The sequence below is a fragment of the Geodermatophilus sp. URMC 64 genome, assembly GCF_053502555.1.
Window position 1 is genome coordinate 563,943 of the sequence record NZ_CP199955.1, and the last position, 54,348, is coordinate 618,290.

A 54,348-nucleotide genomic window follows, 5' to 3' on the forward strand; every position below is an offset into this window, starting at 1 on the left:
CTGACCCCGGCCGAGATCCTGATGAGCGAGTCGCAGGAGCGCATGTGCGCGATCGTCGAGCCGGACAAGGTGGAGCGGTTCCTCGCCGTCTGCCGCAAGTGGGACGTGCTCGCCACCGTCATCGGTGAGGTCACCGACGGCGACCGGCTCGTCGTCGACTGGCACGGCGAGCGGATCGTCGACGTCCCGCCGCGGACGGTCGCGCACGAGGGCCCGGTCTACGACCGGCCGATGGCCCGCCCGCGCGACCTCGACGCCCTGCAGGACGACGACCCGGCCCGCCTGCCGCGGCCCGCGACGCCGGAGGAGCTGCAGGCGCACTGGCTCGCCGTCGTCGCCAGCCCGGACGGCGCGGACAAGACCTGGGTCACCGAGCAGTACGACCGCTACGTCCGCGGCAACACCGTGCTCGCGCAGCCCGAGGACGCCGGTGTGGTCCGCATCGACGAGGAGACCCACCGCGGCATCGCGCTGGCGCTGGACGGCAACGCCCGCTTCGCCCGGCTCGACCCGTACGCCGGGGCGCAGCTGAACCTGGCCGAGGCCTACCGCAACGTGGCGGTGAGCGGTGCCCGGCCGCTGGCCGTCACCAACTGCCTGAACTTCGGCTCCCCGGAGGAGCCGGAGGTGATGTGGCAGTTCGCCGAGGCCGTCCGCGGGCTCGCCGACGCCTCCCGGGAGCTCGGCCTGCCGGTCACCGGCGGCAACGTCAGCCTCTACAACCAGACCGGGGACGTCGCGATCAACCCGACGCCGGTGATCGGGGTGCTGGGCGTGCACGACGACGTCCGGACGCGGGTGCCCTCCGGCTGGCGGGCGAGCGGTGAGACCGTGCTGCTGCTCGGCGAGACGAAGCCCGAGTTCGGCGGCTCGGCGTGGGCGTCGGTCGTGCACGGGCACCTCGGCGGCCGCCCGCCGGCGCTGGACCTCGAGGCGGAGCGGAAGCTGGCCGGGCTGCTCGGCGCGCTGGCCCGCGCGGGCCAGATCGGCTCGGCCCACGACCTGGCCGACGGCGGGCTGGCGCAGGCGCTGGCCGAGTCGGCGCTGCGCTACGGCGTGGGCGCCCGGCTGAGCCTGGGCGGCGACGCGTTCACCGCGCTGTTCAGCGAGTCCACCGGCCGCGTCGTCGTCACCACGACCGACCCCGGCGGCGTGAAGACGACGGCGGACTGGGCCGGGGTGCGGGTGACCGAGCTGGGGACGACCGGCGGCGACGCCCTCGTCGTCGACGGCGTCGCCGAGCTGCCGCTGGCCGAGCTCCGCGCGGCGTGGACGGCGACCCTCCCGGCGCTGTTCGGCACGCCCGAGGCCACGGTGGGCAGCGTCCCGGCGGGAACCGTCCCGACCAGCTGATGCCGGCTTCGGCCCCGATCCCGGCCGACGAGCTCGCCGCCGCCGTCGAGCCGGTCCGCGCCTGGCTGGCGGGGGAGGCCGAGCAGCCGCCGCGCGCCGTCGTCGGCGCCGCGGTGAAGACGACGGCGCGCTGGCTGGCCCAGCAGGTGCCCGGCCGCTCGGTGGAGCTGCGGGTGCCGCCGCACGTCGCCGTCCAGCTGGTGCCCGGGCCGCGGCACACCCGGGGGACGCCGCCCAACGTCGTCGAGACCGACGCCGCCACCTGGCTGCGGCTCGCGACCGGCGCCACGACGTGGGACGACGCGGTCGCCGCGGGGGAGGTGAGCGCCAGCGGCAACCGCGCCGACCTCGCCGCCCACCTCCCGCTCACCCCGTTCAGACGCGCCTCATCGCGATGAAGTACGCGTACTCCATCGCCATGGAGCGCACGGGGTCAGCCGCTGAACAGCGCGGACGCGGCCTGGATGGTGCGGATGAGGCCGTACAGCAGCGGGATGCCGACCAGCACCCAGGCGAACACGATCAGCGCGATCGGGGTGTGGGTGCTCGGACTGCCGTCGGCGGCCGGGGTGGTGGTCATCGGACGGCGCTCCGTTCTCCGGTGTGGGCGTGGGTGAACTGCTCGACCGCTTCCTTGGGCTCGTGCCACTTGTCGGCCACCGGCCGGATCAGCAGGTTGGCGACGAACCCGACCGCGAGCAGGCCGATCATGATGAACAGCGCCGGCCGGTAGTCCGCGGCGACCAGCTCGCCCGGCGTGCCGCGGGTGTCGAGGATGCCGTTGACGATCAACGGCCCGGCCACACCGGCCGCCGACCACGCGGTGAGCAGCCGGCCGTGGATGGCCCCGACCTGATAGGTGCCGAACAGGTCACGCAGGTACGCCGGGACGGTGGCGAACCCGCCGCCGTAGAAGCTGATGATCAGCGCGGCGGTGAGCACGAACAGCCAGGTCGCCGTGGACCCGAGGGTGGCGAGGACGAAGTACAGGATCATGCCGACGCCGAGGTAGACCATGTAGATGTTCTTGCGGCCGATGTAGTCCGACGTCGTCGACCACGCGAACCGTCCGCCCATGTTGAACAGGGAGAGGACGCCGACGAAGCCGGCCGCCGCACTGGCCGCCACCAGCGAGGTGTCCCCGCGGCGGAAGAAGTCCTGGATCATCGGCGCCGCCTGCTCGAGGATGCCGATGCCCGCGGTCACGTTGCAGAAGAGCACCGTCCACAGCAGCCAGAACTGCGGCGTCTTCGTGGAGTTGCGCGCGGAGACGTTCTCCGTCGTCACCAGGGCCTTCTGCTTGACCGTCGACGGGTCGAAGCCGGCCGGCTTCCAGTCGTCGGCCGGGACCCGCACGATCAGGGCACCGAACAGCATGAAGACCAGGTAGACCAGGCCCAGGGTGAGGAACAGCAGCGCGACGGAGGGGCCGTTGGGCACGGACGTCGGATCCGCGGCGTCGTAGGACGGGTCGTACAGGGCCATGAGCTGCCGGGAGAGGGGCGAGGCGATCAGCGCGCCGCCGCCGAAGCCCATGATCGCCATGCCGGTGGCCAGGCCGGGACGGTCCGGGAACCACTTGATCAGCGTGGAGACCGGCGAGATGTAGCCGATGCCCAGGCCGATGCCGCCGATGACGCCGTATCCGAGGTAGAGCAGCCACAACTGCTCGGTGGCGATGCCGAGGGAGCCGACCAGGAAGCCGACCGACCAGCACACGGCCGCGACGAACATGGCCGCCCGCGGGCCGTTGCGGTCGACCCACGTGCCGAAGACCGCCGCGGACAGGCCCAGCATGACGATCGCGATCGAGAAGATGATCCCGATCGCGGTGAGGCTCGTGTCGAAGTGGTTGACCAGGGCGGTCTTGTAGACGCTGGTCGCGTACGCCTGTCCGATGCACAGGTGCACGGCGAGGGCGGCCGGCGGGATCAGCCAGCGGTTGAAACCGGGCTTGGCGACGATGCGCTCACGGGAGAGGAAACCGGGTACTGCCATGGGGCGACCTCCGATGGGTCTAGACCGGGCATCCGGAGCCCGGGCCAGGTGTTTCCCTGAGAGAGCGCAAGAACGGTACGTCCGGCTGCACACGATTGCCTGTCGAACGCGACGCCCCCGTGACCAGGTGCACCCTGGTCCTTCCTAGGCTCACCACATGCCGCACGAGGTGAGGGGCGTCGTCGCCCGCGCGAAGGGTCAGCCGGTCAGCATCGAGACGATCGTGGTGCCCGATCCGGGGCCGGGGGAGGCGGTCGTCGACGTCCAGGCGTGCGGCGTCTGCCACACCGACCTGCACTACCGCGAGGGCGGCATCAACGACGAGTTCCCGTTCCTGCTCGGCCACGAGGCCGCCGGCGTCGTCTCGGCCGTCGGCGAGGGGGTGACGAACGTGGCCGTCGGGGACTACGTGATCCTCAACTGGCGGGCGGTGTGCGGGCAGTGCCGCGCCTGCCTCAAGGGCGACCTGCACTACTGCTTCAACACCCACAACGCCGCGCAGAAGATGACCCTGGCCGACGGCACCGAGCTCTCGCCGGCGCTGGGCATCGGCGCGTTCGCCGAGAAGACGCTGGTGCACTCCGGGCAGTGCACGAAGGTCGACCCGAAGGCCCCGCCCACGGCCGCGGGCCTGCTCGGCTGCGGCGTGATGGCCGGCGTCGGCGCGGCGATGAACACCGGCGCGGTCAAGCGCGGGGAGAGCGTGGCGGTCTTCGGCTGCGGCGGCGTCGGGGACGCGGCGATCGCCGGGGCGAGGCTGGCCGGCGCGTCCACGATCGTCGCCGTCGACCTCGACGACCGGAAGCTCGAGTGGGCCAAGAAGCTCGGCGCCACGCACACGGTGAACTCGAAGAACACCGACGCGGTGGAGGCGGTCAAGGCGGCGACCGGCGGCTTCGGTGCCGACGTGACCATCGACGCGGTCGGTCACCCCAAGGTCTTCGAGCAGGCCTTCTACGCCCGCGACCTGGCCGGCCGGGTCGTGATGGTCGGCGTGCCCACCCCGGACATGACGATCGAGCTGCCCGCGATCGAGATCTTCGGCCGCGGCGGCGCGATCAAGTCCTCCTGGTACGGCGACTGCCTGCCCTCCCGTGACTTCCCGATGCTGATCGACCTGTACCTGCAGGGCCGCTTCCCGCTCGACGAGTTCGTCTCCGAGACGATCGCGCTGGAGGACGTCGAGTCCGCGTTCGAGAAGATGCACCGCGGTGAGGTGCTGCGGTCGGTGGTCGTCCTCTGATGGCGGCGAGGATCGAGAAGGCCGTCGTCAGCGGGGTGTTCAGCCTCGACGGGCAGGACTTCGACGTCGACAACAACGTCTGGCTCGTCGGGGACGACGACGAGGTGCTGGTGATCGACGCCCCGCACGACGCGGCCCCGATCGTCGAGGCGATCGGCGGGCGGCGGGTGACGGCGATCGTGCTCACCCACGGGCACAACGACCACATCACCGCGGCCCCGGCGCTGCGCGAGGCCACCGGCGCGCCGATCTGGTTCCCCCCGCCGACCGGATGCTCTGGGACATGGTCCACGAGAACGTGCAGCCCGACGAGGCCCTCGGCGAGGGGACGACGTTCGACGTCGCCGGCACGACGCTAACCGCGCTGCACACCCCCGGTCACTCGCCGGGCAGCACCTGCCTGCACGCCCCGGACCTGACCGCCGTCTTCACCGGCGACACGCTCTTCCACGGCGGGCCAGGGGCGACCGGGCGTAGCTTCAGCGACAAGCCGACGATCCTGACCTCGATCCGCTCGAAGCTGCTCACGCTGCACGGCGACACCGTCGTCCACACCGGGCACGGCGACGACACCACCATCGCGGCCGAACTGCGCACCGTCGGCTGACGAGCCGGCGGTCCCGGGTCAGGTCTGCGTCGTGCCGGATCCGTCCGGGCGTCGCTCCTCGGTGTCGCGCCGCGCACCCGCGGCCTCCGCGCCCGTGCGCTCGAGGCGCTGGCGGATCGCGGCGACGTTGAGCGCGAGGTCTTCGAGCGCCTCGACCGCGCGTGTGGCCAGCGCGAACGTGAGGTTCTCGCGCTGCTCCTCGGGACTGGGCTGCCGGTAGCGCTCCCGCTCGGAGGACTCGAGCGGCCGGCGCGTCGCCGCCGCCCACGGCTCCGTGTCGCCGCGCTGCTCGGAGAACAGCTCGCGCAGCATCCGCTGCGCCAGCTCGAGGAAGTCACCAGGGTCGGGCCGGTCGGTCGGCATGCGTACTCCTCTCGGCTCGTGTCGAGCAACGAGCCGGGGGACGGCCCGCGTTCCCACTGGAGGATGCTCCTCGCGAACCCCGCGGCACAGTGGGCACGGTCACCTCAGGGCGCGCAGGATCCGTCGGTGCCGCCGGTACCGTAGAGACGTGCCACGCGGTGACGGACGGCTGACGCACGACCTCGATCCCTCTTCCCCCGGACCTCAGGACGCCTGTGGCGTCTTCGGCGTCTGGGCGCCGGGGGAGGAGGTCGCGAAGCTGACCTACTTCGGCCTGTACGCCCTCCAGCACCGCGGTCAGGAGGCGGCGGGCATCGCGGTCTCCGACGGCTCCTCGGTGGTCGTCTACAAGGACCTCGGGCTGGTCAGCCAGGTCTTCGACGAGCCGACGCTCGGCAGCCTGCGCGGGCACCTGGCCGTCGGCCACACCCGCTACTCGACGACCGGCGCCTCCACCTGGGAGAACGCGCAGCCGACCTTCCGGACGACGGAGGCCGGCACCGGCCTGGCGCTGTGCCACAACGGCAACCTGGTCAACACCGCGGAGCTGGCGAGCAAGGCCGCCGACGCCGGCGTGCCGGGCGCGTTCACCGCCAGCACCGACTCCGACCTGGTGACCTCGCTGATCGCGGCGCACCCCGACCTCTCGGTCGAGGAGGCGGCGATGCAGGTCCTCCCCTCCCTGCGCGGCGCCTTCAGCCTGACCTTCATGGACGAGGACACCCTCTACGCCGCCCGCGACCCGCAGGGTGTGCGGCCGCTGGTGCTCGGCCGGCTGGAGCGCGGCTGGGTCGTGGCCAGCGAGACCGCGGCACTGGACATCGTCGGCGCCTCGTTCGTGCGCGAGGTCGAGCCCGGCGAGCTGCTCGCGATCGACGAGAACGGGCTGCGCAGCCAGCACTTCGCCGTCGCCGAGCCCAAGGGCTGCATCTTCGAGTACGTCTACCTGGCCCGGCCGGACACCACCATCGGCGGCCGGGGCGTGCACGCCGCCCGCGTCGAGATCGGCCGCCGGCTGGCCAAGGAGCACCCCGCCGACGCCGACCTGGTCATCCCGGTGCCGGAGTCGGGAACGCCGGCCGCGGTCGGCTACGCCGAGGCGAGCGGCATCCCCTACGGCCTGGGCCTGGTCAAGAACTCCTACGTCGGGCGCACCTTCATCCAGCCGAGCCAGACCATCCGGCAGCTGGGCATCCGGCTGAAGCTCAACCCGCTGCGCGACGTCATCCGCGGCAAGCGGCTGGTCGTCGTCGACGACTCGATCGTCCGCGGCAACACCCAGCGGGCCCTGATCCGGATGCTGCGCGAGGCCGGCGCGGTCGAGGTGCACGTGCGCATCTCCTCGCCGCCGGTGAAGTGGCCCTGCTTCTACGGCATCGACTTCGCCAGCCGGGCCGAGCTGATCGCCAACGGCCTGGACGTCGAGGGAGTGCGCGCCTCGATCAACGCCGACTCCCTCGGCTACGTCTCCGAGCAGGGCCTGATCGCGGCCACCGAGCAGCCGGTCAACCGGCTGTGCACGGCCTGCTTCACCGGCTCCTACCCGATCCCGCTCGGCGAGTCCGACGTGCTGGGCAAGCACGTGCTCGAGGGCATCGAGAAGCGGGCCGCCGTCACCGGCTGGACCGGCCGGCAGGCCGGGAGCCCGATCGTCCCCGGCGGCGCCGAGGACGCTCTCTCCCGCCCGTGAGCGAGCCCTTCACCTACGCCGCGTCCGGCGTCGACATCGACGCCGGGGAGCGCGCGGTGACGCTGATGCGCGCTGCGGTCGAGAAGACCAACCGGCCTGAGGTCGTCGGCGGGCTCGGCGGCTTCGCCGGCCTGTTCGCGCTGGACACGGCGAAGTACCGCCGGCCGTTGCTGGCGTCGTCCACCGACGGCGTCGGCACGAAGATCGCCCTGGCCCGGGCCCTGGACCGGCACGACACCGTCGGCATCGACCTCGTCGCGATGGTCGTCGACGACCTCGTCGCCTGCGGCGCCGAGCCGCTGTTCCTGCAGGACTACGTCGCCTGCGGGCAGGTCGTCCCCGAGAAGATCGCGGCGATCGTCACCGGCATCGCCGAGGGCTGCACGCAGGCCGGCGCCGCGCTGGTCGGCGGGGAGACCGCCGAGCACGGTGACCTGATGGACGCCGACGAGTACGACCTGGCGGCGACGGCGGTCGGCGTCGTCGAGGCCGACGGCGTGCTCGGCCCCGAGCGGGTGCGCGAAGGGGACGCCGTCGTGGCCATGGCCTCGTCGGGCTTCCACTCCAACGGCTACTCGCTGGTCCGCAAGGTGGTCGCCGCCGCGGGCCTGGACCTCGCGTGGACGCACGGCCTGGGCCGCCCGCTGGGCGACGTGCTGCTCGAGCCCACGCGCATCTACGCCCGCGACTGCCTGGCGCTGGTCGAGGAGCTCGGCGTCGAGGGCGTGCACGCGTACGCGCACATCACCGGCGGCGGGCTGGCCGGCAACACCGCCCGCGTTGTCCCGGAGGGGCTGGCCGCGGTGCTCGACCGCGGCACCTGGGTCCTGCCGGAAGCGGTGCGGCTGCTCGAGGAGCACGGCGTGCCGCGCGCGGAGTCCGAGCGGGCCTTCAACTGCGGCGTCGGCATGGTCGCCGTCGTGTCAGCGGACGCCGCCGATCGCGCCGTGGCGCTGCTGTCCGGCCGGGGCGTCCCCGCGTGGGTGGCGGGCAGTGTCGAGCGCCGACCCGAGGGCACCCACCTGGTCGGCAGCTACCGCTAAGAACCCCGTCCTCCCCACCCTTCCACGCTCAGGGCGGGGCCCGGGACGGGGCCGGATGCGATCGGGCGGTACGGGCCGTCGCCGCGGTCAGCGGCTGGCGGCCCAGTCGTCGTCCGCGTCGTCCTCGGAAGCCCAGCGGTCGCTGTACTCGTCCTCGTCGTCGTCATCGGTCGTCGCCCGGTGCGCCGGGTACGTCGACGGCTGACCAGCGAGCTCTCGCTGCAGAGCGGAGAGATCGGTGTTCGGTGAGCTGTACTTGAGCTCACGGGCCACGCGTGTCTGCTTGGCCTTCGCTCGGCCGCGCCCCATCGGCTCGACCCCCTCGTTACGGAGTACGGGAGCCCAGCCAGCGGCTGGAACGGCCCGCGTGGCGACCCCGACTGAGTGACTGTGTCTGGACCGAGCTTACGACACGTATCGAGCCTGAGCACGGGTCCTCCCCCTCCCGGGGCGGAAGAGGCGACGGAGGTCACGCGGACGGCGTCGGCAGGGGGCTCGGCTCCCGGGTGCGGCCGCACCCGGGCAGGCGGGCGGCGGCCGCGGTGCACCAGAAGGAGCTGCCGGCGGCGACGGCCCGGACCACGGAGGGCAGCTCGCCCGGATCGCCGCCCTTGACCACGTAGCCGGAGACGCCCACCTCGCGGGCCGCGCACACGCTCGCGACCGTGACCGTCGCCGTGTGCATGACGACGCGGGTCGCCGGCCGGACGGCCAGCACCGTCCGCGTCGCCTCCAGGCCGGTCATGCCGGGCATGGCCGCGTCCATCAGGACGACGTCCGGGTCGGTGCGGAGGACCGTCGGGAGGGCCTCGCTGCCGTCCGCGCACTCGCCGACCACGCGGATGTCCGGTGTCAGCGCGAACAGGTCACCCAGCGCCTCCCGGACGAAGTCGTGGTCGTCCACGAGCAGGATCTTGATCACAGCACGCCCTCCCCCAGTCACTCACCGTCGCACACGGACGGCGGGTGGTCACCGGAGCAAGAGTGGGCCATGACAGCCGGTGAGAGCAGCCCTAGCTGTGGGACAAAGGTCCCCCCAACTGTGGGGTTCTGGAACGGCGGAGTCGGCCGAGCGGAGGCGCCGGAGCGGTGTGCCGTCAGGTCCGGGGCAGGCGGATGGTCGCCAGGCGGCCGACGGACCGCATCCGCTCCTCGGCGAGGCGGTCGGCGGCCACGGCGGGGGAGACGCCCTGCTCGTCGGCGGCCCGGAAGACCCGCAGGGCGACGTCGAAAATGCCGCTCGCCTTGGTCTGGGCGCGGGCGAAGGAGAACCCGTGCCGCTCGTCCTCGACCTGGATCACGCCGCCGGCGTTGACCAGGTAGTCGGGGCCGTAGAGGATGCCGCGCTCGACCAGCCGGTCGGCGATCTCCGGTGTCGCCAGCTGGTTGTTGGCGCCGCCGCAGACGATGCGGGCGGGCAGCACGTCGACGGTCTGGGCGTCCAGCGCCCCGCCGAGCGCGCACGGCGCGTAGACGTCGTGCGCGGTGCGCACCAGCGTCGCGGTGTCGGGCACCGACTTGACCTGCGGGAAGCGCGCCTGCACCCGCTCCACCGCGGCCGCGTCGACGTCGGTGACCAGCACGTCGGCGCCGTCCTCGATCAGGTGGCCGGTCAGGTGCGCGCCGACCTTGCCGACGCCGGCGACCGCGACCGTGCGCCCGGCCAGCGACGGCGTGCCCCACAGGTGCTGGGCCGCCGCGCGCATGCCCTGGAAGACGCCGTAGGCGGTGAGCACCGAGGAGTCGCCGCAGCCGCCGTAGGCCTCCGACCGGCCGTGCGCGTAGCGGGTCTCCCGGGCGACGACGTCGAGGTCGGCGTTGTACGTGCCGACGTCGCAGGCGGTGAGGTAGCGGCCGCCGAGCGACTCGACGAACCGGCCGTAAGCCCGCAGCAGCGCCTCGGTCTTGTCGGTCCGCGGGTCGCCGATGATCACCGCCTTGCCGCCGCCGAGATCCAGCCCGGCCAGGCTGTTCTTGTAGGCCATGGCCTTCGACAGCGCGAGGACGTCGACCACCGCCGCCTCCTCGCTGGGATACGGGTAGAACCGCGTGCCCCCGAGGGCGGGGCCGAGCGCCGTCGAGTAGATCGCGATCACCGCGCGCAGACCCGACTCGGGGTCGGCGCAGAACACCACCTGCTCGTGGCCCGAGCCCAGAACGTCCACGTCCCGAGGGTAGAACGCCGGCGCGACGTCCCCCGACCGGACGACTGCACGGCCGCACCTGCGGGTCCGCGCGCCCCGCGGCCGGTGGACCAGGCATGATTTCGTGCCGGACCCGCGGCCGAGGCGATGCCGCCCCTGCGACTCACGGAGGTACGGACGATGGCTGCACCGAAGCGTCTGCTCGCGCTCGCTCTGGCCGCACCGCTGGCGCTCGCCGCCTGCTCCTCCGACGGCGGGGGGGACAGCAGTGGTGGGGACGGCGGGTCGAGCGACCTCTCCTTCGCCGTCGTCACCCACGGCTCGGCCGGCGACGCCTTCTGGGACGTCGTCCAGAACGGCGCCGAGCAGGCCGGGGAGGACCTCGGCGTCTCCGTCGACTACCAGAGCGACGGTGACCCGCAGCGCCAGTCGCAGCTGATCGACGCCGCGGTCAACCAGGACGTCGACGGCATCGTCGTCTCCATGGCCAACCCGGACGCGCTGCAGGACTCCATCGAGGCGGCCGTCGACGCCGGCATCCCGGTCGTGACGATCAACTCCGGCGGCGACCGCTCCGCCGAGTTCGGCGCCATCGGGCACGTCGGCCAGGACGAGGCCATCGCCGGCCAGGGCGCCGGCCAGCGACTCAAGGCCGACGGCGCCACCCGGGTGCTCTGCGTCCTGCACGAGGCCGGCAACATCGGCCTCGAGCAGCGCTGCGACGGCGCCTCGCAGGGCCTGGGCAGCGAGGTGATCCCGCTGCAGGTGGACATCAACGACCTGCAGGCCGCGCAGTCGACGATCACCTCGGAGCTGCAGAGCGACACGGGCATCGACGCCATCCTGACCCTGAACTCCGCCGTCGCCGCGGTCGCCGTGGCCGCGGTCGGCGACGCCGGTTCCCAGGCGGAGATCGCCACCTTCGACCTGAACCAGGACGTCATCAGCGGCATCCAGGACGGCTCGATCTCCTTCGCCGTCGACCAGCAGCAGTACGAGCAGGGCTACCTGCCGGTCGTGATGCTCAAGCTCTACGCGGAGAACCTGAACACCGTGGGCGGCGGCTCGCCGGTGTTGACCGGGCCGGGCATCGTCGACGCCGAGAACGTCGACCAGATCGCCGACCTGGCGTCCGAGGGCACCCGCTGAGCGCCCGCGCCGCCACCGCCGAGCCGCTCGACGAGCGGCTGACCGCCGTCGGCCCGCTGCGCCGGCTGCTGGTCAAGCCCGAGCTCGGCGCGCTCATCGGCACGATCGCGATCCTGGCGTTCTTCGCCGCGCAGTCCTCGGTGTTCCGCTCGGCCGGCGGGGTGGCCAACTGGCTGGACCCGGCCTCCACGCTCGGGATCATGGCCGTCGCCGTGGCACTGCTGATGATCGGCGGCCACTTCGACCTCTCCGCCGGCGTGATGACGGGGACGACGGCGCTGACGGTCGGCATCGTCGCGGTCCAGCTCGAGCAGAACATCTGGGTGGCCATCGTCGTCGCCCTGGTGCTCGCCCTCGCGCTCGGGTTCCTCAACGGCTACCTGGTCACCCGCACCGGGCTGCCCAGCTTCATCATCACGCTGGGCAGCTTCCTCATGCTCCAGGGCCTGAACCTGGGCCTGACGAAGTTCTTCACCGGCACGGTCACCGCCTCCGGCATCGCGAGCGCGGGCGGCTACGACGCGGCGAAGGCGGTCTTCGCCTCGACGGTGACCATCGCCGGCGCCCCGTTCCGCATCGCGATCCTGTGGTGGCTGCTGGTCACGGCGCTGGCCACCTGGGTGCTGCTGAAGACCTCGTTCGGCAACTGGGTGTTCGCGACCGGCGGCGACGAGGTCGCGGCGCGCAACGTCGGCGTCCCCGCCAAGCGGACGACGATCGCGCTGTTCATGACCACCGCGGGCGCCGCCTGGTTCGTCGGGACGACGATCGCCGTCCGCCTGACGTCGGTGCAGGCCAACACCGGCATCGGCAACGAGCTGATCTACATCGTGGCCGCGGTGATCGGCGGCTGCCTGCTGACCGGCGGCTTCGGCTCGGCCGTGGGCGCCTCGCTCGGCGCGCTCATCTTCGGCATGACCCAGCAGGGCATCGTCTACCTCGACTGGGACGCCGACTGGTTCTACTTCTTCCTCGGCGCGATGCTGCTGCTCGCCGTCCTGGCCAACCGGCTGGTCCGCCGCTACGCCGAGGCGGCCCGGCGATGACCGGTGGGGTGGGTGGGGAAAGCGCAGCGCCGCTGCTCGAGCTCCGGGACGTCGGCAAGACCTTCGGCACCGTCATCGCCCTCGACGGCATCAGCACGACCGTGCGCGCCGGGGAGGTCACCTGCGTGCTGGGCGACAACGGCGCCGGCAAGTCGACGCTGATCAAGATCCTCTCGGGGGTGCACCGGCCGGACCGGGGCGAGGTGCTGCTCGACGGGTCGCCGGTGGACTGGACGGCGCCGCGCGAGGCCCTGGACGCCGGGATCGCCACCGTCTACCAGGACCTGGCGATGATCCCGCTGATGGCGATCTGGCGGAACTTCTTCCTGGGCCGCGAGCCGACCCGCGGCTGGGGGCCGTTCCGCCGGTTCGACTCCGCGGAGGCCCGCCGGACCACCCGGCGGGCGCTGGGCGACATGGGCATCGACATCCGCGACCCCGACCAGCCGGTCGGCACGCTGTCCGGGGGTGAGCGGCAGTCGGTGGCGATCGCCCGCGCCGTCCACTTCGGCGCGCGGGTGCTGATCCTCGACGAGCCGACGTCGGCGCTCGGGGTCCGGCAGGCGGGGGTCGTGCTGCGCTACATCGCGCAGGCCCGCGACCGCGGCGTCGGCGTCGTCTTCATCACGCACAACCCGCACCACGCCTTTCCGGTGGGGGACCGGTTCCTGCTGCTCGGCCGCGGCCGCAGCCTCGGCGACTTCGGCAAGGGCGACATCACGCAGGAGGAGGTCACCCGGCTCATGGCCGGCGGGGCGGAGCTGGACGAGCTCGCGCACGAGCTGCGCCGTCCCGACTGACAGGCTTTCTGTACCGAAAGCCCGAGGGGTCACGGATCGTTATCCGCCGCCCGGAGCCGTGACACTTCCGCAACATCGCGTCCCACGCGCCGCGTGTTGCTCAACTGACCCGCAGTCACCGGTGCAACTCTGCTCGGGCTCGAATGTCCCTCTTCCCCAGGGAGCGCCCATGCTGCACCGCCTCGGTGCACTCCGGACCGCGCTGGTCGGCGTCGTGACCGGTGCGGTCGTCGTCGCCTCGGCCGGGACCGCGCTGGCCGCGCCGGCTCCCCCGCCCAATCCGAGCGACGACCAGATCAGCGACGCCGCCGCCGACCAGCAGGCCGCCGCGGCCGAGGTGGGCCGCATCGCCGGGCTCGTCGCCCAGGCCGAGGGCGAGCTGGAGCGCTACGCCCTGCAGGCCGAGGCCGCGGGCACGGCCTACGAGGCCGCCGCCGAGGCACTGCAGATCGCGCAGGAGGCCGCCGACCGCACCGCGGCCGAGTTGCGGACGGCCGAGGACGCCGTGGATGCCGCCGAGGCCCGCATCGCCGACTTCTCCCGGGACAGCTACATCGACGGGCACACGCTCAGCAGCGCCGCCGTCCTGCTGGACTCCGCGGGCCCGGGGGAGCTGGTCCGCCGCGCCGCGATGCTGGACTGGGTCGCCGACAACCAGCTCGACGTCCTCGGCCAGCTCGAGGTCGCCCGGGTCCACCAGGCCAACGCCGACTCCGCGGCGCGCTCGGCCCGGGACCAGATGGCCGCCGCCGAGGAGCAGGCCGAGGCGGCCAAGGCCGAGGCCGACTCGCGGCTGGCCGCCCAGCAGTCGGCCTTCGACCAGGTGAACGCGCAGAAGGCCGCCTACGAGCAGCAGCTGCAGGCGGCGCAGATCCACCTGCTGGAGCTGCAGGGCGCCCGCAACGCCTACGAGCAGTGGGTCGCGCAGAAGCAGGCCGAGGAGCGCGCGGCGGCGGAGGCTGCTGCCCGGGCCCAGGCCGACGCGGCGGCCAGCGCCGCCGGCGCCAGCGCCTCGCCGAACGGCTCCGACTACGTGCTCCCGGCGGCCGGGCGGACCTCCAGCTGCTTCGGTTCCCGGTGGGGCGTGCAGCACCTGGGCCAGGACATCGCCGCGCCCATCGGAACGCCGATCTACGCGGCCACGTCCGGCGTCGTGAAGCGGGCCGGCCCGGCGACCGGCTTCGGCCTGGCCGTCTACATCCGCGGCGACGACGGCGCGGTCACCGTCTACGGGCACGTCAACCGCTACTTCGTCAGCGCCGGTCAGCGGGTCTCGGCCGGCCAGCAGATCGCCGAGGTCGGCAACCGCGGCCAGTCCACCGGCCCGCACCTGCACTTCGAGGTGCACCCGAGCGGCGCCATGTACGGCGGCGCGGTCAACCCGGCGCCGTGGCTGCGCGCCCGCGGCGTGGCCATCAGCGGCTGCTGAATACGGGGCGCAGCGGAGGGCCTCGAGGTCAGGCCGCCGCTCCTGGGTTCGAGTTCGTCCTCGTGGAGTCCTGCAGCACTCGTGAGCCGGGAGTTCGACCCCTGAACCGCGCCCGGCGCCGTGCTCTTGCGGCGTAGTGCACGCTCGGGCGGTGCTGCACGACCGCAAGAGCACGCTGAACACCGCAAGACCCGCACGAAGAGGCGGGCTGTCGCACGCTGAGCTGCGACGTCAGCTGGTGGGTGCGGCGGAGGTCGGCAGCGACGCGCAGTTGGAGACCACGTAGCTCGACACGTTCGACTGGGCCTCGCTCACCTGCGCGGTGATCTGCTGCTCCGCCTGCTCGAACTGGGCCTGGCCCTCGGGGGTGGAGAGATCGAGGGTGGCCGCGGTCGCCTGCAGCTGCCGGAGCGCGTCCCCGAGCGCGGCCCAGTCCTGCTCGATCGCGGTGGGTGCGTCGACCTGGTCGACGGCGTCGACCACCTGCTGCAGCACCGCCCCGGCCTGGGCCGGGTCGCTGGACGCCGACTGCAGCTGGCCGAAGACCTCGGTGACCTGCTGGCAGAACGCGGCGGCCTCGGGGTCGGTCGCGCTCGACGAGGTCGCGCTCGACGAGGTGGTCGTCTCCGAGGCGCTGGACGAGGCGGCGGAGTCGTCGCTGTCGCCGCCGCTGCACGCGGTGAGCAGCACGACGGCGGCGACTCCGGCCAGACCGGTCCGGCACAGGGTCAGGGTTCGGCGCATGCGGGCAGGCTAGCGGCCGAGCGGACGGCCCACGGTCGGCGCGGCTACCGTGCGGCCCGTGGAAGCCCCGTCCGACCCGCGCGCCACCTGGGACCTGCCGGCGTTCGGCGCGATGCCCCGCACCGCCGAGCTGGAGCCGCTGGTCACCCGCGTGCTGGCGCCCAACCCCTCCGGCATGACCCTCGACGGCACCAACACCTACGTCGTCGGTGCGCCGGGCAGCGGGCAGGCGGTGCTCGTCGACCCCGGTCCGGACGACGCCGCGCACCTGGCCGCGGTCGATGCGGCGCTGGCCGCCCGCGACGCCCGCTGCGTGGCGGTGCTGGTGACCCACCACCACGGCGACCACGCCGAGGCGGCCCAGCCGTGGGGCGCCCGCCTCGGTGCGCAGGTGGCCGCGGCCCGCTCCGACGTCGCCGGTCCCGGCGGGCGGGTGCTGGAGGCGGGGGAGCGGCTGGCGCTGGCCGGCACGACGGTCCGCGTCGTCGGCACGCCGGGGCACACCTCCGACCACCTGGCCTTTCGGCTGGAGTCCGGCGCGGTGCTGGTCGGCGACCACGTGCTCGGCCGCGGCACGTCGGTGGTCACCCATCCCGAGGGGGACGTCGTCGCCTACCTGGAGTCGCTGCGCCGGGTGCACGACCTCGGCCCCAGCGCCCTCTACTGCGGCCACGGCCCCGAGCTGACCGAGGACCCGACCGCCGTCCTCGACTTCTACCTGGCCCACCGCGCCTACCGGGAGGCGCAGATCCTCGGTGCGCTCGCCGACGGCGAGCGCACCGTCGACGAGCTCGTCGAGACGATCTACGCCGCCTATCCGCGCGAGGTGTGGCCGGCCGCGGCCCAGTCGACCCGCGCCACCCTGGCCAAGCTGCGCGCCGACGGCCGGGTGGAGGACGCCGGCGGCGAGGCGGTCCGGCTGGCATGACGCTGGTGCGCGCCGCCGACAGCGCCCGCGACCAGCGGCGGGCGGCCGCCGCGCTGGCCGCCGCCGGGGTGCGGGCGGGGGACCGGCTCCTGGTCGGCGCCGCCGCCTCACCGGCGCTGCTCGCCGTCGTGCTGGGGGCGCTGCGCAGCGGCGTCGTCCCCGTCGTCCTGGACCCGGCGCTGCCGGCCGCCGAACACGCCGCGCTCGCCGAGGACGCCGACCCCGCGCTCGACGTGGGAGCCGAGCCGGAGCGCCTGCTCACCGGCGACGCGGAGGCCGACCTCGCCGACGTGCCGCTGGCCCGGCCGATGCACTACACCTCCGGGACCACCGGGCGGCGCAAGGGCGTGTGGTCCGGCGTCCTGACCGAGGACGACGCCCGCGCGCTGGCCGGCGAGGAGACCGGCGTCTGGGGCTTCGAGCCCGGCGACCGGCACCTGGTGCTCTCCCCGCTGCACCACTCCGCGCCGCTGCGCTTCGCGACGCACACGCTGCTGGCCGGCGGCGACGTCGTCCTGCCCGGGCCGTTCGACGCCGCCCGGGCCGCCGCCGCGATCGCCGAGCACCGGCCGACGACCGCGTTCTGCGTGCCCACGCACCTGCGGCGGCTGCTGGACCAGGACGTCGACTGGTCGTCGCTCCGGTTGCTGGCGCACGCCGGCGCGCCGTGCCCCGAGCCGCTCAAGCGGGAGGTGCTCGACGCGCTCCCGCCCGACACCGTCGTCGAGTTCTACGGCTCCACCGAGGCGCAGTTCACCGTCTGCCCGGCCGCCGACTGGCTCGCCCACCCGGGCTCGGTCGGCCGGGCCCGCCCGGGCCGGGAGATCACCGCCGACGAGCGGGGACAGCTGTGGTGCCGCGTGCCCCGGTGGGCGCGGTTCGAGTACTGGCGGGCGCCGGAGAAGACCGCCGCGGCCTGGCGGGGCGACCGGGTCACGGTGGGGGACCTCGGCCGGGTGGACGACGACGGCTTCGTGTGGCTCGACGGCCGCCGGGAGGACCTGGTCATCTCCGGCGGCGTGAACGTCTACCCCGCGGAGGTCGAGGCGGTGCTCGACGGGCACCCCGGGGTGGCCGAGAGCGCGGTCTTCGGGCTCCCCGACGAGGAGTGGGGCCAGCGCGTGGCCGCCGCGTACGTCGGGACGGCGGCGCCGGAGGAGCTGCGGGCCTGGGCACGCGAGCGGCTCGGCCCGGCCAAGCGGCCCAAGGAGCTGCACCGGGTCGGGGAGCTGCCGCGGACCTCCACCGGCAAGGTGCGGCGGCTGGACCTGCCGGGCGTGCTGGGGCTCACGGGTGGCTGACGGGCACGACGTCCTGGTGGTGGGCGCCGGCTCGGCCGGGTGCGCGCTGGCCGCGCGGCTGGCCGACGCCGGCCGGCGGGTGCTGCTCCTCGAGGCCGGCGCCGACTTCGCCCGCCCGGAGGACTTCCCGCCGGAGCTGCGCAGCGCCGCCTCGCTGGCCGCCGTGGCGCCGGGGCACCCCGCCACGGACGAGCTGCGCGCCGTCCTCACCGACGAGGTGACCGCCCACGTGCGGCGCGGCCGGGTGGTGGGCGGGTCGAGCGCGGTCAACGGCGGCTACTTCGTCCGGGCGCCCCGCGCGGACTTCGACGGCTGGGCCGCGGCCGGCAACGACCTGTGGTCCTACGACGCGGTGCTGCCGGCGCTGCGCCGGCTGGAGACCGACGCCGACTTCGGCGACCGGCCCGAGCACGGTGCCGCCGGGCCGGTCCCCGTGCGGCGCCCCGCGGCCGGGCACCCGCTGGCCGACGCGTTCGCCGCGGCGGCCGCGGAGCTCGGCTTCCCCGCCGAGCCGGACAAGAACGCCGACGGCGGGCGGCCCGGGTACGGCCCGATACCGTGCAACGTCGCCGACGGCGTCCGCGTCAACGCCGCCATGGCGTACCTCTCCCCGCGCCGCGACTGCGCCGACCTCACCGTGCGCGGCGGGGTGCGGGTGCGCCGCGTCCTGGTGGAGCGCGGGCGGGCGGTCGGGGTGGACACGGACGCCGGGACCTTCCGCGCCGCCGAGGTCGTGCTCAGCGCCGGCGCGGTCCGCTCGCCGCACCTGCTCCTGCTGTCCGGAATCGGTCCGGCCGGGGCGCTGCGGGCCGCGGGGATCGGCGTCGTCGCCGACGCACCCGGCGTCGGCGCGGACTTCACCGACCACCCCGACGTCTACGTCCGCTACGCGCCGGCCCGGCACCCGCCCGACGTCCCGGGGCTGCCGCCGCTGCACAGCGCGCTCAACACCGGCGACCTGGAGATCCAGCCGTGGCTGCGGCCCTTCTCCGCCGTCGGGCTCCCTGCTGGCGGCGACGACCTCGTGCTGCGCGTGGCGCTGCAGCGGGAGGAGAGCCGGGGTCGGCTGGGCCTGGCAGCTGACGACCCGGCGGCGCCGCCCCGGCTCGAGTACCGCTACCTCACCGAGGCGGCCGACCGGGCGCGGCTGCGCGACGGCGTCCGGCTGGCGGCCGAGCTGCTGGCGTGCGCGCGCCTGGGCGCCGCGCGGACGGGCCTGCCCGACGACGTCCTCGCCGACGACCGCGCCCTCGACCGGTGGATCGCCCGGCACGTGGGCACCGCCGTGCACCTGTCCGGCACCGCGCGCATGGGCCCGGACGGCGACCCGGGGGCCGTGGTCGACCAGCGGCTGCGGGTGCGCGGCGTCGAGCGGCTGCGCGTCGCGGACACCTCGGTGCTGCCCTGGGTCCCCTCGCGCGGGCCGGCCGCGACGGCGGTGCTGGTCGGGGAGCGGGCCGCCGAGCTGGTGGTGGGGAGCTGACTCACCCGCCGCCGTCGGGGGGCGGCGGGGGCGGTACCGGGCCCAGCGGGATGCCGGGCGGCGGGAAGGGTGCCTTCGGCTCGGCGGTGAGGATGGGCGCCATCGCGTCGTGCCAGACCTGCGCGCCCCGGCCGCCGCCGAAGGAGCCGACGTCCTGGTTCTGCTTCGGGTTGAGCACCATCACGCTGGCCGCGTAGCGGGGCGTGAACCCGACGAACGCGATGGAGAAGCGGTTCTGGCTGGTGCCGGTCTTGCCGGCGATGTCGTGGCCCGGGACGAAGGCCCGGGTGCCGGTGCCGATCGGGAGCGCGGTGTCGCCGACCAGGATGTTGCTCAGCGTCGTCGCGACCGCGGGCGGGATGGCCTCGGGCGTGCAGTGCCACCCGGTGTCGTACGGCTTGCCGTCTTCGTCGCGCAGCGGGTCCCCCGAGGCGTCGAGGACCTCGGTGACCGGGACGGGGTCGCACTGCGTGCCGTTGGCGCCGAGGGTGGAGTACGCGCTGGCCAGGGCCATGGGGCTGGTCGCCTCGGCGCCGAGGGTGAACGAGCCCCGGTTCTCGGCGATGACCTGGTCGGCGACCGGGTCGAGCGAGAACAGGCCCATCTTCTGGGCCGTGCGCACCGGGCCCTCGACGCTGCCGAGCCGGTCCTCCAGCGCGACGAAGTAGGTGTTGGACGAGCGGATGAGCGCCTCGGTCATGGTGAGCGTCGGTGGCATGTTCCCGACGTTCTCGACCGTGTAGGGCGCCGACCCGTTCTTGTAGACGCGGGAGACGTACGGGCTGCCGGTCGTCTGCGTGAACGAGGGCGGGATGCCCTGCTCGAGCGCGGCCGCGGCGACGAACACCTTGTAGGTGGAGCCCGCGCCCTGGCTGGCGGCCAGGTTGAGGTTCACCGACTCCTGCGCGGGGTCGTTCGCGTCGTAGCCGAAGACGCGGTTGACGCTCATCGCCTGGACCGCGCCGGTGCCCGGCTCGAGGGCGGTGAAGATGGCGGCCAGCGGGTCGCCCATGGGCAGCGTCGCGAGGACGGCGGCGTCGCCGGAGCGCTGCAGATCCGGGCGCAGCGTCGTCTTGATGGTCAGCCCGCCGTTCTCCAGCTCCGACTGCGGGATGCCCAGCGTCTGGGTCAGGTGGCGCTGCACGAAGTCGCAGAAGAACCCGCCGATCACCGCGTCCACGCAGCCGTTGCGCGGCGGCGGGCTCGGGGCGACGGTCACCGGCTCGTCGGACAGCGTCGACAGCTCGTCGTCCTCGAGGTGGCCCTGCGCGTGCATCCGCTCCAGCACCTGGTTGCGGCGGGTCTGCGCGCGGTCCGGGTCGACGAGGGGGTCGTCGACGGTCGGCGTCTGCACCAGCCCGGCGAGCATGGCGGCTTGGACGACGGAGAGGTCGGCGGCGTCGACGCTGAAGTAGCGCTGCGCGGCGGCCTGGACGCCGTAGGCGCCCTCGCCGAAGTATACGAGGTTGAGGTAGCGGGTGAGGATCTCGTCCTTGGAGTACCGCTCCTCGAGCGACAGCGCCAGCCGCGCCTCCCGCAGCTTGCGGCCGATGCTCTGCTCGGTGGCCGCCTGCCGCTCCTCCGGCGTCGCGGCGGTCTGCAGGAGGGTCTGCTTGACCAGCTGCTGGGTGATCGTCGACCCGCCCTCCTGCACCGAGCCGGCCAGCACGTTGGACACCAGGGCCCGCACGGTGCCCTCGACATCCAGGCCGTTGTGCTCGTAGAAGCGGGCGTCCTCGATGTCGACCAGGGCCTGTTTCATCACCGGGGCGATGCGCTCCGACGGCACGGGGGTCCGGTTGTTCGTGTAGAAGTTCGTGATCACCGAGCCGTCCGCGGCCAGCAACACGCTGTTGCCCGCCGGTGCGTGGTCACCCAGGGCCGACGGCAGCGGGCTGAGCAGGTCGGCCGAGGACCGCGCCGCGAGCCCCGGGCCCACGATCCACGGCGTCAGGGCGGCGGCGATGAGGACGCCGGCCAGGGGGACGGCGACGAGGAGCATCGCCAGGGCCCGCAACCGGGGATGACGCCGTCTGGCCACCGCTGACCCCGCTTCCCCCCGGCCCTCCTCGGGCGGAGAGGGGGCCGGCGCAGGTCCCGGATCCGGACGGTTCCGGACCCGTGATCCAATCCCTTGATGATGACGGAGCGACGCCGTCGCAGGTAGACGGTCGTGACCGCTTCGTGACGCGTGGCAGGGTGCAGGCGCGGACCACCGTGCAGCGGAGCCCGGCGGCCACCGAACGCGTGGGGAACCGTGCCGCAGGTCGAGACCGTCCGTGGCCCCGTCGACACCGCCGAGCTGGGGCAGGTGCTCAGGCCCGGACTGTCCCGGCGGCGCGCGATCGCAGCCGCCGGGACGCCGGCGCCTGGGGGTTACCGGATCGCGCGGATCTCGGTGCTGGTGTTCGACAGCGGCGCCCACGCGTCGGGGTGCGGACGACCGGCGTCCACGACCCAGGACGGCGTGCGCGCGGCCGAGGTGGTGCCGCGCTTCGCGGTGGGGCGGGCGGAGAGGCCCACGATGACGGCGAGCAGCACGATCAGCCCGACGAGCACTCCACCGATGACCAGAAGCGTCGAGAGCATGTACTCAACGTAAGCGCCGGACTGTTCCGTGTCACCGGCTGGGGGCAGGCAGATCTCCCTGAACCTCGACCGCGGAATGCGCAGACTTCGCCCGTCGACACTCCCGGACCGGTCCGTTCTCTCAGCAGCTTCCGCTGACCGCGGCCGGGCCGCCCCCGACGGCCGAAGTGGCCACTTTGGCCCCGTCGGGCGTGGGTATGGCGGCGACGTGGCGGAGCAGACGCGAGGAGGGCTGTCGCCGGCGCGCGCGGCGGGCAGGCTGGCCGGGGTGCCGCTGGGCGCGCTGGCGCGGTGGCGACAGGGCAAGCCGATGCACCCGCGCGGCGCGGTCTTCGGCGGGCAGCTCGAGCGGGGGACCGGCGGTGAACCGGTGGGCGTGCCGTGGCTGGACGAGCCGGGGCAGGACGCGGTCGTCGTCCGCCTCTCCCGCGGGATCGGGCTGCCCGAGCCGTGGCCGGACCTGCTCGGCCTGGCCGTGCGGATCCCCGCCGGGGCGGACGGCGAGCCGGTCGACCTGCTGCTGACCAGCACCGCGACGGCGCCGCTGCTGCGCATGGTGCCCGTGCCGCGGCTGCGACCGGCCACCCCCTACACCTCGATCATGGGCTACCGCTCCGACGCCGGGACGCTGCTCCTGGCCGCCCTGCCGGACCGGGGCCGGGAACCCCTGCGGTTCACCCTGTGCGCGGCGCAGGGGCAGGGGCCGTGGCGCCCGTTCGGCCGGCTGACCCTGACCGGGACCCGGGAGCCGCTGGACCCCGACGTGCGCTTCGACGCCGTCCGGCACCCGCCGCACGGCCTCGTGCCGGACGGTCCGATGGCCCGCTTCCGCGCCCCGGCGTACGCCGCGGCCCGTGAGGGCCGCGACCAGCCGCCGCCGTAGGGCATGCCTGGCGCATCTCCAGCCTCGGTAGCGCCGCCCAGGCGGCGCTCCCATCGGCATGGATCCGCCCGGCACGCCCTAGTCTCGCCCCGTGACGGGGACGGGGACGGCGGTGCGGACGCCGGGCCGCGACCTGCTGGTGCACCTGCGCCGCGCCCGCGACCACATCGACCGCCACTACGCGGCGCCGCTGGACCTCGACGCGCTCGCCGCGGTCGCCGGCGTCTCCAAGTACCACTTCGCCCGCTGCTTCGAGGCCACCTACGGGGAGACGCCGATCCGCTACCTCACGCGGCGACGGATCGAGCGGGCGCAGGACCTGCTACGGCACGCCAACCTCACGGTGACCGAGATCTGTGTCGTCGTCGGGTTCGCCAGCCTCGGCTCGTTCTCCTCCCGGTTCCGGCAGCTCGTCGGCGAGAGCCCGACCGACTACCGCGACCGCTGGGCCGCCCGCGGCGGGCCGCACGTCCCCGGCTGCTGGCTGTTCATGCGCGGCGCCCTCGACCCCGGCGGCACCGCCGCGCCCCGCTGACGGATCGCGCAATCTGGGAGAAGCCCGCGCCCGCCCCGCGGCTCTAGCGTCGTCGCATGATCACGAACATCTCGCTCATCACCGTCTACTGCCTCGACCAGGACAAGGCGCGCGACTTCTACGTCGACGTCCTCGGCTTCACGCCGCGCACGGACATCACGATGGGGGAGGGCTTCCGGTGGGTGACCGTCGGGCACCCCAGCCAGCCGGAGCTGGAGGTCACCCTCATGACGCCCGGCCCGCCGCTGGACGAGGAGGCCGCCGCGTTCGTCCGCCGCCAGCTCGAGAAGGGCGGCCAGGGCGGGCTCGGCCTCACCGTCGACGACTGCCGCAAGACCTACGAGGAGCTCTCCGCCAAGGGCGTGGAGTTCCTCCAGGAGCCCAGCGACCGGCCGTACGGCGTGGAGGCAGTGATGCGCGACGTCTCCGGCAACTGGCTGGTGCTGGTGGAGCCGCGGGCGTTCACCCCGGAGGACTTCGCCTGACGACGAGGTCCTAATCCCGGTGACACCGTCCGGCGACGGGTGGAGCATGGCCCCACCCGATCCGCCGCACGGGGGTCCGACGAGCGGGAGCTCTCGTGGACGCTGTCACTTCCCGGCCGGCCCGATCCCAGCGCATCCGCCGGGTGTCCCCGGGCATGCGGGTCCTGCTCATCGCCTTCTGCGTGCTGACCGCCCTGGCCACGGTCGCGCTGTTCGTGATGGCGGAGCGGACCGCCGACTTCTTCGCCTGGACCATCCAGCCGCCGCTGACCGCCGCCTTCCTGGGCGCGGGCTACGCGGCCGGCTTCGTGCTGGTGGTCCTGTCGCTGCGCGACCCGGTGTGGGTGGACAGCCGCGTCGCGGTGCTGACCATCCTCGCCTTCGTCGTCCTGACCCTGACCGCGACCCTGATCCACCTCGACCGGTTCCACTTCATGGCGGAGTTCGCCGCGAGCGGGTTCCTGGCCAAGGCGGCGGCCTGGTTCTGGCTCGGGGTCTACATCGTGATCCCGGTGGCCATGCTCGCGCTGCTCGTGCCGCAGGAGCGCTCCCGCGGCCTCGACCCGCCGGCGCGCCGCCCGGTGCCGCTGGTCCTGCGGGTCGCACTGGGGCTGGAGTCCGTGGTGCTCACGGTCACCGGCGTCGTCCTGTACGTCGCGCCGACGACGGCGGAGCGGCTGTGGCCGTGGGCGCTCACGCCGCTGACCGCCCGGGTGGTGGCGGCCTGGCTGATCGCCTTCGGCCTGGCCACCGCCCTCGCCTCGGTGGCCGGTGACCTGCGCCGGCTGCGGACGGCGGCGATCGCCTACACCGTCTTCGGCGCCCTGGTCATCGTCTCGCTGATCCGGTTCTTCGGCACGCTCGACTGGGACGACCCGCCGACGATCGCGTTCGCGCTGGTGTCGGTCGCCATCGTCGCCACGGGCGCGGCCGGCTGGGCCCTCGCGCCGAAGCCGCGGCGGATCCGGCGGCGCGCGGGAGCCCACGCGGCGGCGTGAGAGGTCGCTCACCCGATCGGGCCTGTCCGGTTTCGTTGGTGCGACGGGCGGGGTAGCCGATCCTGGCGTCGGCTCGATCCCGGGCCGGTCACGTCGACCTGCACCTCCTCCTGCGGAGTAGTGCACGACCGCAGGAGGAGCACCCCCGTGTCCGTCGCAGGGCCGTCCGAACCGGTGCCGCGGGTGGCCGCCGTCCCGTTCGCCGACGCCTACGTGGACGCCGTCCTGCCGCCCGGCGTGGTCCGCGTCGGGCCGGCCGCCGAGCCGAGCCCCTGGCTGGACGCGGCGTACCTGACCGCGCACGCGGGGGAGATCGACGTCCTGCACGTGCACGCCGGCTACGGGCACCTGCCGGTGGCGGCGCTCGAGCGCTGGACCGAGACCGTCCGCCGGCTCGGGATCCCGCTGGTGGTCACCGTCCACCAGCTGCGCGAGCCGTCGGAGCCGCTCGCGACCCGCCACGACGCCCACCTCGCCGCCCTGCTGGCCACCGCCGAGGTCGTCCTGACCCTCACACCCGGCGCGGCCGACGAGATCGCCGACCGGTACGGCCGGACGGCGATCGTGGTCGCCCACCCCTCGCTCACCGCCCCGCGCCCCGACCTCGGCGCCGAGCGCGGGCTCGTCGGCCTGCTGCTGCGCTGCCCGTCCCCGGCGGTGCCCGACCCCGCCGGCCTCGTGCGGGCGGCGCTGTCCGGGGCGGTGTCCGGCGGCGGGCGGCTGCGGGTGCTGCTCGGCGTCCCCGGCCACCCCGACGACGCGGTGCCCGGGATCTCGAGGCTGGCCGCCGAGGGCACGCTGGAGCTGGTCGTGCCGGGGGCGGACGACGCCGCGTGGACCGCCGAGCTGCAGCAGCTGCACGTCGCGGTCCTCGCCGAGCGCTGCGGCACCCACTCGCGGGATGTGGAGGTCTGCCGCGACGTCGGCACCCGCGTGGTCGCGCCCAGCTGCGGCTGGTTCGCCGACCAGTGGTCCGACGTCGTGACCTACGGCAACGACGAGGACCGCGGCTTCGACCCGGTCTCGCTGAGCGTCGCCGTCGGGGCGGCGCTGGCCCGCCCGATGCCGCGGCCGGCCGACCGCGCGTGGCGGGAGGAGCAGCGCGCCGCCGTGCAGCGCGTGCACGCGCAGGTCTACGCGCAGGTGGCCGCGGACCGCGTCCGGGTCTGACTCACGACGCCCGCAGCCGCAGGGCGCGGGCGGGGCAGCCGGCCGCCGCCGACCGGGCGCGGCGCAGCAGCTCGCGCAGCACCTCGCCGGCGGCGAGCAGCGGGTATCCCCATTCGTCCAGGGCGATGCCCTCGGGCAGCAGCTCGGCGCACACGCCGTGCCCCGTGCAGGCGATGGGATCGACGACCAGCCGGGTCACCGGGCGCCTCCGGGGACGGGCAGGAACGGGACGTCGGTCGTCGCGCTGCAGCGCCCTTGCCGGTGCAGCGCCAGCTCCCGCGCGAAGACCCCGAGCGCGCTGGCGACCAGCCGCACCGTGCCGTCGGGGTGCCGGCACGCGCCGCGCCCCTCCATCAGGCCGCACCAGCGCCACACGTCGGTGAGCAGGTCGCCGGGCGCCGGGCCGGGCCGGGCCAGGACGTCGAGGCCGGCGGCGATGCGGGGCAGCCCGTTGAGGCACGGCCCGCACTGGCCGGCCGACTCCGTGGCCAGCCAGCCGACGACGCGGGCGGTCTCCCGCAGCCCGCAGCGGTTCCCGGGCAGCGCCGCCAGCACGCCCGCGCCGAGCGCCGCGCCGACCGGCTCGAGCCCGGCGCGGTCGAGCGGCAGGTCCTCCGCCACGGCGGCCGGCAGCCAGGTGCCGTGGTAGCCCCCGACCAGGACGGCGCGCACGTCGTCCTCGATCGGGAGGACGTCGCCGAGCGGCGTGCCCAGCGCCACGTCGACGACGTCGGCGTCGCCGGTCGCCGGTCGCCGCGTGACGAGCAGCCGCTGCGCCGCCCCGCTCTCGCCCCGGGCGAGCAGCGCCAGGCGGGCCAGCGTCTCCACGTTCTGCACCAGCGTGGGCCGCCCGTCCACGCCCCGCTCGCGGATCGGGACGACCTTCGCGCGGGGCAGCGGCGCCCCGCCCTCGACAGCGGCGGCCAGCGCGGACTCCTCCCCGGCCACGAACCGGTCGTCGGCCGGGTGCAGCCGCACGGCGGGGAGGTCGGACCGCTCGGCCAGGCGCTCGGCCAGTCCCGGCAGCAGCGCCGGCGCCGCGGCGAGGACGACGGAACGCGCGCCGAGCGTCCGCGTGACCATCAGCAACCCGTCGAGCACCAGGTGCGGCGCGCGGGCGAGCAGGACGGCGTCCTTGTCCGCGGCCGGTTCGCCCTCGGCGCCGTTGGCGATCACCACCGGCCGGCGCCGGGCGGCGGCGACCGACCGGAGCTTGACCGCCGTCGAGAAGCCCGCACCGCCGCGGCCGGTGAGCCCGGCGGCCGCGGCGACCTCGATCGCGTCGGCCGGGGGAAGCCGGCCGAAGGCGCTCAGGTGGTCCGCCACGCCGGGTCCGGCCGCGTCGAGCAGCCCGGGGAGAAGCAGGGACGTCGTCATGGGGGTCACCTGTTCCGGAGGACGGGAACGGCGGGGCCGCCGGCCAGGGCGGCGGAGGCGCGGGCCAGGGCCGCGGGGGCGCGGTCGGCGGGGACGGTGTGCCGTCCGGTCCAGGCCACGACCGTCGTGCCGGCCACCACGGCGGCGCAGGCCAGGGCGAGGGCCAGCGCCCAGCCGGAGCCGAGGTCGGTGCCCGGCATCAGGCCGTGCACGAAGGCCAGCGGCCACAGCAGATAGGCGCTCCGGTGGATCGGCTGCCAGACCCGGCGCGGCAGCCGGCCCCGCAGCAGGCTGCTGACGACGATCACCAGTCCCAGCTCCACCGCGAGGGCGCCGAGGCCGATGCCCGCCGGCCGCCAGGTCGAGGTGAACGGCACCAGGGCGGCGAGCGCGGGGATGCCGACGTAGGAGTCGGCCACCGACGTGACCACGTGCACGAGCAGCAGCAGCGCCGAGATCAGCGAGACGTTGCGGTGCAGGGCGACCGCGCCGAACCGGGGCAGGCCGGGCAGCCGGCGCTGCCGCTGCACGACCACGCCCAGCACGACCGTGGCCGTCATCAGGACCAGGGAGACCACGCCGGTCGCCCGGATCAGGTACCAGAACGCCTCTGCACTCATGCCGCGGCCTCCGCGGGCCAGCCCCCGGCGGTGAACACCTCGCCGTCGACGGCCACCAGTCTGACCGGTACGCCGACCGCGCGCAGCCACGGCCAGACGGCGTTCCCGCGCACCATCGCGGCGGTGCACACCGTGTTCGCGTCGACACAGTTGCCGGCGGCCACGGAGACGGTCCGCCAGGCGGGCGCGGCCGGCAGGCCGCTGCGCGGGTCGAGCAGGTGGTGCAGCCAGGCGCCGCCGCGCTGCCAGCGCCGCGCGACCGAGGAGGAGGTGGCCAGGCCGCCGTCCGTGATCGTGACGACAGTCGCCGGCCCGGCCGGCGGGGCGTCGGGATCGCCGCAGACGTCCTCGACCCGCACCCGCCAGCCGCCGTCCGGAGCCGGCCCCGCGACGGCGAGGTCGCCGCCGAGGGAGACCAGGCAGCCGGCGCCGGTGCGGCCGGCGATGTCGGTGGCCGCGGCGTCGGCGGTCCACGCCTTCGCGGTGGCGCCCAGGTCGAGCCGGACGCCGGGGGAAAGGCGGACCCGGTGCGCCTCGGGGTCGAGCTCCACCGCGCGCCAGCCGGGTGCGGGGACGGCGACGACGAGTCCGTCGGCCGTCACCAGCCGCAGATCGCGGTCGTAGCCGAGACCGGCCAGCGGGCCGCCGACGGTCGGGTCGACGTCGCCGTCGGTCAGCCGCGCGGCGCGCAGGGCGACCGTGAGCAGCTCGGCCAGCAGCGGGCTGATCTCGGTCCACCCGCCGGGCTCGAGCGCGGCCAGCTCGGAGTCGGCGCGGAAGCGGCTGCTGGCGCGGTCCACGGCGGCCATCCGGTCCGCCAGCAGGACGCGGGCCTCGTCGAGCGCGGCCGGGTCGGTGACGGCGAGCCGGACACGGCAGCTCCAGGCCGTCCAGTCGGCAGTGGCGGTCACGGGCACCTCCTCGGGTCTACCGAGAACGGTGCGCCGCGGAACTGCCTGAGCCCCGTGGTGCCGCTGTGCGGCCCCTTTGAGGTCAGGAGACCGGGTCGGACCCGGCGTCGTCGGCGTCGTCGGTCTCCGGCGCGCCGAGCATGGCGCCGGGCAGCCGAACGGTGAACACCGTTCGGCCGGGGCCGCTGCTGACCTGCACGGTGCCGTCGTGCGCCGCGACGACCGCGGCGACGATGGCCAGGCCGAGACCGGTGCTGCCTGCCGCGCGGGAGCGGGAGGCGTCGCCGCGGGCGAAGCGCTCGAAGACCTGAGCCTGCAGCTGCGGCGGGATGCCGGGGCCGTCGTCGGCCACCTCCAGGACGGCGGTGCCGCCCTCCATGCCCAGCCGCACCGTTGCCGTCGTCCCCTCGGGGGTGTGCGTGCGGACGTTGGTGAGCAGGTTGGCCAGGACCTGGTGCAGCCGGGCGGCGTCGCCGGGCAGCAGGACGGCGACCGGCGGGACCTCGACCTGCCAGTGGTGCCCGGGCCCGGCCACGCGGGCGTCGCTGACCGCGTCGAGCACGAGCACGGTGAGGTCGACCTCCCCGAGCTCGAGGTCGCGGCCGGCGTCCAGGCGGGCGAGCAGCAGCAGGTCGTCGACCAGGGCCGACATGCGCAGTGACTCGGACTCGACCCGGCGCAGCATGTGCGCGACGTCCTCGGTCGACGGCGGGCGGCCGTCGGTCTGCTGGCGGCGGAAGAACTCGGCGTAGCCGCGGATCGAGGCCAGCGGCGTGCGCAGCTCGTGGCTGGCGTCGGCGACGAACTGGCGGACCTGTGTCTCGGAGGCCTGCCGCGCGTGCAGCGAGACCTCGACGTGGTCGAGCAGCCGGTTGAGCGCCGTCCCCACCCGGCCGACCTCGGTGCGCGGGTCGGTGTCCCCCTCGGGCACCCGCTCCGCCAACGTGACCTCGCCGCTGGCCAGCGGCAGCTCGGTGACCCGGGTGGCGGTGCCCGCGACGCGCTCGAGCGGCCGCATGGTCCGCCGGATGACGAGGGCGCCGGCGATCCCGGCCGCCAGCAGGCCGGCCAGCCCGGCGATCACCTCGACGGTGATCAGGTTGCTGACGGCGCGGTAGGAGCTGCCCAGCGGCAGGCCCGTGACCTGGACGTTCCCGTCGGGCGCCGTGCTGGCCACGACGCGGTAGTCGCCGTAGCCGCCCCCGAGGTCGACGGTGCGCGGTTCGCCGTCGGCGGGGAGGTGGGCCAGGACGCCGCACTCGTCGTCCGCGAGGTTGTCGGTGTGCCCGCTGGCGGTGATGACCGCGGCGGAGACGATGCTGCCGCGGGCGACCTGCGCGGCGAGGGTGCCGGCGCCCTGGCCGCGCCGGTTGAGCGATTCGGGGCCGTGGTAGTCGTCGTCGTAGTCGAGCGGCGGCGGGTCCCCGTCGTAGGAGCCGGTGCCCCGCTGGACCGCGGCGGAGAGCTGCACGTCGACCTGCTCGATCAGCTGGGACCGCAGGACCAGGGTGGAGATGACCCCGACGAGGACGAGGACGACGGCCAGCGGGACGAGGAAGGTCCACAGCAGCCGAGCCCGCAACGACAAGCGTTGCGGGCGCCGCGGCCACATGCGACCTCCAGGGCTCAACTGTTCGCCGGCTTGATCATGTACCCGGCACCGCGGAGCGTGTGGATCATCGGCTCGCGGCCACGGTCGATCTTCCGCCGCAGGTAGGAGATGTACAGCTCCACGACGTTGCCCTGCCCGCCGAAGTCGTACTGCCACACCCGGTCGAGGATCTGCGCCTTCGACAGGACCCGGCGCGGATTGCGCATCAGGTAGCGCAGCAGCTCGAACTCGGTGGCGGTCAGCCGGATCTCGTCACCGCCCCGGGTGACCTCGTGACTGGCCTCGTCGAGGGTGAGGTCACCGACGACGAGCAGGCCGTCGTCGGCCACCGCGCGGTTGGTCCGGCGCAGCAGGCCGCGCAGGCGGGCGGCGACCTCCTCGAGGCTGAACGGCTTGGTCACGTAGTCGTCGCCGCCGGCGGTCAGCCCCGCGATGCGGTCGGCCACGCCGTCGCGTGCGGTGAGGAAGATGACCGGCAGCAGCGGGGCGTCGGCGCGCAGCCGCCGCAGCACCTCCAGGCCCTCCATGTCGGGGAGCATGACGTCGAGGATCACCGCGTCCGGCCGGAACTCCCGCGCGGTGCGGACGGCGTCGGTCCCGTTGGCCGCCGTCCGGACGTCCCAGCCCTCGTACCGCAGCGCCATCGACAGCAGCTCGGTGATGGAGAACTCGTCGTCGACCGCGAGCACGCGCAACGGGCTGCCGTCCGGCCGGGTCAGCGGGGCGCGGGACGTGGCGCCGGAAGGAGCGGTTTGCGTCATGGCGATCACTGTGCCGCTGCTTCCTGTGGATTCTCTGAGAACGGCCGGAAGGTTCACTGAATTCAGGAACCGCCGCTCGAGGCGTCCACCGACCCGGAACCGCTCGAGCTCCCGGGTGCCTGCTGCGCCCGGCTGATCGAGTCGCCCGACGAACTCGTGCTCGTGGTGCCGTCGCTCGTGGAGGCGTCGCTCGCCGTGACGGCTCCGTCGGTGGCGGTCCGGTCGGCCAGCCCGACCGCCAGCGCGCCGGTGCCGAGGGCGGCCGCCGCGGCGACGGCGGCCGTGACGGTCCGGACGCGGCGGCCTGGGCGGAGCTGCTCGTACGGGTCGGAGTGCGGCGCGGAGGAGGTCATGCCGGCCAGCCTCGGCGCGCGCCGTCGGAGGGCGCCGTGGCCGCTCTGTGCGGGTGCTGTGGGCCGCTCGGCTCACCCTTCGGGGGGATCCGGTGGGGCTCGGGTGCAGTCCGCCCCGGGTCATGCCGATCGCGTTCACACCAGCGGCGGTTCTCGAGAACCGTGGAGGAGGACTTGTGACCGATCCCCGTCAGCCCGACGTCGTGCAGACGAACTCCGGCTTCCTGCACCTGTCCGAGGTCGAGGAGCCGCAGGTCTCGGCCAACCCGGTCATCCACCACATGTCCGTCTACAAGACGCGGGCGCGCATGATGTCCGACTCGCGGGTGGAGCAGCGGGCGCGCGAGATGCACGCCGCCAGCAGCTACACGGAGTGGGAGAGCCTCTCCGACACCGACCAGGAACTGTGGCGCCACATGGCCCGCGTGGAGCTGTGCTGACAACCCCGCAGGGGAAGAACGGGTGGGCAGGGGCGGGGTCGAACCGCCGACCTCTCGCTTTTCAGGCGAGCGCTCGTACCGACTGAGCTACCTGCCCCGACCGGTGTGTGACACCGGAGAGCGACCCTGACGGGACTCGAACCCGCGACCTCCGCCGTGACAGGGCGGCGCGCTAACCAACTGCGCTACAGGGCCTTGCTGTGGTGCGTGCCCCCAACGGGGTTCGAACCCGTGCTACCGCCTTGAAAGGGCGGCGTCCTGGACCGCTAGACGATGGGGGCTCGTGTTCGCCGGGGGCAGGGCAAACGATACATGGCCCGCGGCGGCCGCCCGACACCACCCCGGCCGACACGGGACCTCCGTCCTGACGGACCGGCGCGTCGGCCCTGATCTGCAGGGGTCCTCCCTGTCAGTCTGTGCGCCGTGAGCCGAGCCCGTGTCGCGTCCGCAGCCCTGTTCGCCGCCGCCCTGCTCGCCGGGTGCGGGTCGGGGGACGACGGCGGCAGCGACACCGCCTCGGGCTCATCGGCGGTCTCGTCGGCCCCGTCGTCCTCGTCGTCCGCCTCCGCGTCGGCGACCGCCACGGGCGGCTCCGAGAGGCCCGACGACGGCAGCACCGACGCGCCGGCGTTCCCCGCGAACACCGAGCCCGACACGGAGGAGGCCTCCGCCGACGCGCAGGTGACCGTCAGCGACATCCGCACCGGCCGGCACGGCGGCTTCGACCGGGTCGTGTTCGAGGTCGGGGGCACGGGCACACCGGGCTGGGACGTCCGGTACGTGGACCAGGCCTCCTCGCAGGGCAGCGGCGACCCGATCGACGTGGCCGGCGACGCCGTGCTCCAGGTGACGCTCACCGGGGCCCAGATCCCCGACACCACCGGCGTGGCCGAGTACGACGGGCCGAACCCGCTGGCCGGGGCCGGCACCCAGACGGTCACCGAGGTCGCCTACGACCACATCTTCGAGGGGACGGCGGTCGCCTTCGTCGGGACGACGGCGGAGGTGCCGTTCCGGGTCTACGCGCTGTCCAACCCCGCGCGCGTGGTCGTCGAGGTCCGCGACTCCTGAACCGCGGGGGGTCAGCCGAGCGAGGCGCTGAGGGTCACCCCGTCCTCGGTCACCTCGGTGCACTCCAGGGCGAGCGGGCCGGCCGACACGCTCTCGCCCTGCCCGCAGGAGACCTCGGTGTCCCCGACGCGCAGCGTGGCCCGGCCGTTCTCCACGCCGGCCAGCGCCAGGCTGGTGTTGAGGACCTCGGCGGAGGCGCCGTCCCCGGTCAGGGTCACGGAGCACGTGGTGCCCGAGCAGGAGACGCTGTCGGAGCTGAAGCTGCAGCCGGCGAGCGGCGCGAGCAGGAGCCCGCCGGCGAGGACGGTCGCGGCCAGGCGCGCGGAGCGGGTCGTCGACATGACCCGAGCGTAGGTCGGCGGGGTCAGCCGGTCGGGGAGGCCGGGGGGCTCGCGCCGTCCGTGCCGTCGCCGCCGGACCCGTCGCCGTCGGCCCCGCCGGTGCCGTCCGTGCCGGACCCGTCGGCGGGCTCGACGACGGTCCGCTCGATCGTCACCTCGGTCTCGCCGAGCCCGCCGAGGGTGATCTCGTCGTAGGCGACCAGGTCGCCGGTGTCCGGGTCGAGGTAGAGGACGGTGCAGGTCAGCGGCGTGGGCTCCTCGCCCTGCAGCCCGCGCAGCCCGGCCCCGCCGGTGGACCCCTCGACCATGAGCCGGGTGCCGCCGTCGAGCACGGAGACGTCCCGCTCGTGCTTGTGGCCGGCGAGGACGAGGGGGACCTCGCCGTCGAGCGGCTCCGCCGTGGCGGGGTCGTGCACCATCGCGATCGCGGGCGGATCGGCCAGCGTGCCGGCGAACTCGGCCAGGCGCTCGCCGCTCTGCTCGAGCGACTCGGTGTCCGGGTCCTGCGCGTCCTTGTCGGGCGTGAAACGCGGGTCGGGGGCGCCGACGACCTCGATCCCGGCGACGGTGACCGCGGAGTCGTCGAGCACGGTGGTGTTCGGCTGGTCGGCGATCAGTGCCGCCGTCGTCGCAGAGTCGTGGTTGCCGCGGATGTAGACGTAGGGGACGTCCCACGTGCCCACCGCGGTGATCAGGCTGTTCTCGGGCGCGCTGCCCCAGTCGGTGATGTCCCCGGTGTCCAGCACGCCGTCGACCTGGAACTGGTCGACCACCTCCCCGACCAGGTCGAAGCCGGCCGGGTTGAGGTGCAGGTCGGAGACGTGCAGCAGGGCCACCGTGTCGTCGGTGCCGCCGGGCGCCGGGAGCGCGGAGAGCGTGCCGTACAGCGTGCTGACGTTGGTGACCAGGTCCTCCAGCGACGCGCGGTAGGCGTCGAAGCGGGCCACGATGTCCCGCGCGCTGCCGATCAGGCTGTTGGCGTTGACCAGCAGGCCCGTGTAGGTCGGCGAGCTCAGGGCCTCCGGCCGCCAGGTGGCCGCACCGAGCCCGGCGCTGCCGGCGAGCACCGCGGTGGCCACTCCGAGGGCGATCAGCGGCTCACGGCGGCGGCGCAGGACGATCAGCGAGGTCAGTGCCGCACCTGCGAGCCCCGCGCCGGCGGTCGTCCAGATCAGCCGGACGACGGCGGCGCGCAGGTCCTCGCTGACCCGGTCCACGACCGTGTCCAGGCGCGACGGGTCGGTGGCCAGAGCCCGGGCGCGGTCCTCGTCGACCCGGGTCAGCTGGATCTGCAGCTGCAGCGGCCCGTCGTAGGCGTCGACGTCGAGGGCGCCGAGCGGCGGGATCTCGACCTGCGCGCCGCCCCCGACGGGGCGGAAGGCCACCGTCGCGTCGAACGGCCCGATCGGCGCCTGCACGCGGCCGACCAGCAGGATCCCGAGGAGGGCCCCGGCGATGGCGACGGCGATCCGCAGCCCCCAGCGGCCGGCGACCCGGGCCGGCGCGACCCACCGCGGCGGCGCAGCCGGGGCGGGGTCGCTCATCCCGCCGAGGTTAGCTCCGGGCGAAAACCCAGCGCAGGGCGACGAAGCGGAGCAGCCCGACCGCCCCGGTCACCGCGCCGACGAGGGCGATGCCGAGGAGCGTGCTCGCGTCGTCGCTGACGGCGTCGAGCCAGGCCAGGGCCATGGTGGTGGCGGCCATGCCGGCCAGCGCCAGGCCGCCCCCCTCCCACTGGGCGGTGAACCAGCTGACCCGCCCGCCGGCGCGGAAGGTCAGCCGACGGTGCAGCTCGTTGGCCAGGACGGACGAGGCGATCGCGCCGACCAGGTTCGCCGGCTGGTCGCCGAGGTCCGCGAGGGCGACGAAGAGCAGTGCGTACACGGCGCTGGACGCGCCGCCGACGAGCACGAACCGGGCGAACTGCGCGACGGCGTCGTCCCGCTCCAGGCGCTCGATCAGCCCGGACCGGTCCTGCACCGACGTCGGCACGTCGACCGCCAGCGGGCGGCGGATCAGTGCGCACGTCATGTCAGGTCTCCCGGTCGAGCGTCTCGTTGCTGTTGGCAACTAGGTGTATCCATCGGACCCGGCCGACCATTCCGGGACCCGATGTGGGAACTCTCACCCACACCTATGACGGTTCTGTGTGCCGCAACTCACCGGTCGGCATCGCCGCACGTCGGCGGGGGTAGAGGGCAGCCATGAGCGTGATGGGAATCCTCGATCGGATCGCCGACGTGCCGACCTTCGACAAGGCGATCGAGCCCACCCGACGGGCCGTGCTGTCGGTGCTGAAGCCCCAGGCGCTGAAGGACTTCCTGCACGGCACGTGGCTCGGTCATCCGCTGCACCCGGTCCTCGTGCAGGTCCCCGTGGGCAGCTGGTTGTCGGCCGGCGTGCTCGACGCCGTGCCCGCGCTGCGGCCCGCCGCCACCGCGATGATCGGCACCGGCGTCGTCGCCGCGGTGCCCGCCGCGCTGGCGGGCGCGGCGGACTGGTCGGAGCAGGAGACGGGCGTGCGCCGCCTCGGCGCGGTGCATGCGCTGCTGAACACGGCGGCCCTCGGGCTGTACGTCGGGTCGCTGGTGGCCCGCGGCCGCGGCCGCGGCGGGCTGGGCCGTGCGCTGTCCTACAGCGGGCTGGGGCTGGCCACCGTCTCGGCCTCGATCGGGGGCCACATGTCCTACGCGCAGTCGTCGGGTGCCTCCCACGCGGCGACGGCGGCGCGGGCGCTGGGCTCCGACTGGATGGACCTCGGCCCGCTCGACGACTTCCCCGAGGGCCGGCCCACGCTGCGGACCGGCCAGGGCGCGAGCGTGGCGGTGCCGCTGGCCGCCGTGCGGCGGGGCGCCCGGGTCGACGTCTTCATCGGCGCCTGCTCGCACCTCTCCGGGCCGCTCTACGACGGGACGGTCCAGGAGGTCCGCGGCGCGGAGTGCCTCGTCTGCCCGTGGCACGGCTCGGCGTTCGACCTCGACGACGGTGAGCCGCGGCGCGGACCGGCCGCGAACCCGCAGGAGAAACTCGAGGCGCGCATGGAGGCCGGCCGGGTGATGGCCCGGCTGCCCGGCCGCCACCAGTGAGCCCCGCCGCGGCCTAGGCTGCCGCGGCATGAGGCGGACGGCGATCGTGCTGCTCGCGGCGCTGACCGCCGGTTGCGGGACGTCGGCCGGAGGCGCCACGGGCCCGTCGTCCCCGGCCGGCCGGACGACGGCGTCCCTCTCGGCCGGACCCTCCGTGCCGCCGGTCGCCGGCATCGAGGCCGAGGCGGTGCGGCTGCGCACCGACGAGGCGATCGGCGGCCAGGTGCAGGTGCGCGTGACGAACACCGGCGAGCAGCCGTTCACCGTCACTTCGGTGGCGATCGACTCGCCCGGGTTCACCGCGCTGCCGGTCAAGGCCGAGACCGCGACCTACGCGCCGCGGCAGGTGATCGACCTGCCCACGCCGTTCGGCGACCCGGTGTGCGACGTCGCCGCCGAGCCCGCCGCCGCGCTGCTGACCGTCGTCCGGCCGGACGGGGCGACCGAGGAGCTGCGCGTCCCCCTCTCCGCGGAGATCCTGACGCGGATCCACGACGAGGAGTGCGCCGCCCGCCGGGTGCTCGAGGTGGTGGACATCGCCGTCGACGGCTGGCGCGACGAGCCGGACGGCGTCACCGCCACCCTCACGCTGACCCGCCGCAGCGGAGCCGCGCCGGTCGCCATCGGCCGGCTGGCGCGCAGCGTCCTCGTCGAGCCGTCGGTCGACCTGCCGCTGACGCTGGAGGACGGCGCGCAGAGCGCGTCGGCGGAGATCGTCTTCGCGCCTGCCAGCTGCGATCCGCACGTGCTCGCGGAGACCAAGCAGCCGTACCTGTTCGTCCTGGGCGTGACCGTCGGCGAGGAGGACGAGGTGCCGGTCGACCTGCCGTTGGACGGCGGGGACAAGGACGCGCTCGCCGCGATGGTCGACCGGGTCTGCGGCTGACCCTCGCCGGAAACCAGGCCGGCCCGGCCTCCCGGGGGGAACGGGAGCCGGGCCGGGGTCTGTGGCCGAGCTGTGCTCGAGCGCCGATGACGCTACGTAACCGGCGAGCCTCGCCGGCATCCCCTGAACGGGTGGACTCTTCCCAACCGGTGACGCGCCGTGGCCCCCGACCGGGGCCTACGCCGCGGTGTTCCCCTCGGGCTCGGCCGGCGAGCCGACGCCGTGCCGGTCGCCCTCGATCGCCCGGTGCGGGGCCAGGCTCGGGAAGCCGAGTTCCCACAGCCGCTCGTCGAGGGCCTGGGCGAGGAGGTTGTGCTCCGGGGCCGGCCACGACGTGGCGCCCTGGAGGTAGGCGGCGAGCTGGTCGCGGGGCCGGTCGCCGCCGAGGTCGACGTACCGCCACCACAGGGCCGCCTGGGGGATGCCGCCCAGCCGCCAGGCGATCACGGTCAGCGGGCAGACGGGAGCGCTGGAAGGGACCACCGGGATCCTCGGGGTGGGGCGACGCCGCGGCTGCGTGCTGGGCCGGGACGGCCGCCACTATTCCGCCGTCAGGGGCCCGCGACCACCCCTTTGTGCCTGCTCCTGGAGCTACGCGCCCAGGTCGGGACGCGCGTAGCGTTGGCCCGGACAGGTCGGTCCCGTGTACGGCGGGTTGGCGCCCGTCCCGACCTCTGGCTCCCGGGGGCCGCAGCAGCTCGGCCCCCCGGCTGTCGTCCCGGCTGCTCCCTCGCGGGTCGTCGACGACGTCACTCTCCGGACTGTCGCGAGGTTCGACCGCAGTCCGTCACGGACCGGAGTCCGCCGTGAGCACGCCCGACACCGGGGACGGCGACGAGACGTCACGCGATCCCCGAGCCGCGTTCGCGGAGCTGAGCAAGATCATGCTCGGTGAGCAGCAGTTGTCCGACATCCTGGGGCGGGTGGCGGAGCTCGCCCAGCAGGCCATCCCCGGCGCGGCCGAGGTGTCGGTGACGCTCATGCAGGACGGCAAGGCCGGCAGCGTCGCCTTCACCGGGCCGCTCGCCTCGACCCTCGACGAGCGGCAGTACGACGCCGGGTTCGGCCCCTGCATGGACGCGGCGGTCTCCGGCCGGACCATCACCATCGACGACACCGCCCACAGCCCCGTCTACCCGGACTTCGCGCGGAACGCGCACAGCCTCGGCGTCACGCACACGATGTCGGTGGCGCTCCCCGTCCACAACCGGATGATCGGAGCGCTGAACATCTACGGCATCGGCGACACCGGGTTCGACGAGGGGACGCAGGAGGTGGCCTCCGGGTTCGCCTCGTACGCGGCGTTGCCGTGGCGAACGCCGGCCTCTACGCGACCACCGCCAACCTGGCGGCCAGCCTGCAGCGCGCCCTGGAGTCACGGGCGGTGATCGATCAGGCCAAGGGCATCCTGATGGGGCGGCACGGGATATCCGCCGACGCGGCCTTCGACATGCTCGCCAAGCAGTCGCAGCGGACGCAGCGGAAGGTGCGCGACGTCGCCCGCAACCTCGTCGAGAAGGTGCAGCGCCCGGGCTGCGAGACCTAGCCGCGCCGTCAGTGCCCCTGGCGGAGCGTCTGCGACGGCGACTGGCCGTACATGCGGCGGTACTCCTGCGCGAACCGGCCGGTGTGCGTGACACCCCAGCGCAGGGCGACGTCCGTGACGCTGGTGCGTTCGCCTCCGGCCACGAGTTCGGCATGGATGCGGCTCATGCGCACGGCACGCAGATGTGCCATCGGCGTCGTGTCCAGATGAGTCCGGAAGGCCTCCTGCAGCGACCGCACGCTCACCCCGACCGCCTCGGCCACGTCGGCGGTGGTCAACGGCTCGTGACAGTGGTCCTCGAGCAGCGACAGAGCCTTCTTCAGGGAGCGGGGACGCGTCGGCGTCCCGGGGGCGCGGATGCGTTCGGAGAGGGAGCCGGCGTGGACCGCGAGCAGTCCGTCGACCAGCGCGCGCTCGAGCGAGGTCGCGGCGAGCGGGGACCGGCTGATCGGACCGCCGCTGTCGAGGTCGGCGACGATCGTGTCGACCAGCCGGCGCCAGGACCCGCCCCCGGGAGAGGTGAGATCCATCGCCTGGTCGAACCGCACCGGTCGTCGTGGGCGATCGCCCAGGGCGAGCGCGAGCCGGGACTCCAACAACTGCGGGTCGATGCGGATCATGAGCCGGGGATTGGGTGCGAGGTACCGGAAGGAGGGCGCGTCCGTCGCCGCGCTCACGGCGGCCACCTCCGGCGTGGCCACGACCTCCCTGATGCCGGCACGGACGATCGCACTACCGGCGAGCGGGATCTGCACGAGCACGAAACCCAGGTCGTCCGCCGAGACCTGCATGTCCGCGTCGTGGTCGACGTAGAGGAAGGTCGTGCCGCCCAGTTGGGCCATGGACTGGACGACCCGCAGCTGCGAACCTCCGCGGAGAACTGTCAGCCGGTGCGGGCGCAGCACCTGGCTCATCTGCTCCCGGACCTCGTCGAGATCGCTGGTCTCCAGCCACAAGTGCGAGGCGAAAGGAGTCGGCGCCTCGGACATCGGGTCGGCCTCCCGATTTCGCTCGCCGCAAGGACTGCCCCGGGCAGTACCCATACTGCGGCCGCGTTCTCCGGACGACGACCGCGCTGAGCGGATCGCCCCATGGCCGGCGGGTCCCTACGTTGCTGAGTCAGGTCATCGCCGACGTGTCCCCGGACAGCGCAGGGAAGAGATGGAAACGAGCGAACGGATCTCCTGGGAGGACTGCCCGATCTGTCACCGGCCGGCCGCCGTCGGCTGGCGAGCGGGGCGACCGGTCGAGTTCGACTGTCCGCGTGGCTGCCGGCTGAACGGCGAGCAGGTGCGGGCCTTGGCTCCGCGGGCGGTCGGCCGGTGCTCGCCCGTGCCGCGCTGCGGCGACTGAGGCCCCCCGTTCCGTCTGCCAGGAGAAGTCGTTGCCGTTCCCCTCCGCCACGTCGAGGCGCCATGACCTCGTACCGGAGGACGCGCGGATGCGGCGCCTGCTGTTGTCGCGCACGTCCGCCGTCGTCGTCCCGACCCTCGTGCTCGCCGGCATGGTGTGGTCCCGGTACGCACCCGAGTCCCAGCCGCAGGAGACAGTGCTCGTCGTCGGCGTCGCACTGCTGGTCGCCGGGCTGCTGTGGCTGCGCCGGGGGCTGCTGCACGGCGAGTCGCGGGCACGCATCGACGCGCTCACCGGGTTGCCCACCAGGGAGGCGCTGGTCGAATCCGCCGCCGCCGCAGTCTCGTCCGCCACGCCGGGGCGCCCGGCCGCACTGATGCTGGTCGACCTGGCGGAGTTCAAGGCGGTCAACGAGAGCCTCGGTCACCCGGCCGGTGACGAGTTGCTGCGGCAGGTCTCCCGAGCCCTGCGGAGCTACGTCCGGGGCGGGGATCTGGTCGCGCGGCTGCGCGGTGACGAGTTCGCCGTCCTGCTGACCGATCTGCCCGACGCGACCTCCGCCCGGCTGCGCGCCGAGCAACTGCTCGACCGGCTTCGCAGCGCCCCGTTCCGCGTCGACGACGTCGAGCTCGCCGTCGACGCCAGCATCGGTGTCGCCCTGGTTCCCCAGCACGGCGAGGACGTCATGGAACTCGTGCGCCGGGCCGACATCGCCGTGAACCGGGCCAAGCGGGGGCCCAAGGGCACCCTGCTCTACGACCCCACCTTCGATCGGCACTCGGTCGACCGGCTGCAGCAGATCGCAGAGCTGCGCCGCGCCCTCGACCGCGGGGAGTTCGTGCTGCACTACCAGCCCAAGCTGGCCCTGCCCGAGCGACGGATCGACGGCGTGGAGGCGCTGGTTCGATGGCAGCACCCGACCCGGGGTCTGCTGCCGCCGCGAGAATTCCTCCCGCTGCTGGAGCAGACCGGGCTGATCCAGCCGCTGACCCGGTGGGTGCTGCGCGAGGCGGCGCACCAGGCCGCGCGCTGGCGCCGGTCGGGGATGCCGCTGACCGTGGCGGTCAACATCAGCGCCCGCAGCCTGCTCAGCCCGGCGCTGCCGGCCACCGTGCTGTCCATCGTCGCCGGTGCCGACCTACCGGCGTCGCTCCTGGAACTGGAGATCACCGAGACGGTCCTCATGGCGAACCCTGAGTTGGCCGCGCAGGTCCTCGGTCAGCTGCGGGCCCGCGGGGTGGAGGTGAGCATCGACGACTTCGGCGCCGGCAACACCAGCCTGGGCTTCCTGCGGGTCCTGCCCGTCAGCGCCTTGAAGATCGATCGCAGCCTGGTCAGCCGGCTGCTCGACCACACCTGCGACGGTGTCATCACCGAGGCCGTCATCGACCTCGGGCACCGGCTGGGCCTGCGCGTCATCGCCGAGGGCGTGGAGACCGACTCCGTGCTCGACGAGCTGGTCACCCTGGGATGCGACAGCGCGCAGGGCTTCGTCATCAGCCCCGCCCTGCCCGCCGATGCGCTGGAACGCCTCCTCACGTCCCAGGAGCTCACCCGGACCGCTGCGCCGACATGCCCGGGCAGGGCGGGCTGACCGCGCCTCCGAACTGACCTGCGGAGGCGCCACACCCCAGCGGTAGCCTCGCACCGGGTTGCGGGGATGCCGGCTCACGCGCGGTTGTCCGGATGTCCGCATCCCAGTCGGGCCTCTAGCTCAATTGGCAGAGCAGCGGACTTTTAATCCGCGGGTTGTGGGTTCGATCCCCACGGGGCCCACCGCGCTGACCTGCGCGTTTTCCCTTCGCTGGAGTCTCGGTCGGGGGCCGCGCCCACACGCGCCTCCGCGGCCGCCCGCGCGGCGGCGTCCATCCGGTCGGCCAGCGCGGTCAGGTCGTCGTCGAACAGGCCGGAGTAGACGTCCAGCGTCATGGCCGCCGAGGCGTGCCCGAGCATCCGCTGCACGCTCTTGACGGTCGCGCCGCTGGCGACGGCGAGAGAGGCGGCGGTGTGCCGGAGGTCGTGTGGGGTGACGTTGCTCAGCCCGGCCGTCCGGACCGCCGGATCGAAGACGGCCCGACGCCAGTTCCGCAGCCGCAGCACCGTGCCGCTGGCCGTAGTCATCAGCAGGGTCCTCGCCCTGCTTGCCCTCGCAGTGGCGGGCCAGCGACTCGGCGAGGGTCGCGGGCAGGGGCACGGTCCGCTGCTGATGGGTCTTCGGTGTGCCGAACTCCAGCCGCCCGCCGACCTCGGTGACCGCCTCGGCGATGGTGAGCCGGCGCCGGAGGAAGTCGACCCGTCGCACCCGCAGGGCGGCCATCTCGCCGAAGCGCAGTCCGGTGTAGGCGAGCAGCCGGACGACGTCCCCGTCCTCACCCGCCGCGTCGGCGAGCCGCTCGACCTCGTCATGGGTGAGGAACCTCGGCTCCTGCTGCGTCACTCGGGGCAAGGGTGCGCGCTCGGCCGGGTTGCGGGGGATGCGCCCGTCGCGGACGGCGAGGCCCAGGAGGAGTGAGAAGACGCGGTGGGCCTGGCGGACCGTGCCCGGGGCGGATCCCTGCCTCAGTAGCTCAGCCACCCACACGGCGACGTCGGCGTGGGTGACGTCGGCGAGCCGGTGCCGACCCCACGACGGCAGCACGTGGGTCCGCAGCAGGTTCCCGTACCGGTAGAGAGTGCTCGGCTTGACCCCGGTCGGCGAGGACAGCCATCGGTCGGCCCAGTCGGCGACGGTGATCCGGCCTCGCTCCGGCGCCGTCCATGTCTGCGTGACCAGAGCCGACGTCGCCTCGTCGAGCCAGCGCTGGGCGTCGACCTTCCGCGCAAACCGCCTCTCATGCTGACGGCCGCCTGCGTCGCGATAGCGGGTTGAGCCGTCGCTCAGCGTGATGCGGGTGATCGAGCCGTCCCTGAGGACCTCCGTAGCGAGGTATGCGTGTCCCAGCGTGCCGGATCCCTCTGGCAACGGGCCGCCCTCGTCATCCCGTGGACCGCCCCGGCCTCGTGTGAAGAGGTGGGTACTCACCGCCTCATCGACGGGTCGGACCCTGCGGTTCCTTACGGGGAGGGGCCGGCTGACATCCTCCATAAGGGCCCAACGAACAGGAGACCTACATGAGCAGCGGTTTCAACCTCCCGAAGCCGGAGTTCGACCTCGAGGCGACCGTCGAACGTGCGATGGCCCTGATCAACCGGACTCTCCAACCCTCCCTTGAGGAGGCCCAGAAGGCCGTCGACAAGGTCCGTGCCGGCAAGCCCCTGGTTGCGCCGGGAGAGTTGGTCAACCAGGTGACGCGCGGAAACCGGATCAGGGCGGCGCGAGCGGTCTCCTACTCTCTGCCGTCGATCCTGCCGGGTGTCGGAACGGCGATCTCAGCAGCGGCAGTCCCGGTCGCCCTGAGGGAGGTCCTGAAAGAGGCGGTGAGTGCGGCAGTCAAGGTCGGACTGCTCTACGACAGAGACCTCACGGACCCGGAACTCACACGCATCGCCGTCCTCCTGGTCCTCACGGACGGGGCGGTAAAGCTCGACAAGACCGGGAGGATCCGTCCCGACGCCATCCTGGGACCCCACGCGTCGCTGCTGGGAAGGCCCGCTTCGTACGACGCCCTGGCCGCCCTGACGGCGGAAGAGCGGCAGGCGATCGCCGCCTCCCAGTCGGAGATCCTCCGAGCGTGGGCGCTGGCGGTCGGACCGCCGCTCCTGGCCGGGCTTTTACCCTTCGGCGTGGGGCCCTTGGCCGCCGCCAACTACATGCAGTACGTCCTGAAGGGCACGATCACGGCCGCCGCCAGGGTCTTCGGGCCAGCTTCACCCCTGCCGGTGACCGTCGAGGAAATCCCCGAACGTGAAGTTCAACAGGACGGTCCCGAGTCCTGAGCCGGCACGTCAGTCGCTCCGGGCAGACGGGTGGGAGCCGGCGGCGTGGCCCAAGAGCCGCCAGGTCCGCAGAATCCGCTCCAGCGCCGTCACCCGGCCATGCGCAACACCTGAGCGGTACGGCCACCATCGACTACACGGCGCCCGGCCGGCCGGCGACGACGGCTGGGGCGTCCCCTTCGGCTCGGTGGCCCGGGTCGCCCGCCCCCGACTGGGCGCTTGGCGCAGTCCCGGGCGTCCCCAATCCAGACAACCCGTGGCTGGCCGTGCCGGCGGGTGTCGCGGCTATGAGCGTGCAGACGACGTCGCCAGCCCCCGCGGTCGGGTTGAGTCGACGAACGCCTTCAGCAGGCCGGACAGGCGGCGTCACGCCGATTGCCCCGGGACACGTGCGAAACGTTGAGCTGGAACTACTTCCCGGCGTCGGACTACGTGGGGTCGTCGACGATAAGCGTCGCCGAGCTGCGCTTTTGTCGTCTGTCGTCGTCAGCTGCTGACTGCCGCGATTGGCCGTTCTGCGGACTGCTTGCGGACTGAGATCGCATGCGTTCACGCCCTCTCACCGTGCCCGAGACGCGGCTTCAGCTCCCCACCCAGATCAGCCTGCCGCCTGCGGCGCGGCGCCGGAAGGGCGCTCCGCGTCCCTACGGGATAGGCCTCCGGCCCACCCTTCCCCGCCGCGCCGCAGTCGGACGGAAGCGGGTTAGAGGGAGCAGCTCGAGTTGTGGAAGCGGCACCCCATGACGGTGCACTCAGGGACCACCCGCTCTGCCCGGGATCGCAGAGCGCTACTCAGTTCGCGCGCCGACCGACGGTCCACTGCACGAGTCAGGGTGGCACGGCGCCGAGTCCGGTCTGAGCTGGCGTCGATGGCGCGGAGGTGGCGCTGGTCTGGCACCGCTGCACGGAGCGGGAGGGGGCGGACATGCTGGCCTCCGACTCTGGTTCAGCGGCCGAGCCCCGCGTCACGAGCGAGCACGATGGCCTGGGCCCGGTCGGCGACCTGCAGCTTGGTGAAGATGTTCGAGACGTGGTTGCGGACCGTCTTGGGGCTCAGCACGAGGATCGCGGCGAGTTCGGCGTTGCTCCGACCTGCCGCGATGAGATCCAGCACCTCGTGCTCACGGGCGGTCAGCTGCGGGAAGACGACCTCGGTGCCCCGCGGCCGGGGCGCGGCGAAGAACTCGATGATCCGGGAGGCCACCGACGGCCCGAAGATCGCCTCCCCGCAGGCCACCGCAGCAACCGCCCGTACGATTTCGACCTGGTCGGCCCCTTTGAGCAGGTACCCCCGGGCGCCCGCGCGGATGGCAGCGAAGACTGAGGCGTCGTCGTCGTACATGGTCAACACCAGGACGGCGACGTGCGGGCTGGTCGCGACGATGCGCCGAGTCGCCTCGATGCCGTCGAGGCCAGGCATGCGCAGATCCATCACGACGACGTCGGGTTGCTCGGCGTGTGCGGCGGTGACTGCATCCACGCCGTCCGCTTCCTCTGCGACGACCTCCCACCCCTCGTGGGCCGAGAGCAGGGCCGCCAGACCGCGACGGTAGAGCGGGTGGTCGTCGGCGACGAGGATGCGAACCCCGTTGGTCATGGCAGGTCCAGAGGGAGGATGGCGTGCACGCGGGTGCCCGTGCCGCCGGCGGGGGCCACCGTGCACACCCCGCCGACCTCGGCGGCCCGTTCGCCCATCGCGCCGAGCCCGATCCCGGCCGGCGCACCGGCCGGGATGCCGGCGCCGTCATCGACCACCTTCACGTGCAGTGCGCTGTCGGCGGTGACCGAGACGCAGCACGTCCGGGCGCCGGCGTGCCGGACGCTGTTGGTCACCGCCTCGACGGCGATCCGATACGCCGCGACCTCGGTCGCCGCGCTGAGTGGCGGCAGGTCGGCGGCGGCATCCACCCGAATCTCCAGGCCCGGACTACGCAGCGCCAGGCGGTCGGTCTGCTGCCGCAGCGCGCCAAGCAATCCCAGCTCGTCGAGGGCGGGTGGCCGCAGACCGTGCACCAGCCGCCGGACGTCGTCGACGGCCGTGGCGGTCTCCCCCTTCAGCTCGCTGAGCAGTGTCTTCGCCGCGTCGGGGTCCTCGAGACGGGCGGCGACGAGGTCGAGGCCCAGTGCGACTCCCGCCAGGGTGGGACCGATCCCGTCGTGCAGATCGCGGCGGAGCCGGCGCCGCTCCTCCTCCCGGGCCTGGACCAGCCGCGCGCGGGAGGCGCTCAGTGCATCGGCCAGCGCGGCGGCGGAGACGGCGGCCCCGGCCAGGCGGGCCAATTCGGTGAGCAGTTGCAGGTCACGGGCCGACACCGGCCGCCGGTCGCGGCCCTCGAGCACCAGCCGGCCTACGCGCTGCCCCTGGTGATCCAGCGGCATCTCATGCACCGGGCCGCCGCGGGGAACACCGTGCTCGGCGGAGTCGCCGCTCGCGGTCTCTACCCGCACGTAGGGCAGCCGCAGCGACCCCGCGATCGCCTCGGCCAGCGCAGGGAGGGCCGCGCCGGGTGCGGCGGCCGCCTGCAGTCGGGCGGTCAGCCGGGACAGGGCGGCGTAGGGGTCGCCCCGGTCGCCGTACATGCCCCGGTCGACCAGCCGCTGCAGGCCGGTGCGCAGGGGTAGCACCAACGCGCCGATGATCCCCACGGCGACGGCGCCGGCCCAGGCATCCACGGCCAATGGCCGGCCCAGCACCCAGACCAGCGCGACGTACACCGCGACGATCGCGCCTGTCAGCCCGGCGTAGACCAGTGACCGGTTGAGGACGACGTCGATCTCGTACAGGCGGTGGCGGACCACGGCCAGCCCGATCGCGGCGGGCACCAGCGTCAGAGCCGTCAGGGCGACGACCGCCATCCAGGGCTGGGGGTCGGCGTCCTCGGGAGACCCGATGACCGCCAGGCACAGCGTCGCCGCCACCAGCAGGAGGACCACCTGACGGCGTTCGAGCCCGCCCGGCGCCGCACGCCTCCATCGGACGGCCAGCGCCGTGATGCTGGCCGCGAGCCCGAAAAGGACCAAGGGAAAGCCGAGCGAGCTGATGGCCATCAGCGCAGGCCCGGCATCGTTCAGACCGAGCGGGTTGTCCACCGTGGGGTGGTTGAGGAACGGGCCGGGCATGAGCGCCCCGGACAGGACCAGGAAGCTGATGGTGACGACGTCGAGGATCGCGACCCACCGCCAACGGCGGGACGGCAGCGCTGCGTCGGGGTAGAGCAGCAGACCGAGGGTGAACAGTGGCGCGAAGCCGAGCGCCCAAATCCACGAGGAGACCCAGGCGGCCGCGGTGGCCCCCGGTACCGCACCCGGCGAGGTGACCAGTCCGTACGCCGCGTACTCGTAGACGAACAGGACGAGCGCCATCGCCGTCCCCGAGCCGAGGAAAAGCCAGCCGAGCCGGTTACCCGGCCGCCGCGACACGATGAGCGCGCCGACGAGGGAGAAGCCCACCGACAGTGGCACGTTGGCCAGCACCTCCACGTCGGCGAACACGCGGGTGGCCGTGCTTTGCTCGAAGAGGAAGGCGGCGAGGAGCAGGGCCGCGCAGATCGCCGGGACGATCCACGCGGCCCGCGCCCATCCCTGGCGGGCCATGCCGCTCATGCTGTCCCGGCAGCACCCGCCGGGACAGGCCCCGGTGCGCCGTCCTCCCGAGTTCCTGCGTGCCGCACGGCCAGCGTCGCGCTCACGGCCAGCACCCAGAGGAGGCCGAGCAAGTAGGGGATCGGGACGTAGCCGCCGGGGTCGACAATGCCGGCCGTGCCAGCCGCGATCGTCAGGACGCCGACGACGACGCCGCCGAACGCCAGCCACCTCGGAAGCAGGCGCGTCGTAACAGCGGCCACGGCGGCCGCGCCGACGAAGATGCCCGATGTGTAGCCGCTGACCACGAACGCCGCCCCGCCCAGGTCGTTCAGGGTGCGGGCGAGATCCGGTGACAACTCGTCCGCACGCAGGTTCGCGGCCATGAGCGGTGCCACCGAGCCGAGCTTCACCGCGACGGTCACGAGCCCGGCACCGACGGCCGTGGCGGCCAGCCAGCCGTCCGGCCCTTCGGCGCGGCGGATCTTCCGATAGAGAGCGCCGAGGAACACCAGGAACGCGGTGAAGCCGAGGATCTCGAGTGCGAGGCCGGTGGTCGGAACGGGTCCGGTGCTGCGTTGCAGGTCGGCCAGGACGCCGGCACCGTCCTCGGCGCCGCTCTTGCCCGCCTCGTACAGCCCGTTTCCGATCAGGATGGCGAGCACGTAAGCCGCGCCGCTCGCGAGCGCCAAGCGCTGGGATCGCATGGAAGTTCCTCTCGGTGGGGCGCAGCGGAGGTGCTGCGACACGACCGACGGTGGACCGAACCCGGTCCCGCGTCATGGGACCGCCGTCCCGACTCGTGTCCCGACCCGAGCGGAGTGGAAGCCTGCGGGCTACGTGCGTGTCACTGCACGAATCCACTCCTCACGACGGTCAGTCGCGCAGCGAGAACCAGATGCCGACGCCGGCGAACCAGAACGCCATCAGTTTGGTCACCGCCAAGCCGATCGCGGCAGCATCCATCCCCACGACGAAAGCTGTGGGACGTCGAGCAGCGTCCGTGACACCCGGGCGGGCGGCTCGGCCACCAGCACTAGGAAGGAGGCCCCGAACACCGACGCCAGAGGGCGCCCGATGATGGACGATCAGCAGCGCTCGTCTCGACCGTGCTTGGGGTGACACCGGTGTCGAACACCTGGATGCCCACTGTGACCGCTGCCCCCGGCGCGGTGTAGGCACCGATCAGCGGAATCGGAACAGGACGTCCGCATCGTTAGCGTTTGGGGCTGAGGCCCCGGGGGACCGAGGGTCCATCCCGAGGGGATCCTGCTTCGAACCGTGCGGGCAGGCCCCTCCCATCCCACGGCCTATGCGCTGGGATCGGGAGGCCCCATCGTGGAACCGAGCGAGCGGGTGACCTGGGAGGACTGTCCAAACTGTGGACGACCAGCCGCTGTCGGCCGGTCGAACGGGCGGCCGATCGAGTTCGACTGTCCAGAAGGCTGCCACCGCGTCCACTACGGCCGCGACGACCTGCATGCCTGGATCGACGCTCAGCGCGACGGCAGTGAATCCAACCGACGGTGATCCACACGAGCCGCCTACCGGGACAGCGCCGTAGCGCCCGCGCCGCGGCGACCGGTGGGGGCGGCACACCGACATGGGGTGTGCCTCCCAAGAAGCGCGGATGGAACGGCCGGGAGGGGTCGGCGCCCACACCGCGCCCACATCGCGCCCACAAAAGGGCCGTTTGCGGCTATCGCCAGTCGATCACAGCAAACGTCATTTGCGCTGGTCTGAGGCTAGTCCGACGCAGAAGGCGCTGGTCAGAAGAGGGTCTCGGGGGAACTTTTTATCCGCGGGTTGTGGGTTCGATCCCCACGGGGCCCACCCCTCTGACCTGGGGTTTCCCTTCGCCGGCTTGGGGGTGCCCGGGTCCGGCTACCGGGCTCCGAGCCGAGGGCACATGCCCTTCACACCGGCGAACGCGGCAACCGATGACTCCGGCCAGCCGTCGCAGTCGATCCTGTGTGCACGACGCAGGAGGAGCGGACCGGCGATGGACGGGACCGAGCAGACCACGTCGTGGGTCGTGGACGGTGTGCGGACAGGCGGCCTGCCGGCCATGAGGGATGGGTTCTGACATGGCGGTGATCGAGGACGTTCGGCCGCTGGGCGCCGAATTGGAGCGCTCGTACCAGGTGTACGTACGCGGCAGGTTGAAGTTCCGCGTCAAGCAGATCGTCTACGTGGCGTTCTCGCTGGACGAGAGCGTGATGGGCTTCGCGTTCCCCAAGGAGGAGCGGAAGGCGCTCGTCCTGAGCGAGCCGCACAAGTTCCAGATGCCGGCGGCGTCGGATCTGCGCTTCAACTGGGTCCACGCCGACCTCGCTGCATTGGAGCCGACCGAAGCCCGCGAGCTCGTCGTCGACGCTTGGCGCATGGTCGTTCCCAAGAAGCTCTCCGTCGCCTACGACCTCATCCATCCCATCGGCCCGGGCTGAAGGCGATCACCCCGAGCGCGGAAGGGGCACGTGACGGTGGATCCCATCCCCGGATCCCGCAGCCCGTCGCTCCAGCCGTTCGATCTCGACGGCGACACGCAGCCGAGTTGCCGCCGCGCCGGGCAGGCCGGCGCCGACGTAGGGCTGCAAGGTCGAGACGAGTTCGCGCAGCTCGTCGATGCTCATCGGCTCTGGGCCGTCCAACCTTCGCTTGATCTGGTTCATCATCGTCGCGGCCCCCGCCCGATCCGGTAGTGGAACGTTCACATACTGCCCGTACCGGGGCGGCAGCAACAGAGGACCGGTGACGGTACTCACCCCCGTCCGCGGCCCAGGAGCGATTCCGATCGACTCAGGTGGGCAGGGGTACCCGCAGGCGCAGGGCGGTGCCCTGCCCCGGGGCGGTGGCCAGATCGAGCGTGGCACCGGCGGCCAAGGCGAGGTCGGTCAGCACGCGGATCCCGAAGTGCCCGCTACGCGTGTCCGCCGGATCCGCGGAGAGGTCGAACCCGGTGCCGTCGTCGCGGACCTCCATCGTGACCGAGTCGTCGTCCCGGCTCAGGGTGAGCTCCACGGTGCCGGCGTGCGCGTGCTTCGCCGCGTTGAGCATCGCCTCCTGGGCCACCCGGAACAGCAGGCGGTCGATCTCCGGCGGTAGGTCCACGTCGTCCGGGATGTCCAGGCGCGTCCGGATGCCCCGGGACTGGACGCGGGCGGCCAGGTCGGCGAGGGCGGCGGGCAGGCCGGCCCGCTCCAGGTGCGGCGGGTAGATGTCGATCAGCAACGACCGGAGGGACGCCACCGAGCGCCGCACGGCTGTGGTGGCCAGGTCCAGGCCCTCCGCCGCCTGGCGGTCCTCGGCGTCCGCGTCCGGCCGGCCGACCAGCCGGTCGGACGCCCGCGACATGAACAGGGGAGCCGCGGCGAGGTCCTGCACCACGCCGTCGTGGAGGCCGCCCGCGATGCGTCGTCGTTCCTCGGCCGAGGCGCTCTCGGCCCGGGCGTGCAGGCGCAGCCGCTCCTCATCCGCCTGCCGGACCTGGCGGACCAGCCGTTTCGCCAGCGGCAGCTGGGCGAGCAGCATGGTGAGCAGCACCGTGGCCGAGATCGGCGCGAAGGTCAGCCAGATGCCCACCTCGCGGTCCGTGACATGGCGGTACTCGAAATACGTCTCCAGCAGCAGCCGGTTGCCGCTGGTGGTGGTGACGGGCCGGTAGACCTCCAGCAGTCGCTCCTCCTGCCGGCGCTCGAACACGTTCTCTTCCTCGCGCAGGGTGGTCAGTTCGGCCAGCGTCCCGCCGTTGCGGAGGAGCGCCTGCTTCTCCTCGGTGAGCGGGAAGCTACGGCCGATCAGCCGCGGGTCGTCGGAGTACAGGATCCGGGAGCTGGGATCCCAGATCTTGATCCGCACCACGCCCGCCCGCCGGAGTTCTCTCTCGACGACGTCGTCGAGCAGGTCCAGTGCCCGTGGGTCGCCGGTGAGCACCCCGTCGCTCAGGTTCGGCTCGACCACCAGCCCGGCCAGCAGGTCCGTGGTCGCGCGGACGTCGTTCAGCGACTCGGTGCGCGCCGCCCGGTGACCGGCCCACACGCTCCCGGTGAGCAGCAACGCCGCGACCACCAGGTTCGCGGCCACGAAGCGGGCGAGTACGCGCCGGACGCTCGGGGGACGGCGCCGCGCGCGCGAACCGCCGTCGGAGTCGCCACCATCGACCAGCCGCGTCCACGGCGGTGCCGGCTCGCGATGTGCGGCGGGCACGCCGGAGACAGTCCGATGCGCGGGCACGGCGCCTCCCCCGGCCACGGCTCTCGGCGGTCCCCGATGGCTCGATGTGAATCGAGCACCGCGAGGGCTGGATGTGATCTCATGTTCCGAGCCGTCGCCGTCGTCCTCAACCCCCATACCCGGGGTCTCGTGGCCGGCAGCTGTGCTCATCGGAGCGGTCCGGGCCCGCTCGTCCTGTGAGAGCCTGAGCGCCGTGGGGCAGTACCGGCACGACACCAAGTACGGGCCCGTCGACATCGTCACGAAGTCGATCGACGACGGCTGGGTCGCCTACGTCAGTCCGGCGCAGCTGGACGTGGAGCTGCCTGGGGACGACGGCCCGGTTCCCCTCCTCGAGGACGAGGCGGTCGAGCGGCTGCTGCAGCGGATCGAGCGCAGCTAGACGAGTAAGTCCGAAGTCCGTCAGTGGTCGTAGGCGATCAGGGATCGGGTGATCGGCTGGCCGGTGGCGCGGTTGTGCCAGATCGCGGCGGTCAGAGCCAGGATCCGCTGCGCGACACGGGCGCTGACTCCGGTGAGCGTGCGGCCGCCGTGGAGTTCCAGGTCGAGTTGGCCTTTGAGGGTGTCGTAGACCGACTCGATGAGCTGCCGGATCGGCGGGAGCAGGATCTGGCCCGGGCGAGGCCGTTGGCTGCGCAAGGAGGGGCGCAGTAGGTCGGCGCCGCGCCGGTGGAGGTAGTCGTCGAGTTCAGCGGAGATGTAGCCCTTGTCGGCGATGAGCAGCAGCCCCGGTCGGGCGGCCAGCAGCGGCTGGTCGTGATCGAGCATGGCCATGAGTACCTGGCGCTCGTCGAGCGTGGGCGGGCTCAGCGCCCAGGTGATCGGTAGCCCGGCCGGTGTGCAGACCAGGTGCAGCCGCAGCCCCCAGAAGTAGCGCGAGTGCGAGCGACACCAGCCGTAACCGGCGATGCCGGCCAGCTGCGAGCGCAGCGCGGCCGGGCGGGAGCGGGCGCACTCCACCGGGGTGGAGTCGACCAGCCAGACCGGATCGGCCCACAGGTCGGTGTCACTGGCCAGGTCGCGGATGACCCGGTTGAGCAGCGGCAGGGCAGCGCGCAGCCGCTTGTTGTAGCCGGACTGGCCGGGCAGGTAGGGAAACGCGCCGGGCAGGGCCTCGGGCACCAGGCGCAGCCAGCGGGCCTCGGAGTGCACGGCGAGCAGCACCTGCGCCACGGCCAGGGTGAGCAGTTCGGAGTCGGTCAGCCGCGGGCGGCGTCCGGCGCGCACGCGACCGGCGAGATGATCATCAATCCAGACATACAGTGCGGTCAGGAGGGTGTTTAGGTCGGTTCTCACACCCCGAGCCTGAGCACCCTCCGCCCGCGCCTACAGCGCCCTTCGGCCCTGGCCGCCGATAGGACTTACTCGTCTAGTGCCGCGTCAGGCAACCTCTGCCCTGGCGGGGGGACGGGCCGGCCGCGATACCGCCGAATGTCGCCTGACGGCGGTATCCCGGGTTCGGTGAACCACCACGATCCGCCTCTTGGTGGGTATCCGATCCACTCCGCCTACGGAGCGACGGCGAGCCGACCTCGCGGCACATCCGAAAAGCAGCGGCACTCCGTCCACGCCGGCTCGGTGACCGGTAGCAGTGCGCGGTTCCGGCGCCTTCTCGTTGCAGGAATGCGCCGTGTCCGCACATCGCTCGCCCGCCGAGACCCGCGACAGCAGCGGGACTGATCTGCGCACCGGGACAAAGGTTCGCAGCCACGGCACTAGGACACGCGGCCCGAACGGGGTCATCGGCCCCGCGGAGCTCGGCCGCACGCTCGGAGGCCGCCGTTCCTGTCGACATGTGGCCGGAAGCGAAGGCGGGTCGTCGTCCCTCATCGGCAGTCCCGCAACGATTCGGGAACGCGGCCGCCGGGAGGTGTCCCGCGAGGCCGGTCGCGGGCCGGCCCGGCCCTACGTTTCCTGCCACCCCGCGCTTCCCCCGCGGGTGTGCTTCTCGGGAGTGGTGAACGGGTGTGAGCGGTCTTTCCAGCAGCCAGGTCGTCGTCGACGACGTGGCGCGCCACGGATGGTGGCTGGTGGTCGACGAGCAGGGCGGGCCGGGGCGGATCGTCGGCGGTCCCTTCCCGGACCGCGCCGACGCCGGCTGGGCCGCCGGCACCGGCGCCCACGAGGACGCCCGGCCGGTCTACGGCGTCCGCCGTCCCGACGGCGGGCTGAACCGGCGGCCGTCGCCGCAGGACTGGGCGTGGCTGGCGCACCTCGGTGAGCAGCTCGAGCGCCTGCCGGACGACTGGGACGGACGGATCAGCGACGACGACCCGCTGACCACCCTGGTCGTCGAGGTGACCGCGGCGCTGTGCGAGG

The 54,348-nt window shown here is 73.6% G+C and carries 56 protein-coding genes, 4 tRNA genes and 3 pseudogenes (2 of these 63 running past the window's edge); 30 read left to right on the forward strand and 33 right to left on the reverse strand.

All coding sequences use genetic code 11. The features are described from left to right. Together purL and ACWIYF_RS02760 are read left to right on the forward strand one after the other, a co-directional pair. A protein-coding gene (purL, locus tag ACWIYF_RS02755) for a phosphoribosylformylglycinamidine synthase subunit PurL (RefSeq protein WP_448626592.1) crosses the window boundary here: on the forward strand, positions 1 to 1,353 show its 3' portion. Its footprint begins 933 nt before the window's first position; the window shows 1,353 of its 2,286 coding nt (coding positions 934-2,286); its start codon lies off the left edge, out of view; the stop codon is at positions 1,351 to 1,353. Next, on the forward strand, positions 1,353 to 1,751 hold the full coding sequence (locus tag ACWIYF_RS02760; RefSeq protein ID WP_448626593.1) for a sterol carrier family protein: 399 nt from the start codon (positions 1,353 to 1,355) through the stop codon (positions 1,749 to 1,751). Before purL ends, ACWIYF_RS02760 begins: the two co-directional genes overlap by 1 nt. A gap of 35 nt (positions 1,752 to 1,786) precedes the next feature. Here the strand turns inward: ACWIYF_RS02760 and ACWIYF_RS02765 are convergent, their stop codons facing one another. Both ACWIYF_RS02765 and ACWIYF_RS02770 read right to left on the reverse strand, forming a co-directional pair. Then, the gene (locus ACWIYF_RS02765) at positions 1,787 to 1,933 is read right to left on the reverse strand and encodes an MFS transporter small subunit (RefSeq protein WP_448626594.1); all 147 of its coding nucleotides are present in this window, start codon (positions 1,931 to 1,933) and stop codon (positions 1,787 to 1,789) included. Beyond that, entirely contained in the window at positions 1,930 to 3,351 is a 1,422-nt protein-coding gene (locus tag ACWIYF_RS02770) for an L-lactate MFS transporter (RefSeq protein ID WP_448626595.1), read from the reverse strand. Before ACWIYF_RS02770 ends, ACWIYF_RS02765 begins: the two co-directional genes overlap by 4 nt. Positions 3,352 to 3,508: 157 nt before the next feature. On the opposite strand from ACWIYF_RS02770, the gene ACWIYF_RS02775 reads away from it, so the two are divergent. Further along, a complete protein-coding gene (locus ACWIYF_RS02775) occupies positions 3,509 to 4,594 on the forward strand; it encodes an S-(hydroxymethyl)mycothiol dehydrogenase (RefSeq protein WP_448626596.1) in 1,086 nt (361 codons plus the stop codon). Further along, positions 4,594 to 5,201: pseudogene (locus ACWIYF_RS02780) on the forward strand (MBL fold metallo-hydrolase). The gene ACWIYF_RS02775 and the pseudogene ACWIYF_RS02780 overlap by 1 nt, the downstream one beginning before the upstream one ends. Positions 5,202 to 5,219: 18 nt before the next feature. Here the strand turns inward: ACWIYF_RS02780 and ACWIYF_RS02785 are convergent. Then, a complete protein-coding gene (locus ACWIYF_RS02785; RefSeq protein WP_448626597.1) occupies positions 5,220 to 5,564 on the reverse strand; it encodes a hypothetical protein in 345 nt (114 codons plus the stop codon). Positions 5,565 to 5,712: 148 nt separating this feature from the next. Between ACWIYF_RS02785 and purF the strand changes: the two genes are divergently transcribed. Continuing rightward, positions 5,713 to 7,254: an amidophosphoribosyltransferase gene (gene purF / locus ACWIYF_RS02790; protein WP_448626598.1), complete on the forward strand. Its 1,542-nt coding sequence runs from the start codon at positions 5,713 to 5,715 to the stop codon at positions 7,252 to 7,254. Next, positions 7,251 to 8,297, forward strand: coding sequence for a phosphoribosylformylglycinamidine cyclo-ligase (gene purM / locus ACWIYF_RS02795; protein WP_448626599.1), 1,047 nt, complete (start codon positions 7,251 to 7,253; stop codon positions 8,295 to 8,297). The genes purF and purM overlap by 4 nt, the downstream gene beginning before the upstream one ends. Positions 8,298 to 8,384: 87 nt before the next feature. On the opposite strand, the gene ACWIYF_RS02800 is transcribed toward purM, so the two are convergent. The 3 genes from ACWIYF_RS02800 to ACWIYF_RS02810 form a co-directional block, all read right to left on the reverse strand. Beyond that, positions 8,385 to 8,606, reverse strand: a complete 222-nt coding sequence (locus tag ACWIYF_RS02800) for a DUF3073 domain-containing protein (protein ID WP_448626600.1) — start codon at positions 8,604 to 8,606, stop codon at positions 8,385 to 8,387. 160 nt (positions 8,607 to 8,766) lie between these two features. Continuing rightward, complete coding sequence (locus ACWIYF_RS02805; protein ID WP_448626601.1) at positions 8,767 to 9,219, reverse strand: response regulator; 453 nt, start codon at positions 9,217 to 9,219, stop codon at positions 8,767 to 8,769. A gap of 175 nt (positions 9,220 to 9,394) precedes the next feature. Beyond that, positions 9,395 to 10,462, reverse strand: a complete 1,068-nt coding sequence (locus tag ACWIYF_RS02810) for a Glu/Leu/Phe/Val family dehydrogenase (protein WP_448626602.1) — start codon at positions 10,460 to 10,462, stop codon at positions 9,395 to 9,397. Between the two features lie 159 nt (positions 10,463 to 10,621). On the opposite strand from ACWIYF_RS02810, the gene ACWIYF_RS02815 reads away from it, so the two are divergent. From ACWIYF_RS02815 to ACWIYF_RS02830, 4 genes are all read left to right on the forward strand, one after another. After that, positions 10,622 to 11,590 (forward strand): sugar ABC transporter substrate-binding protein, encoded by a 969-nt coding sequence (locus ACWIYF_RS02815; protein WP_448626603.1) that lies wholly within the window; start codon positions 10,622 to 10,624, stop codon positions 11,588 to 11,590. Positions 11,591 to 11,730: 140 nt separating this feature from the next. After that, the gene (locus tag ACWIYF_RS02820; protein ID WP_448626604.1) at positions 11,731 to 12,636 is read left to right on the forward strand and encodes an ABC transporter permease; all 906 of its coding nucleotides are present in this window, start codon (positions 11,731 to 11,733) and stop codon (positions 12,634 to 12,636) included. Beyond that, positions 12,633 to 13,436, forward strand: coding sequence for an ATP-binding cassette domain-containing protein (locus ACWIYF_RS02825; RefSeq protein WP_448626605.1), 804 nt, complete (start codon positions 12,633 to 12,635; stop codon positions 13,434 to 13,436). Before ACWIYF_RS02820 ends, ACWIYF_RS02825 begins: the two co-directional genes overlap by 4 nt. Positions 13,437 to 13,605: 169 nt before the next feature. After that, the gene (locus ACWIYF_RS02830; protein WP_448626606.1) at positions 13,606 to 14,865 is read left to right on the forward strand and encodes a M23 family metallopeptidase; all 1,260 of its coding nucleotides are present in this window, start codon (positions 13,606 to 13,608) and stop codon (positions 14,863 to 14,865) included. 231 nt (positions 14,866 to 15,096) lie between these two features. Here the strand turns inward: ACWIYF_RS02830 and ACWIYF_RS02835 are convergent, their stop codons facing one another. Continuing rightward, a complete protein-coding gene (locus tag ACWIYF_RS02835) occupies positions 15,097 to 15,609 on the reverse strand; it encodes a hypothetical protein (RefSeq protein WP_448626607.1) in 513 nt (170 codons plus the stop codon). Positions 15,610 to 15,667: 58 nt separating this feature from the next. On the opposite strand from ACWIYF_RS02835, the gene ACWIYF_RS02840 reads away from it, so the two are divergent. The 3 genes from ACWIYF_RS02840 to mftG are packed head-to-tail and all read left to right on the forward strand — an operon-like array spanning position 15,668 to position 19,321. Next, a complete protein-coding gene (locus ACWIYF_RS02840) occupies positions 15,668 to 16,537 on the forward strand; it encodes an MBL fold metallo-hydrolase (RefSeq protein ID WP_448626608.1) in 870 nt (289 codons plus the stop codon). Then, positions 16,534 to 17,838, forward strand: a complete 1,305-nt coding sequence (locus ACWIYF_RS02845) for a class I adenylate-forming enzyme family protein (RefSeq protein ID WP_448626609.1) — start codon at positions 16,534 to 16,536, stop codon at positions 17,836 to 17,838. Before ACWIYF_RS02840 ends, ACWIYF_RS02845 begins: the two co-directional genes overlap by 4 nt. Then, positions 17,831 to 19,321 (forward strand): mycofactocin dehydrogenase MftG, encoded by a 1,491-nt coding sequence (gene mftG / locus ACWIYF_RS02850; RefSeq protein WP_448626610.1) that lies wholly within the window; start codon positions 17,831 to 17,833, stop codon positions 19,319 to 19,321. The genes ACWIYF_RS02845 and mftG overlap by 8 nt, the downstream gene beginning before the upstream one ends. Before the next feature lies 1 nt (position 19,322). Here mftG and ACWIYF_RS02855 read toward each other — a convergent pair whose 3' ends face one another. After that, a complete protein-coding gene (locus ACWIYF_RS02855; RefSeq protein WP_448626611.1) occupies positions 19,323 to 21,362 on the reverse strand; it encodes a transglycosylase domain-containing protein in 2,040 nt (679 codons plus the stop codon). 335 nt (positions 21,363 to 21,697) lie between these two features. Beyond that, positions 21,698 to 21,910, reverse strand: a complete 213-nt coding sequence (locus ACWIYF_RS02860; RefSeq protein WP_448626612.1) for a hypothetical protein — start codon at positions 21,908 to 21,910, stop codon at positions 21,698 to 21,700. Between the two features lie 208 nt (positions 21,911 to 22,118). Here ACWIYF_RS02860 and ACWIYF_RS02865 point away from each other — a divergent pair, with 208 nt between their 5' ends. From ACWIYF_RS02865 to ACWIYF_RS02885, 5 genes are all read left to right on the forward strand, one after another. Next, a complete protein-coding gene (locus tag ACWIYF_RS02865; RefSeq protein WP_448626613.1) occupies positions 22,119 to 22,793 on the forward strand; it encodes a phosphodiesterase in 675 nt (224 codons plus the stop codon). A gap of 91 nt (positions 22,794 to 22,884) precedes the next feature. After that, entirely contained in the window at positions 22,885 to 23,328 is a 444-nt protein-coding gene (locus tag ACWIYF_RS02870; protein WP_448626614.1) for a helix-turn-helix transcriptional regulator, read from the forward strand. Between the two features lie 56 nt (positions 23,329 to 23,384). Continuing rightward, entirely contained in the window at positions 23,385 to 23,813 is a 429-nt protein-coding gene (locus ACWIYF_RS02875) for a VOC family protein (protein WP_448626615.1), read from the forward strand. Positions 23,814 to 23,908: 95 nt separating this feature from the next. Beyond that, complete coding sequence (locus ACWIYF_RS02880) at positions 23,909 to 24,811, forward strand: hypothetical protein (RefSeq protein WP_448626616.1); 903 nt, start codon at positions 23,909 to 23,911, stop codon at positions 24,809 to 24,811. Positions 24,812 to 24,958: 147 nt separating this feature from the next. Further along, positions 24,959 to 25,981 carry a glycosyltransferase gene (locus ACWIYF_RS02885; protein ID WP_448626617.1) on the forward strand — a complete coding sequence of 341 codons (1,023 nt, stop codon included), beginning with the start codon at positions 24,959 to 24,961 and terminating at the stop codon, positions 25,979 to 25,981. 1 nt (position 25,982) lies between these two features. Here the strand turns inward: ACWIYF_RS02885 and ACWIYF_RS02890 are convergent, their stop codons facing one another. The 7 genes from ACWIYF_RS02890 to ACWIYF_RS02920 all read right to left on the reverse strand — a co-directional run bounded on the left by ACWIYF_RS02890 (position 25,983) and on the right by ACWIYF_RS02920 (position 31,615). Further along, positions 25,983 to 26,180 carry a ferredoxin gene (locus ACWIYF_RS02890; RefSeq protein ID WP_448626618.1) on the reverse strand — a complete coding sequence of 66 codons (198 nt, stop codon included), beginning with the start codon at positions 26,178 to 26,180 and terminating at the stop codon, positions 25,983 to 25,985. Continuing rightward, positions 26,177 to 27,358, reverse strand: a complete 1,182-nt coding sequence (locus tag ACWIYF_RS02895; RefSeq protein WP_448626619.1) for an NADH-ubiquinone oxidoreductase-F iron-sulfur binding region domain-containing protein — start codon at positions 27,356 to 27,358, stop codon at positions 26,177 to 26,179. The genes ACWIYF_RS02890 and ACWIYF_RS02895 overlap by 4 nt, the downstream gene beginning before the upstream one ends. A gap of 5 nt (positions 27,359 to 27,363) precedes the next feature. Further along, on the reverse strand, positions 27,364 to 27,978 hold the full coding sequence (locus ACWIYF_RS02900) for a ferric reductase-like transmembrane domain-containing protein (protein WP_448626620.1): 615 nt from the start codon (positions 27,976 to 27,978) through the stop codon (positions 27,364 to 27,366). Beyond that, positions 27,975 to 28,889: an FAD:protein FMN transferase gene (locus ACWIYF_RS02905; protein ID WP_448626621.1), complete on the reverse strand. Its 915-nt coding sequence runs from the start codon at positions 28,887 to 28,889 to the stop codon at positions 27,975 to 27,977. The genes ACWIYF_RS02900 and ACWIYF_RS02905 overlap by 4 nt, the downstream gene beginning before the upstream one ends. A gap of 82 nt (positions 28,890 to 28,971) precedes the next feature. Further along, a complete protein-coding gene (locus ACWIYF_RS02910) occupies positions 28,972 to 30,471 on the reverse strand; it encodes a sensor histidine kinase (protein ID WP_448626622.1) in 1,500 nt (499 codons plus the stop codon). A 44-nt stretch (positions 30,472 to 30,515) separates the two neighbouring features. Next, positions 30,516 to 31,262 carry a response regulator transcription factor gene (locus ACWIYF_RS02915; RefSeq protein ID WP_448626623.1) on the reverse strand — a complete coding sequence of 249 codons (747 nt, stop codon included), beginning with the start codon at positions 31,260 to 31,262 and terminating at the stop codon, positions 30,516 to 30,518. Between the two features lie 62 nt (positions 31,263 to 31,324). After that, positions 31,325 to 31,615: a hypothetical protein gene (locus ACWIYF_RS02920; protein ID WP_448626624.1), complete on the reverse strand. Its 291-nt coding sequence runs from the start codon at positions 31,613 to 31,615 to the stop codon at positions 31,325 to 31,327. A 176-nt stretch (positions 31,616 to 31,791) separates the two neighbouring features. Between ACWIYF_RS02920 and ACWIYF_RS02925 the strand changes: the two genes are divergently transcribed. After that, the gene (locus ACWIYF_RS02925) at positions 31,792 to 32,055 is read left to right on the forward strand and encodes a hypothetical protein (RefSeq protein ID WP_448626625.1); all 264 of its coding nucleotides are present in this window, start codon (positions 31,792 to 31,794) and stop codon (positions 32,053 to 32,055) included. Positions 32,056 to 32,078: 23 nt separating this feature from the next. Here the strand turns inward: ACWIYF_RS02925 and ACWIYF_RS02930 are convergent. The 3 genes from ACWIYF_RS02930 to ACWIYF_RS02940 form a co-directional block, all read right to left on the reverse strand. Beyond that, positions 32,079 to 32,152 (reverse strand) — tRNA-Phe (locus ACWIYF_RS02930). A gap of 24 nt (positions 32,153 to 32,176) precedes the next feature. Continuing rightward, positions 32,177 to 32,250 (reverse strand) — tRNA-Asp (locus ACWIYF_RS02935). 13 nt (positions 32,251 to 32,263) lie between these two features. Further along, positions 32,264 to 32,336: transfer RNA gene (locus ACWIYF_RS02940), tRNA-Glu, on the reverse strand. A gap of 142 nt (positions 32,337 to 32,478) precedes the next feature. On the opposite strand from ACWIYF_RS02940, the gene ACWIYF_RS02945 reads away from it, so the two are divergent. Continuing rightward, positions 32,479 to 33,126: an AMIN-like domain-containing (lipo)protein gene (locus tag ACWIYF_RS02945; protein WP_448626626.1), complete on the forward strand. Its 648-nt coding sequence runs from the start codon at positions 32,479 to 32,481 to the stop codon at positions 33,124 to 33,126. A gap of 11 nt (positions 33,127 to 33,137) precedes the next feature. On the opposite strand, the gene ACWIYF_RS02950 is transcribed toward ACWIYF_RS02945, so the two are convergent. From ACWIYF_RS02950 to ACWIYF_RS02960, 3 genes are read right to left on the reverse strand one after another with little or no spacing between them, the layout of a single operon-like run. Then, positions 33,138 to 33,467, reverse strand: a complete 330-nt coding sequence (locus ACWIYF_RS02950; protein WP_448626627.1) for a hypothetical protein — start codon at positions 33,465 to 33,467, stop codon at positions 33,138 to 33,140. 23 nt (positions 33,468 to 33,490) lie between these two features. Next, positions 33,491 to 35,011, reverse strand: coding sequence for a metallophosphoesterase family protein (locus tag ACWIYF_RS02955; RefSeq protein WP_448626628.1), 1,521 nt, complete (start codon positions 35,009 to 35,011; stop codon positions 33,491 to 33,493). A gap of 10 nt (positions 35,012 to 35,021) precedes the next feature. Then, the gene (locus ACWIYF_RS02960; RefSeq protein ID WP_448626629.1) at positions 35,022 to 35,498 is read right to left on the reverse strand and encodes a GtrA family protein; all 477 of its coding nucleotides are present in this window, start codon (positions 35,496 to 35,498) and stop codon (positions 35,022 to 35,024) included. Positions 35,499 to 35,671: 173 nt separating this feature from the next. Between ACWIYF_RS02960 and ACWIYF_RS02965 the strand changes: the two genes are divergently transcribed. Next, on the forward strand, positions 35,672 to 36,553 hold the full coding sequence (locus ACWIYF_RS02965) for a DUF2231 domain-containing protein (protein WP_448626630.1): 882 nt from the start codon (positions 35,672 to 35,674) through the stop codon (positions 36,551 to 36,553). A 28-nt stretch (positions 36,554 to 36,581) separates the two neighbouring features. Continuing rightward, positions 36,582 to 37,439 (forward strand): hypothetical protein, encoded by an 858-nt coding sequence (locus tag ACWIYF_RS02970; RefSeq protein ID WP_448626631.1) that lies wholly within the window; start codon positions 36,582 to 36,584, stop codon positions 37,437 to 37,439. A gap of 177 nt (positions 37,440 to 37,616) precedes the next feature. Here ACWIYF_RS02970 and ACWIYF_RS02975 read toward each other — a convergent pair whose 3' ends face one another. Beyond that, positions 37,617 to 37,922 (reverse strand): hypothetical protein, encoded by a 306-nt coding sequence (locus tag ACWIYF_RS02975; protein WP_448626632.1) that lies wholly within the window; start codon positions 37,920 to 37,922, stop codon positions 37,617 to 37,619. A gap of 323 nt (positions 37,923 to 38,245) precedes the next feature. Between ACWIYF_RS02975 and ACWIYF_RS02980 the strand changes: the two genes are divergently transcribed. After that, the gene (locus ACWIYF_RS02980; protein ID WP_448626633.1) at positions 38,246 to 38,827 is read left to right on the forward strand and encodes a GAF domain-containing protein; all 582 of its coding nucleotides are present in this window, start codon (positions 38,246 to 38,248) and stop codon (positions 38,825 to 38,827) included. Then, complete coding sequence (locus ACWIYF_RS02985) at positions 38,824 to 38,985, forward strand: ANTAR domain-containing protein (protein ID WP_448626634.1); 162 nt, start codon at positions 38,824 to 38,826, stop codon at positions 38,983 to 38,985. The genes ACWIYF_RS02980 and ACWIYF_RS02985 overlap by 4 nt, the downstream gene beginning before the upstream one ends. A gap of 8 nt (positions 38,986 to 38,993) precedes the next feature. Here ACWIYF_RS02985 and ACWIYF_RS02990 read toward each other — a convergent pair whose 3' ends face one another. Continuing rightward, positions 38,994 to 39,974 carry an AraC family transcriptional regulator gene (locus ACWIYF_RS02990; protein ID WP_448626635.1) on the reverse strand — a complete coding sequence of 327 codons (981 nt, stop codon included), beginning with the start codon at positions 39,972 to 39,974 and terminating at the stop codon, positions 38,994 to 38,996. A 452-nt stretch (positions 39,975 to 40,426) separates the two neighbouring features. Between ACWIYF_RS02990 and ACWIYF_RS02995 the strand changes: the two genes are divergently transcribed. After that, on the forward strand, positions 40,427 to 41,932 hold the full coding sequence (locus ACWIYF_RS02995; protein WP_448626636.1) for a putative bifunctional diguanylate cyclase/phosphodiesterase: 1,506 nt from the start codon (positions 40,427 to 40,429) through the stop codon (positions 41,930 to 41,932). A 109-nt stretch (positions 41,933 to 42,041) separates the two neighbouring features. After that, a tRNA-Lys gene (locus tag ACWIYF_RS03000) sits at positions 42,042 to 42,114 on the forward strand. Here the strand turns inward: ACWIYF_RS03000 and ACWIYF_RS03005 are convergent. Next, positions 42,076 to 42,459, reverse strand: a complete 384-nt coding sequence (locus ACWIYF_RS03005; RefSeq protein WP_448628721.1) for a tyrosine-type recombinase/integrase — start codon at positions 42,457 to 42,459, stop codon at positions 42,076 to 42,078. The two genes, ACWIYF_RS03000 and ACWIYF_RS03005, sit on opposite strands and share 39 nt — an antisense overlap. 61 nt (positions 42,460 to 42,520) lie before the next feature. Then, a pseudogene (locus ACWIYF_RS03010) lies at positions 42,521 to 43,423 on the reverse strand (tyrosine-type recombinase/integrase); the annotation flags it as partial. A gap of 26 nt (positions 43,424 to 43,449) precedes the next feature. Here ACWIYF_RS03010 and ACWIYF_RS03015 point away from each other — a divergent pair. Next, a complete protein-coding gene (locus tag ACWIYF_RS03015; protein ID WP_448626637.1) occupies positions 43,450 to 44,214 on the forward strand; it encodes a hypothetical protein in 765 nt (254 codons plus the stop codon). Positions 44,215 to 45,160: 946 nt separating this feature from the next. Here ACWIYF_RS03015 and ACWIYF_RS03020 read toward each other — a convergent pair. The 3 genes from ACWIYF_RS03020 to ACWIYF_RS03030 are packed head-to-tail and all read right to left on the reverse strand — an operon-like array spanning position 45,161 to position 48,503. Next, complete coding sequence (locus tag ACWIYF_RS03020) at positions 45,161 to 45,811, reverse strand: response regulator (RefSeq protein WP_448626638.1); 651 nt, start codon at positions 45,809 to 45,811, stop codon at positions 45,161 to 45,163. Next, on the reverse strand, positions 45,808 to 47,808 hold the full coding sequence (locus ACWIYF_RS03025) for a histidine kinase (protein WP_448626639.1): 2,001 nt from the start codon (positions 47,806 to 47,808) through the stop codon (positions 45,808 to 45,810). The genes ACWIYF_RS03020 and ACWIYF_RS03025 overlap by 4 nt, the downstream gene beginning before the upstream one ends. A 5-nt stretch (positions 47,809 to 47,813) precedes the next feature. Continuing rightward, positions 47,814 to 48,503 (reverse strand): DUF4386 family protein, encoded by a 690-nt coding sequence (locus ACWIYF_RS03030; protein ID WP_448626640.1) that lies wholly within the window; start codon positions 48,501 to 48,503, stop codon positions 47,814 to 47,816. Positions 48,504 to 49,883: 1,380 nt separating this feature from the next. Between ACWIYF_RS03030 and ACWIYF_RS03035 the strand changes: the two genes are divergently transcribed. Continuing rightward, positions 49,884 to 50,243, forward strand: a complete 360-nt coding sequence (locus ACWIYF_RS03035; RefSeq protein WP_448626641.1) for an MmcQ/YjbR family DNA-binding protein — start codon at positions 49,884 to 49,886, stop codon at positions 50,241 to 50,243. Between the two features lie 6 nt (positions 50,244 to 50,249). Here the strand turns inward: ACWIYF_RS03035 and ACWIYF_RS03040 are convergent, their stop codons facing one another. The 3 genes and pseudogenes from ACWIYF_RS03040 to ACWIYF_RS03050 form a co-directional block, all read right to left on the reverse strand. After that, a complete protein-coding gene (locus ACWIYF_RS03040; protein WP_448626642.1) occupies positions 50,250 to 50,429 on the reverse strand; it encodes a hypothetical protein in 180 nt (59 codons plus the stop codon). 166 nt (positions 50,430 to 50,595) lie between these two features. Continuing rightward, on the reverse strand, positions 50,596 to 51,057 hold the full coding sequence (locus ACWIYF_RS03045) for a sensor histidine kinase (RefSeq protein WP_448628722.1): 462 nt from the start codon (positions 51,055 to 51,057) through the stop codon (positions 50,596 to 50,598). Between the two features lie 3 nt (positions 51,058 to 51,060). Beyond that, positions 51,061 to 52,266: pseudogene (locus ACWIYF_RS03050) on the reverse strand (hypothetical protein); the annotation flags it as partial. Between ACWIYF_RS03050 and ACWIYF_RS03055 the strand changes: the two are divergent. Next, positions 52,223 to 52,411 carry a hypothetical protein gene (locus tag ACWIYF_RS03055; RefSeq protein WP_448626643.1) on the forward strand — a complete coding sequence of 63 codons (189 nt, stop codon included), beginning with the start codon at positions 52,223 to 52,225 and terminating at the stop codon, positions 52,409 to 52,411. The pseudogene ACWIYF_RS03050 and the gene ACWIYF_RS03055 overlap by 44 nt on opposite strands. 20 nt (positions 52,412 to 52,431) lie before the next feature. Here ACWIYF_RS03055 and ACWIYF_RS03060 read toward each other — a convergent pair whose 3' ends face one another. Beyond that, on the reverse strand, positions 52,432 to 53,325 hold the full coding sequence (locus ACWIYF_RS03060) for an IS982 family transposase (RefSeq protein WP_448624501.1): 894 nt from the start codon (positions 53,323 to 53,325) through the stop codon (positions 52,432 to 52,434). A gap of 671 nt (positions 53,326 to 53,996) precedes the next feature. Between ACWIYF_RS03060 and ACWIYF_RS03065 the strand changes: the two genes are divergently transcribed. After that, positions 53,997 to 54,348: the 5' portion of a hypothetical protein gene (locus tag ACWIYF_RS03065; protein ID WP_448626644.1), read on the forward strand. Its footprint extends 257 nt past the window's final position; the window shows 352 of its 609 coding nt (coding positions 1-352); it begins with the start codon at positions 53,997 to 53,999; its stop codon lies beyond the right edge, outside the window.

Excerpts from the sequence above, each read along its gene's own strand:
- ACWIYF_RS02760 (WP_448626593.1), top strand. The coding sequence starts at position 1,353 with ATGCCGGCTTCGGCCCCGATCCCGGCCGACGAGCTCGCCGCCGCCGTC.
- ACWIYF_RS02765 (WP_448626594.1), bottom strand. The coding sequence starts at position 1,933 with ATGACCACCACCCCGGCCGCCGACGGCAGTCCGAGCACCCACACCCCG.
- ACWIYF_RS02770 (WP_448626595.1), bottom strand. The coding sequence starts at position 3,351 with ATGGCAGTACCCGGTTTCCTCTCCCGTGAGCGCATCGTCGCCAAGCCC.
- ACWIYF_RS02775 (WP_448626596.1), top strand. The coding sequence starts at position 3,509 with ATGCCGCACGAGGTGAGGGGCGTCGTCGCCCGCGCGAAGGGTCAGCCG.
- ACWIYF_RS02785 (WP_448626597.1), bottom strand. The coding sequence starts at position 5,564 with ATGCCGACCGACCGGCCCGACCCTGGTGACTTCCTCGAGCTGGCGCAG.
- ACWIYF_RS02800 (WP_448626600.1), bottom strand. The coding sequence starts at position 8,606 with ATGGGGCGCGGCCGAGCGAAGGCCAAGCAGACACGCGTGGCCCGTGAG.
- ACWIYF_RS02815 (WP_448626603.1), top strand. The coding sequence starts at position 10,622 with ATGGCTGCACCGAAGCGTCTGCTCGCGCTCGCTCTGGCCGCACCGCTG.
- ACWIYF_RS02825 (WP_448626605.1), top strand. The coding sequence starts at position 12,633 with ATGACCGGTGGGGTGGGTGGGGAAAGCGCAGCGCCGCTGCTCGAGCTC.
- ACWIYF_RS02830 (WP_448626606.1), top strand. The coding sequence starts at position 13,606 with ATGCTGCACCGCCTCGGTGCACTCCGGACCGCGCTGGTCGGCGTCGTG.
- ACWIYF_RS02835 (WP_448626607.1), bottom strand. The coding sequence starts at position 15,609 with ATGCGCCGAACCCTGACCCTGTGCCGGACCGGTCTGGCCGGAGTCGCC.
- ACWIYF_RS02845 (WP_448626609.1), top strand. The coding sequence starts at position 16,534 with ATGACGCTGGTGCGCGCCGCCGACAGCGCCCGCGACCAGCGGCGGGCG.
- ACWIYF_RS02860 (WP_448626612.1), bottom strand. The coding sequence starts at position 21,910 with ATGCTCTCGACGCTTCTGGTCATCGGTGGAGTGCTCGTCGGGCTGATC.
- ACWIYF_RS02875 (WP_448626615.1), top strand. The coding sequence starts at position 23,385 with ATGATCACGAACATCTCGCTCATCACCGTCTACTGCCTCGACCAGGAC.
- ACWIYF_RS02895 (WP_448626619.1), bottom strand. The coding sequence starts at position 27,358 with ATGACGACGTCCCTGCTTCTCCCCGGGCTGCTCGACGCGGCCGGACCC.
- ACWIYF_RS02900 (WP_448626620.1), bottom strand. The coding sequence starts at position 27,978 with ATGAGTGCAGAGGCGTTCTGGTACCTGATCCGGGCGACCGGCGTGGTC.
- ACWIYF_RS02915 (WP_448626623.1), bottom strand. The coding sequence starts at position 31,262 with ATGACGCAAACCGCTCCTTCCGGCGCCACGTCCCGCGCCCCGCTGACC.
- ACWIYF_RS02920 (WP_448626624.1), bottom strand. The coding sequence starts at position 31,615 with ATGACCTCCTCCGCGCCGCACTCCGACCCGTACGAGCAGCTCCGCCCA.
- ACWIYF_RS02950 (WP_448626627.1), bottom strand. The coding sequence starts at position 33,467 with ATGTCGACGACCCGCTCCGCGCGCCTGGCCGCGACCGTCCTCGCCGGC.
- ACWIYF_RS02955 (WP_448626628.1), bottom strand. The coding sequence starts at position 35,011 with ATGAGCGACCCCGCCCCGGCTGCGCCGCCGCGGTGGGTCGCGCCGGCC.
- ACWIYF_RS02960 (WP_448626629.1), bottom strand. The coding sequence starts at position 35,498 with ATGACGTGCGCACTGATCCGCCGCCCGCTGGCGGTCGACGTGCCGACG.
- ACWIYF_RS02965 (WP_448626630.1), top strand. The coding sequence starts at position 35,672 with ATGAGCGTGATGGGAATCCTCGATCGGATCGCCGACGTGCCGACCTTC.
- ACWIYF_RS02970 (WP_448626631.1), top strand. The coding sequence starts at position 36,582 with ATGAGGCGGACGGCGATCGTGCTGCTCGCGGCGCTGACCGCCGGTTGC.
- ACWIYF_RS02990 (WP_448626635.1), bottom strand. The coding sequence starts at position 39,974 with ATGTCCGAGGCGCCGACTCCTTTCGCCTCGCACTTGTGGCTGGAGACC.
- ACWIYF_RS02995 (WP_448626636.1), top strand. The coding sequence starts at position 40,427 with ATGCGGCGCCTGCTGTTGTCGCGCACGTCCGCCGTCGTCGTCCCGACC.
- ACWIYF_RS03005 (WP_448628721.1), bottom strand. The coding sequence starts at position 42,459 with ATGACTACGGCCAGCGGCACGGTGCTGCGGCTGCGGAACTGGCGTCGG.
- ACWIYF_RS03015 (WP_448626637.1), top strand. The coding sequence starts at position 43,450 with ATGAGCAGCGGTTTCAACCTCCCGAAGCCGGAGTTCGACCTCGAGGCG.
- ACWIYF_RS03020 (WP_448626638.1), bottom strand. The coding sequence starts at position 45,811 with ATGACCAACGGGGTTCGCATCCTCGTCGCCGACGACCACCCGCTCTAC.
- ACWIYF_RS03025 (WP_448626639.1), bottom strand. The coding sequence starts at position 47,808 with ATGGCCCGCCAGGGATGGGCGCGGGCCGCGTGGATCGTCCCGGCGATC.
- ACWIYF_RS03030 (WP_448626640.1), bottom strand. The coding sequence starts at position 48,503 with ATGCGATCCCAGCGCTTGGCGCTCGCGAGCGGCGCGGCTTACGTGCTC.
- ACWIYF_RS03035 (WP_448626641.1), top strand. The coding sequence starts at position 49,884 with ATGGCGGTGATCGAGGACGTTCGGCCGCTGGGCGCCGAATTGGAGCGC.
- ACWIYF_RS03040 (WP_448626642.1), bottom strand. The coding sequence starts at position 50,429 with ATGAGCATCGACGAGCTGCGCGAACTCGTCTCGACCTTGCAGCCCTAC.